We start from the raw sequence: 57,671 nt of genomic DNA, 5'->3' as shown, positions 1-57,671 counted from the left end.
CGGACCTAAGGTTTTTTTAGGTGATAAGTAGTAAATAGAATCTACAGCAACAGTGTCGTTGTTATCGCTATTTTTGTAGCTAAGGTTGCTAATTGAGTTATAGCTGTCAGCAGCAGCCGCAGTGCTAGATAATAAAATGCTCGAAATAATAACTGCTAATTTTTTCATTGTTAGACTTCCCTATGTACATTGCTTTTTATGCTCTAGCTGTATTGCTAAAGTCGATGCACATGCTAACGCTTAGAAACTGAATGAAAACTTAACTAACCATTTGTATTTATTAAGTTAATTGTAAGGAAGTGTTGTAAACTGTAAAATTAAAGTAGTTGCAACACTTAGTCAACAACTACTTAAAATATGTACCGCAGCTTAAAGCGCGTGTTGGCTAATAATACGATAAACGTCGTTAATATTATCGCCAGATTTAAACTCTTTACTAATTGGTGTTGGATCTGAGCCAACCCATATTTTTAGCTCGGCATCTAAGTCAAAATGGCCTGCACTTTCTTTACTAAACTTCGTTATTTTAGAGTAAGCAATGCTCACCATTTCCATTTTAGAGCCGGTCATACCTTGCTTATCAATTAAGATTAAGCGCTTATTAGTAAAAATAAACATATCACGTACTACTTTATATGCTTTTTCTACTTGCTCACCCTCAATTAATGTATTGGCGAGGATTTTCTCTAAATCAGAATCGTCAACTTCGCTGGCATTACCCATTAATCCACTTAGTAAACCCATTATACTTTCTCCTGTTTAAATATTTGATTCTCTAATGTATGTCCATTAACTAACTGCCTGTACTGCCAGTTGTGCTGATGACAAAAGCTCAGTAGTGCAATATCGAGCGGCTCACCTGTTGGCTGATACTCAACAACATACTCTTTATGCTGGCTCATATACACGCGGCTCACACCTGCAATTGCTTGCAGTTGTTGCTCAACATTTTGATAAGCTTCGCTTAGCATTAATGTATAAAAGTGCTTATCGGTATTATTTGTTTTTGTTTGATGCTCGCTTAGTACGCCTTTATCTAAATGAAGTACCTGTGAGCATAGTCGCTCAAGCTCAGTTAAATCGTGAGAGCTTAAAATAAACGTAGCCTGCTCACTTAATTCAGATACCAGCTCGCGTACTTCTCTGGCATGAATCGGATCTAGACCTGCGGTTGCTTCATCAAGCATTACAATTTGTGGTGAGCCGATAAGTGCTTGCGCTATTGTTACGCGCTTGCGCATACCGTGCGATAAATCACCTGCGCGCTGCTTTGCAATTTCTTTTAGGCCAACTAAATCAAGTACACGTAGCGCCTCAGTTTGGCTTTGCTTTGCGCCCATACCTTGTAGCTTTGCATAAAAGGCGAGTTGCTTATCTATATTAAAACGAGGATCAAGTTGCGCGTCTTGCGGTAATGCACTTACTTTATTAAATAAAGCTGCGCTGCCAGGCTTATACCCTAATATTTCAAGGCTGCCTTTACTTGGCGCTATATAGCCGCATAACAAACTAAATAAGGTTGTTTTACCCGCGCCATTTGGCCCAACAAGCGCCACTGGCGCGCCTTTATTAATTTCAAAGTTCACATTATTAAGCGCCAATTTTGCGCCATACGATTTACTCAAACCGCTAGCTGTAATTAATGGTCTCATAGTGAGCTCCTTGCAAAAATACGTTGCGCAATAGCCAATAAAATAGTTGTTTGAATAAGAGGAATAGCCACCGCGCTTAACAATGGTAAATTTTGCCCCGCTAATAACTCTATTTGCACACCCGGAAATAAATAATCAAGCAGGCCTAATGCAGGTATTTGCCACTGCAGTATACCCACAACAATACTGCCTGCTGCAAAATATAAAATAGCCAACACAATAGATAAACGCGATGAGCGAGCAAAGGTATTTATTAGCGTCATCAGTGCTACAAATGGGCACAGAGTAATCACTAATATTAAAAATATAGAAAGCGCACGGCCAAAACCACCAGCAAGTAAACTAGGATCTCTAAACCCTAGTACAGCAAGCGTAGCCACAAGGGTAATACCCACCAAGCAGGCTAATACCGCTAATTGCCCTAAAAAACGACCAAACAGTATTTCAAAGCGAGTGGAGCGCAGTGATAAAAACCGAAGTGTGCCACGCTCTCTATCGCCTACCGTTTGGTCGCTACAAATAAACAAACCAAAAACAGGAAAGCTATACAGGGCTATTAACCAGTACATTGCAAATTCGGCCTCAGGCCAATCAAGTAACTTACTTAAACCAATGGAGCCTGATATATCACGGGCTATTTGTTCAAAATCGGGCGCACTTACAATGCCTACCGCTTGCCCTATTGGGTAGCGCAGTATTATTAGCCACACCAGTGCAAAGGCAGCTAATGCAATAAGTCCTCGTTTAGTTAAAAACATACGTACAAGCTCAAATCCCGCTATTTGCGTTAATCGCCCTACGTTTATCGGTAATGGTGTTGCCATTGACTATCCTTAATGACTTTTTATTTTCAGTATATTTATCCACACTAAGTGTAAACACCTTGAATTACCAGCAAAAAAAAGCTCACCAATGGTGAGCTTTGTAACAATACATTTAAATGTAACAGCATAAATTGCGATATAAATTATAAATGCTGCTTATAAACCTCAAGTGCTTGGCTTAAATCGCTAATTAAATCTTCTACATCTTCAAGGCCAATGTGCAGGCGAATAACCGGCCCTAAATCCCAACCTGTATTTGAGCGAAGTCCTTTCATGGTTAAATTAGCCGTTACTAAACTTTCAAAACCGCCCCACGAAAAGCCCATTTTAATATGCTCAAGGCTATCTAAAAATGCATCAATCGCTGTTTGATTACCGGTTTTCATTACAAATGAAAACAAGCCATTACTGCCATCAAAGTCGCGTTTAAAAAACTCATGCCCTGGGCATGTTTCAAATGCAGGGTGGCGAATATGGTCAACAAGCTCATGTTGCTCAAGCCATTTAGCCACTTCTATTGCTGCTTTTTCATGTTGGTTTAAACGTACACCCATTGTACGAAGGCCTCTAAGCGCTAAATACGCATCATCAGCACTGGTACACTGCCCTAGCAAGTATGAGTTTTCGCGCAAGGTTGGCCAGTACTTTTTATTAGCAACAGCCACCCCCATCATCACGTCTGAATGGCCAACAATATATTTCGTTGCCGCTTGAATACTAATATCAACACCGTGCTCTAACGGACGATAGTGCAAGCCGTTACCGTAGGTATTATCAAGCATGGTCATTACGTTGTGCTCATTGGCTACTTTTACCATAGCGGGCACATCTTGCACTTCCATCGTAATAGAACCAGGAGATTCTAAAAACAACACTTTAGTATTTGGCTGAATGTAATCTTTAATACCTGCGCCAATGGTTGGCGGGTAGTACGTTGTAGTAATTCCAAGCCCTGCTAAAATTTTATCGCAAAAGTCGCGGGTTGGCTCGTACACGTTATCAACCATTAAAATATGATCACCGGTTTTTAAAAACGATAAAAACACTTGGCTGATCGCTGCTGCGCCACATGGATATAATGCACAGCCTTCACCGCCTTCAAGTTCTGTAATCGCTTCTTGTAGTGCAAAGTGAGTTGTTGTTCCACGGCGTCCATAAAATAACGTTTTATCGCCACGGGTTTTAGCCGCTTCTTTTAAATCGGCTACGGTATCAAATACAATAGTAGAGGCACGTTGTACAACGGGGTTTACTACGCCGTGTGTATACGCTTTTTTGCGCCCAGATGACACCAGTTGAGTGTTTTTATTAGTTTTACTCGACATTGTTAATCCTTAAGGGTTTGTACGCCAATGTTCAATTAAATAACGAGAGATAGAATCGGTTCTAGGCAGCTTTAAATGCTCGCCTTTTTCGTGCCAATTACCAAATTGCGCTAAGTCTTCACGACTAAACCATTTTGCATCGTCCAGCTCTTCTTTATCTACGTTAATTTGCTCCGATGTCGCCTCTGCAAAAAAACCTAGCATAATTGACGATGGGAACGGCCATGGCTGAGATGCAACATAACGTACGTTATCAACTTCTATGCCTGCCTCTTCTTTAACTTCACGCGCAACCGCTTGCTCAAGTGTTTCACCTGGGTCAACAAACCCAGCAAGCGACGAATACATACCGATAGGCCACGCAGCTTGGCGACCTAACAAGCATCGCTCTACTCCGTCGGCAAATACCTTAGTAACCACCATAATTACCGCAGGATCGGTGCGCGGAAATGTAGGATGCTTACAGTTTTCGTTTTCACACACTCTAGAGTGCCCGGCTTCCACTGAACGGTTTTTACTACCACAGCGCCCACAAAAACGGTGCGTTGCATGCCAATAACATAAGCCTCTTGCAAGTGCGGCTATTGAGGCATATTTAATGGTTACTTGAGGCCCATATTGGCGAATATCAAAAAATTGCGCGCCCTCTATTAAAGGCGTAAGTATGTTTTCATCCAGATCCGATACATCCAATGCAAATACACCATGTTTAGCATTGTTTAAGCCAACAAAAATAGCACTCGATAAATCTAAATGTGCCACTTGTTGATACGTTAAATAGCTTACTTTAGGGGTATCTTTAATAAATAAGGTTTGATTATTATTAACTAAAACCCATTTACTTTGCGCCGACATTTGCGCTTTAAACCACGATGGGTCTTTACGAAAATTTGAGCCTCTGTCTAGTGGCATGTTGCTGTAATGAAGCATGTAAGTCCTTGGTAACTCGTTATGCTTTAAAATTACCATAATCATTTAGCAAACCCAATTGATTACAGCAATAAAAAAGCCTATATAAGGCTTTATTAATCTATTACGGCTTTGTATTAAAATCTCTCATGTTGCAGGCACTTAGCTTACACTTCTTTAGCTATTTTTTGCTGTTAAAGGAGCAAGGTATTGTCAATTAAGTGAAATTGTTCTGCGCTTTGTTTTAATGCTTCAGCGGTTAATTTTTCTGCACCGTAAACATCGCACGGTACGTTATATTGATTTTTTAAATGCCCAAGTAATAAGGCAAAGTCACCATCACCAGAGAGCAAAATAACCTTATCGAGATTTTTACCCTGTTCTAACATGTCTATTGTTATGCCTACATCCCAATCACCTTTAGCGCTTCCGTCACGACGTTGAATAAAGGGCTTTAGCTTTACGTCAAAACCAATCGCACGCAAAATATTTTGAAACTGATTTTGCTTTTCATCCCCTCGATAAATAGCATACGCAAAAGCACATTCAATATCGTACTGCGCCTGCATTGCCCGCCAAAAAGCATTGTAGTCAAAGTTTTTTCCGTAACTCTCGCGACACGTGTAATAAATGTTTTGCACATCAACAAAAATACCGACCCGTGGTTTAGTGCTCTGCTGCTCGTTTTGTAAAGTCATTTAGTGTCCTAGTGAGGATTAATAGCAATTAAAGTAACGTTATAAAATAAGTGTACCTTGCAATTTATATTTAAGTAACCTAAATTAGTTACATACCGCTATGTAACCAATATTGGTTACATATTAAAAAGTAACCATTTTGAGATTTTTATGATTGGTGTGATCAGCGGCGATATTATTAAATCGCAAACAATCCCTAAGCAGCAATACGATGCCATGCTTTATCAACTAGAGCAAAGTTTGCGAAACATTTCGGGTGAGCAAACACTTTGGAACATATACCGAGGCGACGCCTTTCAATTACAGGTTAATAATCCTGAGCATATTTTTAAAAATGCCATATTGATATATTTACACCTTAAATCGTCAGGTTATGAGCTACGCCAAAGCTTGGCACTTGGGCAAATAGATAACCCACGCAGCGATATAAAAACAGCAACCGGTTCTGCTTTTACCCTTTCAGGGCAAGGCCTTGATAAAATAGGTAATCAACGCTTTGTTTTTAATATTAACGAGCAGCAACTCAATGAAAGCTTAAACCTTAATTTAGCCTTTGCTGACGTATTGCTCACTAAAATCACACAAAAACAAGCAAATGCCCTGTATGTCTATTTAACCTCGCCAGACAACAGCCATGCGGCACTGGCTAAAGAGCTTAAAACAAGCCGAGAAAATGTAACCAAACTACTAAATTTAGCGCACTACCAACTTATAGAACGCTTTATTGAGCACACACAACACGTTATAAAAAATATAATTAAAGGAGGTGAATAATGGAATTTTCACTTTTACTGGTCGCGCTTATTATTGGCCACTTACTTGCTGACTTTTACTGGCAACCTATGAGTTGGGTAAACGACAGAAACACCCGTCACTTTAAAGCCAGTAAGCTTTATTTTCATGTACTCGTGCATGGTGTAACAAGTGCAGTCATCATTACCGTGTGGGAATACACCTTTGGGTGGCACCAACTCAGCAGTGTTTTAATTGCCACAGCAGGCATTATGTTCAGCCATTATTTTATTGATATAGCTAAATCGTATTCTAATAAAGGCGTGGTGCCTTTTTTACTAGATCAAATAGCGCACATACTCGTTATTATTGCGCTCAGTATTTGGCTAAGTGATAACAGTAGCTTTATGGCAGCAATTAATAATATGCTCACTGATCCCAAAATACTGTGGGTGGTATGCGGTTATTTAATTATTTTAAGTCCCAGCGCCGTATTTATAAGAATGATGTTAGAGCGTTTAACAAGTAACTTTTCAAGTACTGGTAGCTTAGTGCTTGCAGGGCAAAGCATTGGCATGCTTGAGCGCGTACTTATGCTGAGCTTTATATTACTTGATCAATTTGCAGGGCTTGGTTTTTTACTTGCTGCAAAGTCGGTATTTAGGTTTGGCGATTTAAGTGCTAGTAAAGATAAAAAGCTCACCGAGTACGTTATGCTTGGCACACTACTTAGCGTAAGTGTGACTTTATTTGTAGGTTTAGGTGTTAACTATTTAATTAGGTAGGCAATACAGTAAGTACAAATTACAGATAATAAAAAACGCGCTACTTCGATTAAGAAGGTAGCGCGTTTTTTATGTTGGTGCTTAATTAAACGCCAACACAATCATTAATAATGAATTAATCGTTATTTGTGCGACGACGGCGTTGGCCATTACCACCAACAGATTCACGCTTTGCCCATGGGTTTTGCGCGTTATCATCTGTTTTAGCTGCTGGCTTTTTAGAACCACCACGGCGTGGACCGGTGCCATTACCACCATTGTTCGGCTTTTTGCTGTTAGGCTTGCTGCTATCAGATTTAGGCTTATTAAAAGGCTGCTTTTTCTTAGGCTTTTTAGACGGCAGTGGGCGAGCATCTAATGCGCGCTCTGCTACTGGGTTTATAGGCTCAAAACCATCTTCTTCAGCACGTGGGATAAGCTCACCAATAAAGCGTTCAATACCGTATAAATCAACAGCGTCTTCTGTTGTTACAAACGAAATAGCATGACCCGATGCGCCAGCACGGCCTGTACGGCCAATACGATGAACGTAATCTTCGTATACGTTTGGTAAGTCGTAGTTAACAACATGCGGTAATTCAACAATGTCTAAACCACGTGCAACAATATCTGTTGCTACTAGTACGCGTACTTCACCACTTTTAAAGCCATCAAGTGCTTTAACACGTGCGCCTTGTGACTTATTACCATGAATAGCCGCGCCTACAATGTCATCGCGCTCTAGTTGTTTAACTAAGCGGTTAGCACCGTGCTTCGTACGGCTAAACACTAATACTTGTTGCCAATCGTTAGTACGAATTAAATGGCTTAGCAATGCTGTTTTACGTGTTTTATCTACCGCGTAAACGCACTGAGTAACACTTTTAGCTGTGGTATTTTTTGCAGCAACTGAAATTTCAACAGGGTCGTTAATTAACCCTTTTGCTAGTGCACGAATTTCATCAGAAAATGTTGCCGAAAACATTAAGTTTTGACGTTTAGCAGGCATTTTAGCAATTAAGCGTTTAATGTCATGAATGAAGCCCATGTCTAACATGCGGTCAGCTTCATCAAGTACAAGCACTTCAACGCTATCAAATTTAACTGCATTTTGATTATGTAAGTCGATTAAACGACCCGGCGTTGCTACTAAAATATCAACACCTTTACGAAGACGCTGCATTTGTGGGTTAATTTTAACGCCACCGTAAACTACAAACGAGCTCACATCCGAATGCTTAGCGTACTCTTCAACGTTTTCGCTTACTTGCAAAGCAAGCTCACGCGTAGGCGTTAAAATAAGTGCACGTACGTGGTTACTTTTAGCTTTAGGGCCAGACGACAAACGCTCAATAAGTGGTAATGTAAAACCCGCAGTTTTACCAGTACCCGTTTGCGCTGCTGCCATAACATCACGGCGTTCAATAATTGCAGGAATTGCTTGAGCCTGAATCGGCGTTGGCGTTTCATAGCCCTTTTCTAAAACCGCATTAACCAAAGACTGTGATAAACCTAAACCTTCAAAACTCATATAAACTCTCTTTTAAATTAGGCTACATTAGCCAGTTGCGCGCATTATACCTGTAGTAGCTAAGAATGCATGCCATTATTTGCGTTGCAGGCAATTGAGCATAGCTTAATAAAATTAAACCGGTGATCAAGTTGCTTAAAAATGCAAAAAACGGCCATAAGCCGTTTTTTATTTATACTTAATTACTTTAAGTATAAGAGTTACTTAACACCTAACTCGCGTAAACGTTCTTGCAAGTAGCTATCTGCCGTGTAGCGCTCTGAAAGCACAACATCTGGATGCGGGTGTAAAAATAACGGTAGTGATATACGCGATTTAGTAGATGCTTTACCCGTTGGGTTAATCACGCGATGAATTGTCGATGGGAAATACCCGCCCGACGCTTCTTGTAGCATGTCGCCAATATTAATAATTAAGCTGCCAAAATCACATGGCACGTCTAACCAACCGCCATCTGTTTTTTGAACTTGTAAACCAGGCTCATTAGAAGCTGGTAATACCGTTAATAAATTAATATCACCGTGAGCAGCAGCGCGAATAGCACCTGGCTCTTCATCACCCGTCATTGGTGGGTAATGTAGGATACGTAACAATGTTTGCTCAGAACCAGCAATCATGTCTTTTAAATCAATCGAAAACTTAGCACGCACATCAGCTGGCGCTTCAGCCTGAACCCAGCTTAGTAAAGTACCAGCAAATTCACTCGCTAAACGGTAGTATTCACGTACATCAGCTTCGAGCTCTGCAGGAACACGGCCTTTAGGGTACACATGAAAGTACTCTTTAATGTCTTTTATTGTAAAGCCTTTCGCTACTTCAGATACTGAAGGCGGAAAATAACCGTCTTGAGTTTCTTTAGAGAATAAAAAGTCCTGCTTTTGCTCTGAGTTAAAAAAGTCTTGCCAATTTTTGTAAATAGACTCAACTAAAGACTGTGGAATTGGGTGGTTTTTTAAAACGCCAAATCCAGTATTTCTTAACGATTCAACAAAGTGTGCAGCCGCATCGGGAGCTTTATAATCAACAGTAGGTAATTGCATTGTACGTTCCAGTGAATAGGTTGTGTGAAGTGGACTGCTTTAATAGTAGCAAATTGCCAAGATAAAGTAGAAAAGCCTTCATTATAGCGCTGTGCGAGGATAGACAAATGGCCTCAAAAAAATAAGGACATATGTCCGCAAAGTAACGTATCCACCACTAGGCTTGATCAAGATCAACTTATAAAAAAACGTTGAATTTGCAAGGTTTAGTACTTATATCTGGTCTACTACTATAATGTATTTTATTTGTGTAAATAAGGCTCCCCATGCGACAAAAAGTATCTTTTAAAAGCGGCGATTTAGAACTTGCCGGCCAACTAGAACGCCCCGCCGGCGACATAAAGTTTTATGCGCTATTTGCACACTGCTTCACATGCGGAAAAGACATAGCAGCAGCCACACGTATAAGCCGTGCACTTACGCAACAAGGCATAGCCGTACTGCGTTTTGATTTTACGGGTTTAGGTAATAGCGATGGCGACTTTGCTAACAGTAACTTTTCATCAAACATTCAAGACTTAGTTTCAGCAGCTGATCATCTGCGTGAGCATTTTGCAGCGCCGCAATTACTTATTGGCCACAGTTTAGGCGGCGCTGCGGTACTTGCTGCTGCTGAGCACATTCCTGAAGTATCGGCTATTACAACCATTGGCGCGCCGTCAGATGCGCAGCACGTAGCCCATAACTTTGCAGCACACCTTGATGAAATTAACGCAGCCGGTGAAGCAAAGGTAAGCCTAGCAGGCCGCGAATTTACCATTAAAAAACAGTTTATAGACGATATAGCCAAGTACGATAAAAGCCACATTAGTAAACTTAAGCGCGCATTGTTAGTAATGCACTCCCCTATTGATGCAACGGTAAATATTAGCGAAGCCGAAAAAATTTACGCATCAGCTAAGCACCCTAAAAGCTTTATTAGCCTAGATAACGCCGATCACTTACTTACTAATAAAAACGATGCCGACTACGCTGCAGAAATTATTGCAACGTGGGCTAATCGCTACGTCAAGTATGACAAAACTAAATACGCCGCAAGCCTAACAGGTGGAAATGTACTTGTTGAAGAAAAAGACCATGTATTTACTCAGCACGTGAGCACTAAAGATCATACTTGGCTTGCAGATGAGCCAGTAAAGGTAGGCGGTAAAAACTTAGGCCCCGATCCGTATCATCACTTATTAGCGGGGCTTGGTGCTTGTACAGCAATGACACTACGTATGTACGCTTCACGTAAAAATTTAGCGCTAGAGCATGTTAAAGTAGAGCTTGATCACACTCGCGATTACAACAAGGATTGCGACGATTGTGAGCAAACCGGTAACCTTGAAGCCATTACCCGTAAAATCACTCTAGTCGGTGATTTAACACAAGAGCAGCGCCAGCGTTTACTCGAAATAGCCGACAAATGCCCAGTGCATAAAACACTACATAACAACCCTGTTATTGTAAGTGAACTGGTAGAGTAACTACCATAAAAGCAATATAGCGCAGCTAACACTGCGCTATGCTTAAACAAAACTAATTATTCGTTATCTAAAAATTCCCCTACCTCTTTACTCATTCTATCCACCAGCCATTTTGGTCCGCCATCGTACATATCGTTATGGCGAGATTTTTCTATTAGTGTTTGCTTAACAGGATAAACACCCTGCTCCTCAGCCGTTAATAATACATTCGCATCAGCTGGGTAATCACTACCGCGTAATGTAAGTACGCGAATGTTTTTATTACGAGGGATCAACATACGACGATGATCGAGCGTAATAATAGTGCTAACTTCGTTTGGATAAATAGAGCCGTATAACGCCGAAATATCACCGCCGTTTGAATGCCCAAATAAGGCGAGTTTTGTAAAGTCGTACGCTGGGTATTTATTCGATAGCTCATTAACTAAAAACTTAAGCGTTACTACGCCACGGTGCCAGTTTTCCATGCGAGTGGTTAAGTAAGGTTGCTCACGGTTTAGGTAAGGGTCGGTTTTTAGTTCATGTGCAACAGCTATTGTTAAATATCCGCGTTGATTAAACGCATTACTGGCAAACGTATACTTGTTATGACTAATACCATAGCCCGCATTGATAAACGCCACGGGGCACTTTGCTTGCTCTGTACACTTAGCATTGTTACTTGGTAATGTAATATTGATAGGAATAGTGCGATTGCGGCTTTTATCGGTTATAACGTCGTCGGTTGCATAGCTTGTAATGCTTATTATTGATGTAGTTAAGGTGAGTGCGCTTAACATAAAAAGCTTTTTAAGTGCTTTTTGCATATTTAAACTTATATAAATTATTGTTTTTAATTAAAAATAACTTTTACTTTATAGGTTTGCATTCTCTATTGTCAAACTATGCGATAATAGTCGCCATTGTTTTAATATATTTAGTAAAAGATCCAATAAATGAAATCATACAATAGCATTCAAGAACGTATAGAAATCCTAGAAGACAAGCTAACTGCAATACATGACGAAATAGAAACACTAAAAGCACCTGCTAAAAATAACAATGAACGTATTATTTTTAAGTTTATTGAAACAGGCAGCACTGGTAAAACGAAGGATTTTGTACGTGAGTTAGGTATTAAATCACCACGTGACGGTTTGTTTTCATCAGGTGACGTTACAAAACTAATTAAAGATGGCGCTGAAGATATTTCACCTGCGTTATTAGAAATCGCAAGACAGCTTGCCAGTGCACGTAATAAAAATGGCCCAAGCCGTTAATTACCCAGTCACGCAGTATCTAGAAGCCCAGCCAAGCTGTCGCTTCTAGATATGTAATTATATTAAACTAAATTAATCACATAGTTCTATATTAAGGCTGGTAAGCAAATTAAGTGCTTCGAAGCGATCAAACTTAGCATTCGCTAAGATATTATTATTCAAATCTATATTAAACGCTGTAGCACCTACAAAATCACATTTTGTTAAGTTAGTTTGAAAAAACTCACTATCGCGAAAATCTGTTCCTGTAAATTCACTACTGCTTAAATCAGCGTGTCTAAAATCAACATTTTTGGCAAAGCAGTGTGTTAGTTTGAGGGCTTTAAGAGATAATTCAAAAAAAAAGCTATTACTGAGCTCACAATAATTAAAACTCACCGGTGCGTTAATACTAAGCGCTGGCCAATCTACATCAGCCCATTGCAAACTATTTAATTTACAGTGGCTAAAACTTACATTTTCAAGCGAACTGTAGTTCCATTTAAGTGACGATAAATTACAGTTTTTAAAACTACATTCTATAAATCGGCAATTTTTAAACTGCCCCCCTGAAAAGTCGCAATCGATAAATATACATTCTTCAAACTCAGAGTTTTCAGTTAGCTGCTCTGCGTACTGCAAAGCATTAAATTGCTCATCAAAATACTGGTTATTGTTACTTAGCAACACAATTTACCTATTAGATTTAACCTGCGTAGCCATTATTTTTAGGTAAATCTTTTTTGAGTGCAAGTACTGCAATAAAAATCAAACCAAACAGTGGAAGTAGTGCCAAACAGCCACCCACAAACGCTAAAACACCCGGCATAGTACTTTTACGCTTACCTATTTTGTAGCTAATTACAGCAAAAATAGGAATACACAGCACAATAATAAAAACTAAAAACTCACCAAATAAGGTTGCATTGATCGACATAATAATTCCTTTTCATCTGTTCGGTTAAAATACACTCTACTTTAAATTTAACCACAAAAAAACCCTTAAGCATATAACTTAAGGGTTTTTAAATTTAGCTTAAAAGCTAAGCAAAAATTACTCTTCGCTTGATACTTCTTTTTCTACAACACTAATTGCAAGCTCAGCTAACGAATCAAGGTTAGGTTTGCTTGGCGCGTTGGTTAATAAACACGACGCTTGTGTTGTTTTAGGGAAAGCAATAACGTCACGAATGTTATCGGTACCACATAAAAGCATTGCTAAACGGTCAAGACCAAATGCTAAACCTGCATGTGGTGGTGTGCCGTATTTAAGTGCATCAAGTAAAAAGCCAAACTTGTCTTGTTGCTCTTGCTCGTTAATACCTAAAATTCTAAATGCAGTTTCTTGCATATCAGCATTATGAATACGTACCGAACCGCCACCCACTTCGTAGCCGTTTAATACCATGTCGTAGGCATCTGAAATTGCTGCTGCTGGGTTTGCTTCAAGCTCACTTGCAGTAATATCTTTTGGTGCAGTGAATGGATGATGCACAGCATGTAATGTGCCTTCGTCATCTTCTTCAAACATTGGAAAATCTACAACCCAAAGTGGTGCCCAGCTATTAAGGTTAGTGATTTCTAAATCAACACCAATCTTAACGCGCAGTGCGCCCATAGCTTCATTTACTGTGTTGCGCTTATCGGCACCGAATAAAATAATATCGCCAGACTGTGCATTAGTACGCTCAAGTAATTTAGTGATTACGTCTTCGCTTAAAAACTTAGCCACTGGTGATTGAACGCCTTCAGCGCCTGCAGTGTGGTCGTTTACTTTCATCCACGCCATGCCTTTAGCGCCGTAAATACCAATAAACTTAGTGTAATCGTCAAGTTGTTTACGAGAAAGCTTAGCGCCACCTGGTACTGTTAATACAGCAACACGGCCTTTTTCGTCGTTAGCCGGGCCTGAAAAAACATTAAACTCTACGTCTTTCACTAAATCAGCAATATCAACTAATTTCATTGGGTTACGTAAATCAGGCTTATCAGAACCGTAAAGGCTCATTGCCTCGCTGTAAGGCATGATTGGGAAATCGCCTAAATCAACGTTTAGCAGTGTTTGCCACATTTCGCGGATCATTTTTTCAGTCATACCACGTACTTGATCAGAGCTCATGAACGAGGTTTCTATATCTATTTGGGTAAATTCTGGTTGGCGATCGGCACGTAAATCTTCATCACGGAAACATTTAACAATTTGGTAGTAACGGTCAAAACCCGACATCATCAACAATTGCTTAAACAACTGCGGCGACTGTGGTAATGCGTAAAAGCTACCTTTATGAACACGGCTCGGTACTAAGTAATCGCGTGCGCCTTCTGGCGTTGCTTTAGTAAGTACAGGTGTTTCGATGTCTAAAAAGCCGTTTTCATCTAAAAAGCGACGAACAAAGCTGCTTGCTTTAGCACGTAATTTAATACGATCACTCATTTCTAAACGACGTAAATCTAAGTAACGGTACTTTAAACGACGCTCTTCTGAGTTTACTTGGTTAAAATCAAGTGGTAATGGCTCAGAGCGGTTAATAATATTAAGCTCTTTACCTAAAATTTCGATCTCTCCAGTTGCCATGTCTTTGTTTACTTGGCTGTCTGGGCGTGCGCGAACAACACCTTTTAACTGAACACAAAATTCTTGGCGAAGTGTATTAGCTGAACTCATTAATTCTTCAATGTCAGAATCGAATACAACTTGTACTAATCCTTCTCTATCGCGTAAATCGACAAAGATAAGTCCACCAAGGTCACGTCGTTTGTTGATCCAGCCACATAGTTCTACTTCTTGATCTACGTGAGTTTTATTTAGCTGTCCGCAATATATAGAGCGCATAGTTTTCCTGTCAGATAAAAGGCTTAAACGGTTAAAGTTATTTGTTTTAAGGCGTGTGATTTAAAAAACAGGTCACCACAATACAAATAAAGCCGTTAGCAATCTAAAAATAATCAAATTAAGCTCTGCATTATACTCAACTAACATTAAGATGCTAGGGCGTGTAAGGCTTTTACCCTTGAATTTACAGCAGCTCGTTTTGTTATTTGCTACACTATCGCCACTTTATAATAAGGCGCTAGTTTGTATGTTATATATTGGATGCCCGCAGTGGTCGAGCAACGCATGGAAAGGCAATTTATTTTCAAGCCAATGTAAAAACGCCGATATGCTTAGCCAATACGCGCAGCATTTTAATTCTGTTGAAGGCAATACCAGCTTTTACGCCGATCCATCGCCAAGCACCGTATTGCGCTGGGCAAATAGCGTACCCGACGATTTTAAATTTACTTTTAAGTTTAATCGTCGCTTTAGCCACGAACTACACCTTACTAATATACAAACTGAGCTTACTGATTGGCTTACCTTGTTCTCCCCTATTTTAGAAAAAACGGGGCAAATCATGCTGCAATTGCCAAAAGCCTTTGGCCCAAACGATTTACCCAAACTCGCACAGTTTATTAGCCTGTTACCAAAAGAGATTAATTACGGTGTAGAGGTACGTCATACTGCATTTTTCAAAAAAGGTGAAGCCGAAATAGCGCTTAATCAGCTATTAATAGCGAACAATATAAATCGCATATCTATGGATACGCGCGCACTATTTGCGGTAAAACCTACTACCGAAGCACTAATAGATGCACAGCAAAAAAAGCCACATTTACCAGTGCACGCTATTGCTACAGGCTCGCAGCCTATGGCGCGCTTTGTAATAGCCGATTTGCAAAACGACTATAAACCCTTTTATAAACCGTGGCTGAGCAAAGTAAAGCAATGGCTTGATGAAGGTAAAACACCCTATGTGTTTTTTCATACCGCCGATAACCGAGAAGCACCGTTATTAGCAAGGCAGTTTTGTAAAGACTTAGGTTATAATCACAAAGCATTAAACCCATTTACTGGCGAAAAAGAAGCCCACCAGCCGGCACTTTTTTAAATAATAAAATTAGAGAATATAAATGAGTGAATACGCACGTTACTTTACCGGCTACCCTGCAAACATTGTTGAGCAGATATTAAACCTAATCAACAACAACAAAGTATGCGACTACTTACTTAAAAAGTACCCGCAAGCCCACACCATTACCAGCGATAAGCTACTTTATAGCTACGCCACCGAGCTGAAAAAACAATATTTAAAAAATGCCCCACCGTTTGGTCGCGCTGCATTTAAAAAACAAGGCGACATGGTCACCAACGCACTTGGTACGCATACTTACCGTATGCAAGGTAAAACCCGTAAGCACGATTTAGCGATTAACAGTGATTTGCTGCGCGCTCCCGAGCCACTACTAAAAGCATTAGTAGTGCACGAACTCGCCCATTTTAAAGAAAAAGACCATAACAAAGGCTTTTACCAACTTTGCTGCCATATGGAACCGCAGTATCACCAATTGGAATTAGATTTAAGGATATTTTGTGTGGTAGTGGCGATGGGAGAGAATCCATATAGTTAAGTTGCAAGTAAAAGTGCACTATTCATCAAACAAAAAACGCGATATCAAATCGCGTTTTTATGGAGTCGTATCAACCTACTAAAAGCTGATAGCGAAGAGTTGATAGCTGAGCAAACGTTGGGTTTCGTTTCACTCAAACCAACCTACGTTAATAGGCTTAAAGCCCTAAGCCAGCCATAAAGTCGTCATCTGCATCGTCTTGCACAACGTCTTTAGCTTTTGCGCTTTCTTTTTCAGCTTTCTTTTTAGCTTCGTTTTCAATTATGTCATCTGGGTCTAGCGCTTCTGCAATATCAAAGTCGTGTAATTTAATAAACTCTGTTTTATCCATCGCTAATTCCAAGTAAAAGATATTTTGTTTACTTGTGGTGAATGTTACGCGACGGGCTTGCGGGCGATCCATCGTGGTATCTACCGATATTTGCACTTGCTTGTTAATGGCCATCATTTTTGGCTGGTTTTGCGTAATAGAAGTATGTAACTGCTCGCGCACTTTAGAAGTAAAGTCGCCGACAATTTGGTTCATCAACTCGCCTAGTACATTTGATACGTCGTCTGATAAATGGCTATGCGCTATTTCATTCTCAGGCATACCCATATTACGCATGTAATCGCCATAAATTTCCATCGCCGCTTGCGAGGTAAAGTTAGTAATTACAAGGCCGGTAAAACCGCCGTCAAATAAAACAAAGCAGCCGATATCTGGTCGCATACATGTACGCGTTATTTTTTGTACCATGGCAGAGTAACTAATACCGTTACCGCTGGCTGATGTAAGTACACCTGTAACCGAATGACAAAGGGTTGCTAATATATCGTCTGTGCTGATGACCTTACTTTTGCTCATTTAATCTTCTCTTTTATACTTATTATTCATAATTCTAGTCAAGCTACTGAATTTATCACTGACTATCCAGTATAAAATGTTAAAATAACTCTATTATTTACAAAGAGACTGCCTTCGTGACCATAAAAGACAGTATTTATGCCTCTGAGCAACAAGTAAAAGATTTTAGCTTTGACCAAAATGTAGTCGAAGTTTTTCCAGATATGATCCAGCGCTCTGTACCGGGCTATGCAACTATTGTTAGTACAATGGGTAAACTTGCCGGTGAATACGCACAAAGTAACTCAAATCTTTATGATTTAGGCTGCTCACTTGGCGCAGTAACGCTTAGCATGCGCCGTAATATTCGCACCGATAACTGCCATATAATAGCGGTAGATAACTCGCAAGCGATGGTTGAGCGTTGCAAAGTACATTTACAGGGTTTTAAATCAGAAGTCCCCGTTACTGTTACTTTAGGTGACATTAATGAGCTTGAGATTCAAAACGCCTCAGTTGTAGCAATGAACTTTACACTACAGTTTATTCCACATGCTCAGCGCCAAGCCGTGCTTGAAAAAATATACGCTAATTTAAAACCTGGCGGTGTATTACTGCTTAGCGAAAAAGTAAAAGCCGAAAACGAGCTATGCGATAATTTATTAATAGATTTGCACCACGACTTTAAACGTCACAATGGCTACTCTGAGCTTGAAATAAGCCAAAAGCGTACCGCCATCGAAAACGTTATGCGCCCAGATACACTCAGCGCTCATTTTACTCGCTTACAAGATATTGGTTTTAGCCAAACTCAAGTGTGGTATCAATGTTTTAATTTTTGCTCAATGGTAGCAATTAAATAAAGAGAGTGACTTATGTCTCAATGGTTTAACCAATTTTACGCATCTATTGCACAAAGCCCTCTTAGCCACTGGCTAGAAACCCTGCCGGCACAATTAAAACATTGGCAGTTAGAGGCAAGCCATGGCGATTTACCTAAATGGCAAAAAGTGCTTAAAAATTTGCCTGAAGTAAAAACTACGCATGTTGACGTATCTACCAAGGTAGAAATAGGCGCGCCAGGGGAGATGAGTGATGGCGAGCAAAAGCAAGCCATACATTTATTAAAACGTATGATGCCATGGCGCAAAGGCCCATTTAGTGTTCACGGTATTGAAATAGATACAGAATGGCGCAGCGATTGGAAGTGGGATCGCCTACTTCCTCATATTGAGCCATTAAAAGGCCGCACTGTTTTAGATATTGGTTGTGGCTCTGGTTATCATTTATGGCGTATGCGCGGTGAAGGCGCCGAGTTTGTAGTGGGTATTGATCCGTCTGATTTATTTTTATGTCAGTTTCAGGCTATTAAACACTACAACCCAGACGAAAACGTGCATTTACTGCCACTAGGCGTTGAGGCATTACCCGAGCTTAAAGCGTTTGATACGGTTTTTTCGATGGGCGTACTTTATCATCGTCGCTCACCTATCGACTTTTTAGCACAGTTAAAAGCACAGCTTCGCCCAGGCGGCGAACTTGTACTTGAAACACTGGTAATTGAAGGCGACGAAAACACGGTACTCGTTCCTACCGACCGCTACGCTAAAATGCGCAACGTGTGGTTTATTCCAAGTACTGCCGCTTTAAAACTGTGGATGGAACGTGTTGGCTTTAAAGATGTGCAAATAAAAGACTGCGCTATTACCACGCTTGAAGAGCAACGCAAAACCGATTGGATGGAAAACGAATCGTTAATCGACTTTTTAGATCCAAACGATACAAGTAAAACAATTGAAGGCTACCCTGCTCCACTTAGAGCAATATTAACCGCAAAAGCATAGCTGTTAATTTAACGCCTTTAATACTAAAAAAACGCCTACGGGCGTTTTTTTGTTTATTTAAACAACAGACAGCGGACAAGTGTCCTTGTTAATTATTTCAAAATTACATTTGCGCTAGCCGCGACCTTGCAATTGTTGTAAAATACGCGCGTTTCTAAGCAACCCAAAACAACTATTTTGAGGAAAACCTGTGAGCGAACAAAAACAGTCTCTAAGCTATAAAGACGCGGGCGTAGATATCGACGCTGGTAATGCACTTGTTGAGCGTATTAAAGGCGTAGTTAAAAAAACTCGTCGTCCTGAAGTAATGGGCGGAATTGGTGGTTTTGGCGCACTTTGCGAAATTCCTGAAGGCTACAAGCAACCGGTATTAGTTGCAGGCACAGACGGCGTTGGTACCAAACTACGTTTAGCAATCGACTTAAAAAAACACGATACGGTTGGTATTGATTTAGTTGCAATGTGTGTAAACGACTTAATTGTTCAAGGTGCTGAACCCCTGTTTTTTCTAGATTACTATGCAACTGGTAAGCTAGATATAGACACAGCAGCTGACGTAGTTACAGGTATTGGCAAAGGTTGTGAAATTTCAGGTTGTGCCCTAATTGGTGGCGAAACAGCTGAAATGCCAGGTATGTATGATGGTGAAGACTACGACATGGCAGGCTTTTGTACAGGCGTTGTAGAAAAATCAAAAATAATTGATGGCACAAAAGTAGCAGCAGGCGATCAGCTTATTGCACTTGCTTCAAGCGGTCCTCATTCAAATGGCTTCTCTTTAATTCGTAAAGTACTTGAAGTGTCAAACGCTGATACCAGCGCTGACTTTGAAGGTAAAACTTTGGGCGAAACTTTACTTGAGCCTACGCGTATTTACGTAAAACCTTTACTTGAGTTATTCAAAAACGTTGACGTACATGCGCTTTCGCATATTACTGGCGGCGGTTTTTGGGAAAACATTCCACGTGTATTACCCGCTTCAGCAAAAGCTGTAGTTAAAGGTGATAGCTGGCAGTGGCCACCAATTTTTAACTGGCTACAAGAAAACGGCAACATTACTACCCACGAAATGTACCGTACATTTAACTGTGGTGTAGGCATGGTTTTAGTTGTACCTGCAGACAAACTTGAGCAAAGCTTAACAATGCTAAAAGACTTGGGCGAAAACGCATGGCATCTTGGTGAAATTCAAGACGCAGTAGCTGGCGAAGAGCAAGTTGAAATTGTAGGTGGTGCTAAGTAATGGCACCGACTCGTCTAGTAGTTTTAATCTCAGGTAGTGGCTCTAATTTACAAGCCATCATAGATGCCTGCGAGCGTGGCGAGATAAACGGACATATAGCGGCTGTTATTAGTAATAAAGCAGACGCTTATGGCCTAGAGCGTGCAAAGCAAGCAGGTATTGCTACAAAAGTGCTCAGTCATAAAGATTTTGACTCGCGCGAAGCGTACGATGCGCAATTAATGAACGTTATCGACTCTTTTATGCCAAATCTAGTTGTATTAGCTGGGTTTATGCGTATTCTTACTCCTGGCTTAGTGCAAAAATATGTTGGAAAAATGTTGAACATTCATCCATCTTTGTTGCCTAAGTATCAGGGGCTGAATACCCACCAAAGAGCAATTGATGCAAAAGATGATGTTCATGGCGTAAGTGTTCACTTTGTTACTGAGGAATTAGACGGCGGTCCCGTTATTCTTCAGGCGCAAATACCTGTACTCAAGGATGATACAGCAGAGACATTAGCAAAACGCGTGCATGAGCAAGAGCATATAATTTATCCTTTGGTGGTCAAGTGGTTCAGTGAACACAGACTTACTATGGAAGCAGATTATGCAGTTCTTGACAAAAAACAACTCCCTGCACACGGCGCGCACTACCCACAATAAAAAAATAAGTGCCCTGTTGTTATGTGCGGGCGCTTTACTTCCAACTAGCCTAATTGCAGGCGAATTGACTCAGTATCAAGCTAACTACGATATTTTACGCAAAGGTAAAAATCATGGTGAGGCTGTTCGAGAGCTTAAAAAATTAAGCGAAGACAACTACGAACTTACTTATCACAGTAATATTGAGTGGATGATTTTCTCTGATTCTCGTGAAGAAACATCAAAGTTTACCTTTAAAGATGGCAAGGTTACCCCGCATCATTACAATATGATCCGCACCGGTACAGGCCCAGATAAAGATTATAAAATTGATTTTGATACAACAAACAAAGTAGTGACTAGCAGTGCTAGCGAATACCCACTTAAATGCGAATGGACTGATGACTTTCAGGATGCTATTTCGTACCAAGTGCAAGTGCGTGAAGGATTGAAAAAAGGCGAAACGAGCTTTTCATTCCCGCTTATTGATAAAAAAGGTAATCGCCGCGACTACAATTTTGAAGTATCTGGCACCGAGATGATTTCGTTGCCTATCGGTAATGTAGAAGCCATTAAAGTAAAGCGTTTATACGATAACGATAAACGCCAAGCAATTGCATGGTTTGCCCCTGAAATGGATTACATGCTGGTACGTATGTGGAAAGGCGAGAAAGGGATGGAACAGTTTGAAGTTCAAATGAACTCGTTTACTGTTACTCAACCAGTTTCGCCACCGGCGACCGTAGCTGATAAAAACGAAGCTACCGTCGAGGCGCTATAACACATAATTTAAACATAAAAAAAACGCGATTTTAATCGCGTTTTTTTATGTGAAATTTAAAGCTTTAGCGCTAAATTAGCTCACCCATTTTAAACAATGCAAACTCTCCTGGCTCCATTTTTTGCCAGCGCTCATCATTCGTCAAAGGCCTTGTGGCTATGACCGTTACTACATCGTTTGGTGTGGTCTCTTGTTGAAAATCAACCACCATGTCGGCATCAATCAATGTTGCTTTACCAAATGGCGCACGGCGCGTTATATAATGTAAGTTATTAGTGCAATACGCTAAAACAAACACCCCATCGGTCAATAACATATTAAACACGCCTTTTTCACGCAGCGTATGCGATAGCTTAGCCGCGTATCTAAAAACCGACGCCATATTAGATGGACGTTTTGGGTATTTTTCGCGAATTTTATCAAGTAACCAACAAAAAGCGAGTTCGCTATCGGTGTTACCTACTGGGCGATAGTACTCTGTTTTTAAATCATGATAATTAGATAATTGCCCGTTGTGTGCATAGGTGAGCTCGCGCCCCCACAGCTCTCGTGTAAACGGATGGGTGTTCTCAAGGCACACTCTCCCACGGTTACCTTGGCGAATATGGCTAATAACCGAGACACTTTTAATTGGGTATGCTTTAACGAGCTTTGCTATTTCAGATTGATAACTCGGCTCAGGATCTTTAAAGGTTCTACAGCCTTTACCTTCGTAAAACGTAATACCCCACCCATCTTTATGTGGGCCGGTATTTCCACCGCGCTCTAAAAGGCCTGAAAAACTAAAACAAATATCGGTAGGTACGTTGGCTGACATGCCAAGTAATTCACACATTAATAAAATAACCCTTAAAAACCATACATTAAAAATAAATAGCGTTATATTTTTACATTAGGCGTACACTAATTTACAGCCCACTATAATTACTATACTTACTTAAAAAGTGTCATTTTGCTATTAGATTTATTTATTTTTACGTTAACAATACTTGCAGCTAACGCTTTGACTATACAATAGTAATTAAGCGTTCCTCTGTCGGGTAATTAAATATCGTATTTAAGTTACTTTCTACTACAATTTAACATCGTTATGTACTTGAAAATTACTGTTACTAGCGCTACTCTAAGTGAGGTGGTCTGACCTCTATTAAGGAATAAAAATGACACTCATATTTACACTGGTTCTAATCGTGTTGCTTTGCACTGCGATTTACCACAGAGCAAGTTGGAACACAGCACTTGGTGTTTCGGCTATAACTTTATTAATTGGTACCTTTGCGGGTGCTTTTGGTTTAATTAGCTGGTTGATCTTTTTGATCATCGCGGTTCCTCTTTCTGTTACTGGCATTCGTCAGCAATATATTATCAAGCCAATTTTTGCTACGTTTAAAAAAGTAACGCCAAGCATGTCTGATACTGAAAAATCAGCTATTGACGCCGGCACAACGTGGTGGGAAGCTGATTTATTTTGTGGTAACCCAGATTGGAAAAAGCTTCACCAATACCCAGTTCCTAAACTTACTATTGAAGAGCAAGCCTTTGTTGATGGCCCTGTTGAAGTAGTTTGTAGCATGTTGGACGATTGGGAAGCTACGCACGAACTAACCGACCTTCCTCAAGATGTATGGCAATATCTAAAAGATAATAAATTCTTTGCCATGATCATCAAAAAAGAATATGGCGGTTTAGAGTTTTCTGCATTTGCACAGTCATGTGTACTTCAAAAACTAACAAGTAAATCAACATTACTTTCGTCAATTGTTGGTGTACCGAACTCTTTAGGCCCAGGTGAATTATTACAACACTATGGTACAAAAGAACAAAAAGATCATTACTTGCCGCGCCTAGCGAGCGGTCAAGAAATTCCATGTTTTGCATTAACGTCGCCAGAAGCGGGTTCTGATGCAAGCTCAATTCCAGACTACGGTGTGGTGTGTAAAGGGCAATGGAATGGTGAAGAAGTTGTGGGTGTTAGTTTAACGTGGAATAAGCGTTACATTACACTTGCCCCAGTTGCTACCGTACTTGGTCTTGCGTTTAAGTTACAAGATCCAGATGGCTTAATTGGCGACAATAAAGAGCCAGGCATTACCTGTGCACTTATTCCAACGGATACTCCTGGAGTTGAAATTGGTCGTCGACATTTCCCGCTTAACGTACCATTTCAAAATGGTCCTACTCGCGGTAAAGACATTTTTGTACCACTTGATTACATTATTGGTGGTCCAGATATGGCTGGTCAAGGCTGGCGTATGCTGGTTGAATGTTTATCGGTTGGTCGTGCAATTACATTGCCGTCAAACTCTGCCGGTGGCATTAAAATGATTGCTATTGCGACAGGTGCTTACAGCCGAATTCGTCGTCAGTTCCGTTTACCTATTGGTAAAATGGAAGGTGTTGAAGAGTCACTAGCTAAATTAGCAGGTTACGCTTACAGCTCTGATGCTGCGGTTAGTATGTCTACGGGTGCGGTTGATTTAGGCGAAAAGCCATCGGTTGTTTCTGCCATTATTAAATACCACCTTACAGAGCAAATGCGTGATGCAACTATTCATGCAATGGATGTACTTGGCGGTAAGGGCATCATGCTTGGGCCAAATAACTATTTAGGTCGTGGCTATCAAGGTGCACCTATTGCCATTACCGTTGAAGGTGCAAACATCTTGACCCGTAATATGATTATTTATGGTCAAGGTGCAATTCGCTGTCATCCATTTGTACTAACAGAGCTTGGTGCATGTGAAATAGAAGACCGCGAAGAAGCGCTTAATGTATTTGATAAAGCGCTAATGGGCCATATTGGTTTTACTATGTCGAACCTTGTGCGTACTAAGTGGCTTGCACTTACCGGTGCTCGTTTTACAAGTGTGCCGTACAACGACGAAACAGCTGAATTTTACCGTATAGCGTCACGTTTTAGTGCATCACTTGCTCTTATGTCTGACATTAGCATGGCAGTATTTGGTGGCTCACTAAAACGTAAAGAACGTATTTCTGCACGTTTAGGTGACTTACTTAGTTACTTATACTTAGTGTCTGCAACGCTTAAGCGTTACAACGACGAAGGCCGTAAAAAAGAAGATTTTGCGCTAGTAAAATGGAGTTGCCAAGATCACCTTTACCATTGCCAACGTGCACTTGCTGATTTAATTAATAACATGCCTTCGGCTCCACTACGCGCCGTGTTAAAAGTATTGTTATTCCCGTTTGGTCGCCCTGTTCGTAAACCAACTGACCAACTTGAGCATAAACTAGCACAACTACTACAAGTGCCTAGCGAAACGCGTAACCGTTTAGCAAGCTATGTATACTTAACAAATGAACCGCTTAACCTTGTAGGTCGTCAAGAGCAAACGCTTAAAGACGTCCTTGATGTTGAACCATTATTTGAAAGAGTATGTAAAGAAAAAGGCCTTAAACTGCCATTCTTCCAGCTTGATAAAGTAGCGCAAATGGGTCTTGAAGCCGGCATATTAAGCCAAGCAGAGGCTGATAAGCTAGCTGCTGTTGAGCAATCTCGCTTAGATGTTATTAACGTTGATGACTTTGACCCCGCAGATTTACTTGCAGGCAAAGCCGCGCGTAATAGCGTTAAAAAAGAAGCTGATGCCGCTTAATTAACTAAGTAAGCATTTGAATACTAAAAGCCAGCGCCTAATGCGCTGGCTTTTTTGTGTGTTTTTTACCAATTAGCTACTGCTTGAACTATAAATCCCACCACCACTTTAAAAAACTTACTTCCCAATCAGTAATAGAGCACATGCTTTGTAACACTTTATTATCTCATCTTTAAGCCCAAAACTTGCGTTTAAAAAACGTACGATCAACACTTGAAAACGCTAACTATATTCCAAGGACTGTATTAATGAATAAAACACTTAATTTTGGCGCACTGGCATGTGCAATCACACTTGCGTTGGCAGGCTGTAGCCAATCAAACAATACAACTGATATTGGTAATAAATCAACCATAAAAGCACAAACAGCTGAAACATACAGCGCTAAAACTTTCTTTGATACTACATCAATTATGGGCAATAGTTTTGCACCAAGCGGTGATAAAGTTTTAGTAAGTAGCGATGAAAGCGGCATATATAACCTGTATGAAATTGATATAAATACAGGCGATAAAACTCAACTCACCAATTTTAAAGACAGTACCTACCCTGTACGCTACTTCCCTAATGATGAACGCGCACTATTTACTAAAGATTCTGGCGGTAACGAGCGATACCACATTTATGTAAAACAACTTGATGGCTCAATAAAAGACTTAACACCGGGGGATGAAACACGAGCCAGCTTTGCTGGTTTTACAAAGGACGGCAGCCAATTTTTTATCACAAGTAATCAACGCGACGCCAAATTTATGGATTTATATAGCGTAGATAGTGACAACTATAAAGTGTCCTCGGTTTATCAAAATGAGCTCGGATTAGATGTCGGCGCCATTAGTCCTGATGGTCGCTTTATTGCTTTATCTAAAAATAATACGAATAAAGACAGTGATACTTACATTCTCGACACTTATAAAAAAACCCTCAAACCACAACTTATATCAAAGCACGACAATCCTGCACAATATACGCCTGAAACCTTCTCTGCTGATGGTAAATATTTATATTACTCTACAGACGCAAAAGGCGAGTTTTCGCAAGTGTGGCGCTATGAGTTAGCAACGGGCAGCCATAGTCCAGCTTTAGAAGATGACTGGGACGTGAATTTTATTTATTTTTCTAAATCTGGACGCTATCAAGTAAGTGGAGTAAATGCAGATGCCAGTACTAAAGTAACTATTTTAGATACTCGTACAGGTAAAAACGTAGCTATGCCCACCCTACCCAATGGTAATTTACGCAGTGTAAATTTCTCAAGTGACGAGAAAACCATGGCGTTTTATTTAAACTCTGACACATCCCCAAGCAATTTATTTGTATGGCAAGTGGGTGATATTAGCGCCAAGCAATTAACTAATTCACTTAGCAAAGAAATAAATCAAAATGACTTGGTAGAAAGTACAATTGTACGCTTTAAAAGTTTTGATGGGTTAGAGATACCAGGTGTTCTGTATAAGCCTAAACAAGCGAGTAGTACAAATAAAGTAGCAGCACTAATTTGGGTACATGGCGGCCCTGGTGGGCAAAGTCGCACTGGCTACAGTGCTGCGCAGCAACACTTAGTGAATCATGGCTATGCAATTTTTGCAGTTAATAATCGTGGTAGCTCAGGATATGGCAAAACCTTTTTTCACTTGGATGACAAAAAGCATGGCACTGATGACTTACAAGATATTGTGTACGGTAAAAAGCATCTTCAAAGCTTAGATTGGGTCGATAGTGACAAAATTGGCATTATGGGCGGTAGTTACGGCGGGTTTATGACTGCTGCTGCACTTGCTTTTGAGCCAGAAGAATTCAAAGTAGGTATTAATATTTTTGGGGTTACTAACTGGGTAAGAACGCTCAACTCTATTCCACCATGGTGGGAGAGTTTTAAAAAAGCCCTATACGATGAAATGGGCGACCCTGCAACAGACGGCGATCGCCATCGTGCTATATCACCTTTATTTCATGCTAAAAACATCACTAAACCTTTAATGGTAATACAAGGCGCTAACGATCCACGTGTACTACAGGTGGAAAGTGATGAGCTGGTTGCTGCTGTAAAAGCAAATGACGTACCAGTAGAGTATGTATTGTTTGATGATGAAGGCCACGGCTTTACTAAAAAAGAAAACCGTATCAGTGCTTCTAACGCTTATTTAAACTTTTTAGACACATACTTAAAGTAGCTATTTGGCTCACAAAGTAAAAATAAAAGGTCTGCGCTTGAATTAAAAAGTGCAGGCTTTTTTATACTGGCCTAAAACCCTATTCCTACTTCATCGGGGTCAGAGCTGATAGCTGATAGCTGATAGCTGATAGCCAAAGAGTGCTTTATTAAATTATTTAATCAAGGATTTTATAAACTTGTTATTGAGGAAATAACAAGTGGCGGAGTGGACGGGACTCGAACCCGCGACCCCCGGCGTGACAGGCCGGTATTCTAACCAACTGAACTACCACTCCGCAGTGGTATGTGCATGGGGTAATGCACTTACTAATTTTAATCATGATATCAAATGGCGGAGTGGACGGGACTCGAACCCGCGACCCCCGGCGTGACAGGCCGGTATTCTAACCAACTGAACTACCACTCCGCAGAGATATCATTATACTTGTTATTACTTAATTTGTTGGCGGAGTGGACGGGACTCGAACCCGCGACCCCCGGCGTGACAGGCCGGTATTCTAACCAACTGAACTACCACTCCAGCATACAAATTTTGTAATATAACATTGTTTAAATAGTTGGCGGAGTGGACGGGACTCGAACCCGCGACCCCCGGCGTGACAGGCCGGTATTCTAACCAACTGAACTACCACTCCAGCATACAAATTTTGTAATATAACATTGTTTAAATAGTTGGCGGAGTGGACGGGACTCGAACCCGCGACCCCCGGCGTGACAGGCCGGTATTCTAACCAACTGAACTACCACTCCAGCGCATATTTAAACTGTTATTTTTTCTTATTGGCGGAGTGGACGGGACTCGAACCCGCGACCCCCGGCGTGACAGGCCGGTATTCTAACCAACTGAACTACCACTCCAGCGCATATTTAAACTGTTATTTTTTCTTATTGGCGGAGTGGACGGGACTCGAACCCGCGACCCCCGGCGTGACAGGCCGGTATTCTAACCAACTGAACTACCACTCCATAATAAGAATATGTTTTACAACCATACGTTGTATAAGTGTTGGCGGAGTGGACGGGACTCGAACCCGCGACCCCCGGCGTGACAGGCCGGTATTCTAACCAACTGAACTACCACTCCAGCTTTTACTTACAAGTTTTACGAAAATGGCGGAGTGGACGGGACTCGAACCCGCGACCCCCGGCGTGACAGGCCGGTATTCTAACCAACTGAACTACCACTCCATATTTCCGTTGCTGTTTAGGTCTCCCTGACAGCGGCGTGAATAATACGAACCAACCCCTATTTCGTCAAGGGCTTTTTTGTTTTTTTATAGGTTTTTTAGTCATCTGTCATCGAAAGGTTTAAAATTTCACCTGATCTGTCATTTTTTGAGCCATTTTTACCGCCTTGATTTTTTTCTATGTCGGCAACATCACCCTCACTTGCTTTCTTTTTCTTTAAAAAAGGTAGCTTCACTTTAAATTTAATCGGTTTTTTCTGCACAAAAATACGAATTGCTAACCAACCTAGTAATAAAATGAGCGTATTGCAGCCTACAATTAAACTAATAATTGTAGATGTGGCCATTTTTTCTTCAACAGGCTTACTCTCAATCATTTTATCTGGGGTAATAATCGTTGCCGGATCAATTTCGGGCACCGCTTCTATGGGTCGTTCTATCTCAAATTTATACGTTGGTAGCGTTGCCATAAATTCGCGGCCATTAATATTCGTGCCAAAAACAGACAGCTCAACACTATATCTACCCCAATCATAATTTTTAACACTAAGTTGGCGTGAGTCTTTAGCTGCTGCATCTATGGTAAACATTTGCTCTTCGTTATTAGGGTAATAAATTTTTCCCTGGATGATGACTGTTTCTGGCTTAACAATACTTGGGTCTATATTTATAGTTAGTAAATGATCGTCAGTGTCTTGCTCTGCTAACGCGACCTCGGTTAAAAAAGGCGGTTCGTGCACTTCTATTGTATTTTGCACAATACGGCGCTGTAGCAGCGGAGTTGCAACGTAAAGCTCTGGTGTCCATTCACCCGCAGGAAAATCTAAAGTAAACTCGCCGGTAAATACACCATCTTTAGGGCGCTCATCAAATCCGCGTCCATCGTCTTTAAATTCAGCGACTTCTTGAATGCCTGCGCCAAAGTTAGCAAAGTTTTCATTGTTGGTGCTTACAAAGTCAACATTAAGACTAACAACATCTCTAAATAGGGTTGTATTAATTGGCTCACCGTCATTGAGTATTTTGCCAGTGATTTTTATTGTCTCCCCTCTAAACAACATTGAAGGAAGAGGCTCTGCCTCAAGAGATATTTCGCCTAATACAACTATTCGGCTGTCGGGCAAAATACTGCCTATAACTTGCCAAGGACCTGCCATTGGTTTTTTTATGGTGACTAAATCGTAGCTGAGTTCGTCAAACCAATCTAAATTAGGGTTTTTGACTGAGTCAGTAGCAAAGTACTTACTGCCATCGGGCCTGACTAAAATAACTGCAGGTGCGCCTGACTTTCTAAAAAAGAGCAGTGTTATTTCATCAATTTTGCTATCTATGCGAAAACGATTATCAAGTAAAGGGATCTCATTTTGATGCCCATCGCGCTTGAGCACTTCTACTTGTTTTACGCCATATGCATTGCCAGTAAATAAACTAGCTGCACATAACGCTGTTACAAAATACATCGTTTTCATTAAATCGCCTTATTCAGCGCGCCATATACATTGGCCGCCTTCTTTGTTTACAAGATCTAATCGTGCTTCGTGTGCGCTTTGCTCAGCGTCGCTTGCTCGCAGAACAACTAATGGGGCTCTATCACTATTTAAACGCTTTATACCGCCCTTCTGTTGCTCGCTGCCATCATCTTTATTTTGATTCAAATTTAGCTTTGTTTGACCGCCCGTCATGGCAAGGTAAACATCGGCTAAAATCTCAGAATCCAGTAGCGCGCCGTGAAGCGTTCGTTTACCGTTATCTACATCGTAGCGACGACATAATGCATCAAGATTGTTCTTTTGACCTGGATGCAAGTCACGCGCCATTTTAAGCGTGTCGAGAACTTGACAAAAAGTATCTGTTTTAGGGAAGCCCTGATTAAGTAGCGCAAATTCGTTATCCATGTGGCCAATATCGAACGGCGCGTTATGAATAACTAACTCTGCCCCTTCAATATAGTCGAAAAACTCTTGGGCAATTTGATGAAACAACGGTTTATCACGTAAAAACTCATTAGTGATACCGTGAACGTCGATTGCTTCTTCTTCGCTTGGGCGTTGTGGGTTTATATAAACGTGAAAGTTATTGCCTGTTAAACGGCGATTTACTAACTCCACACACCCAATTTCTATAATACGGTGCCCTTGTTTAGGGTCGATGCCGGTGGTTTCTGTATCTAAAACTATTTGTCTACGTGCCATATCGAATTTAGCCTGATTCTGGTATCTTTCTATAATCACTTTATTGTACATAAGATCAAGGTAAAACAGTGCAAAAAACCGTAGAGATTTACACCGATGGCTCATGTTTAGGTAATCCAGGCCCCGGCGGTTATGGTATTTTTATGATTTATAACGGCCACGAAAAAGAAATGAGCCAAGGTTATAAACTCACAACGAATAACCGAATGGAAATGCTCGCGGCCATTGTAGCCCTAGAATCACTCACTCGAGAATGCGAAGTAAACCTAACAACCGATAGCCAATATGTTAAGCAAGGCATTGAATCGTGGATCACTAACTGGAAAAAACGTGGCTGGTTAACATCAGCTAAAAAGCCGGTTAAAAACGTCGATTTATGGAAACGCCTAGATAAAGCCTGTAGCGAGCACAATGTGACCTGGAAATGGGTTAAAGGGCATAGCGGCCATAAGTACAACGAAATAGTTGACGATTTAGCACGCGATGCCGCTGGCAGTAAAGATTTACTAGAAGATGTAGGCTATCAGCCTTAACGATTATTTTCTTGGTCGCACGTTTTGTAATGCTGCTTAGAGGTTTGTCTAAGCCCTGCCCCTTTTACTGGTGCAAACTGCGGCCTTGCATGCCACTTAGGTTTTATTGGCGTAAGTGGCGCAACCCTTTTTCGTGCCACCAGCATATAAACACTGCCCATCGGTTTTAAATACTGCTTAGCAAAGGTACGCCAAAACTCAAATCTTGATAGCCTATTACCTCTTGCTAATGATGAATAAATAAAACGTTCATCACTTACAATTTCAAAACCAAGTAAGTTTAACCAGTCTTTAACTCGCGCGGGTGTAAAAAAGCGCCCTGTCCACGGTAATTTCTGACCACTAAAGGGCAACATTTGTGCAAGTCCGCACAAACTAAACGGATTAAAGCCAGTCACTACTATATAGCCACCCGGAATGAGCGTGCGATGCGCTTCGCGTAAAATATGGTGTGGGTCTGAATGATACTCTAAGCAGTGACTTAGTATGCAGGCATCAATACTGTGTTCGTAAAATGGCAATTCATCTATGTCAGCCACTACGCCTGTATAAGGCCCAGGCTCTGCAACACACACTTGATGTTTAATCGTACTTATACTTGTGTTTAATTCACCACTTAAATTACCCAATTTAAGCATATGATAGCCAAACATACGCGGCAGCCATTGCTCCATCTTTCGTTCGATGTCTGTGCGCAAATAATCCCCATGAGGAAACTGCTGCCACGACAGTGGTTTGGGTCCTTCTTGAAAACTAAGGGCTGGTTTCATTTTTTGAGCTCGTTATACTATGCGTTAACTGTCACTTTATAGAGCAATTTACCATGGTGCAAGTCAAAGCAATTAAAGCCTTTTCTGATAATTACATTTGGTGTTTAACTACCGATAATAGTAACCAAGCATGGGTAGTCGATCCTGGCCAAGCACAGAACGTATTAACGCATTTAGCTGAGCATAACCTAACGCTCGGAGGTATTTTAATTACGCATCATCACTACGATCATACCGATGGCGTAGCTGCATTAGTTGACGCTTATCCAAATATATTGGTTTATGGCCCTGCTAATAGCCCATTTAAAGGTATCACTCATTCACTTACTGATGGTCAGAGCATTAACGTACTTAATGTAAACTTTACTATTTTAGCAACTCCTGGGCACACGCTTGATCATATTTGTTATACAAATGATGAACTTGCTTTTACAGGCGATACATTGTTTAGCGGTGGCTGTGGGCGCTTATTTGAAGGCACGCCGGAGCAAATGTGGAAATCTTTTAATAAACTAAGAGAGCTGCCTGCAAGCTGTGTTGTGTATTGCACTCACGAATACACACAAGCTAACCTTGCTTTTGCAAAAGCAGTTGAACCACGTAATCCTGAGTTACTCGCGTACAGTAAAAAAGTAGATGAATTACGCAGTAATGATCAAATCTCATTACCTACCTCTATTGGACAAGAGCTAAAAATAAATCCATTTATGCGTAGCGACTTGCCAACCATTACAGAACTAGTCCCAGAAGAATTCATCTCGGTTACAAAAAACAATGAACCTTGGGGAAACTTTGCTAGTCTGAGACAGTTCAAAGACAATTTTTAAGACATAGGTTTAAAAATCAATTAGAATCATTAACTTAAATTAAAGTGATGATTCTATCCCTGCGTTTAAAAAAGTCATTAAGTGGCAATGTTAACTCATAACAGGTAGTATTCGCCGAGTTTTTTACCCGATGTATTGGTATTTATGAATAAATCTTCCCTATTAGTAGCCTTGGCGTTAGCGCTAAGTGGTTGTCAAACTATGACAACTCTAGACTCAGATTCTCAAGTCGCCACGCAAGCAAATCAACAACTCGAAGGCGCAAGTCCAAACGACATTAACAATGCATTGATGGTAAACGCACAATATCAACAAGTTGACCCTGAGGAGCAAGAAGCCCCTGTATTTGACGATGTATGGGAGCGAATTCGCTACCAACTTTCTATCGAAATACCACAAAACCGCCCTGTTGTTACCGAGCGTAATTATTACGCTCGCCACCAAAGTTACTTAGATCGTATTTCTAAACGTGCAGAACCTTACTTACACTTTATTGTTGAAGAAGTAGAAAAACGCGAAATGCCAATAGAAATTGCCCTACTCCCTATTGTAGAAAGCGCATTTGACCCATTTGGTTATTCTAATCGCAGCGCATCGGGAATTTGGCAATTTATGCCAGCAACCGGTGAGCGATTCGATTTAAAACAAAACTGGTGGTATGACGGTCGTCGCGACATAGTGCAGTCGACTCGTGCAGCACTTGATTACTTGTCGTATTTACATAAAACACTTGACGGCGATTGGCTAAATGCAATTGCGGCTTACAACTCAGGTGAAGGGCGTTTAATGCGCGCGATTAAAAATAATCGTAAAAAGCATTTACCTACAGATTTTTGGTCTCTTGATTTACCAAGCGAAACAACAGCCTACGTACCAAAGTTATTAGCGCTTGCCGATTTATTAAAGCGCTCAGATGACTTTAACGTTACATGGCAACCAGTAATTAATGCACAAGTGGTTGAAGTGGTTGATGTAGGCTCTCAAATAGATTTAGCGCTTGCCGCTGACATGGCTGATATGACGCTTACAGAGCTATACAGATTAAACCCTGGTTTTAACCGCTGGGCAACTGATCCTAACGGACCACACTCTTTATTATTGCCCGTTGACAAAGCAGAGCAATTTAGCCAAAAACTAGCCAACACCGATGTTAAAAACAGATTACGCTGGCAACGTTATATTGTGGCTCGAGGTGACAGCTTATCAGTAATTGCCAAAAAGTTTACAACTAGCTCAAGTGCAATCCGATCGCTTAATAAACTCAAATCAAATACGATTAATGTAGGCCAAGAATTATTAGTCCCCCTTACTGATGGCGCTATAAATAGTGAACATTTACCAAAGCAGATGCGTTTAGCTGCTAATAAAGCAACTCACACGAAGCTTTCGCACACAGTTAAAAGTGGCGATACGTTATGGGACATTAGCCGTGAATATGACGTAACTATGGATGAGTTAGCTAAATGGAATAAGCTAAAGAAAAACTCTGTATTGCGCCTAAATCAAAAACTAACGGTTTATAAATCAGCTAATAAACCGCAAGCGACGGCAAGTACCAACCGTACTATTACGTATAAAGTACGCCGAGGTGATTCACTAGCACGTATTGCGTCTAAGTTTAATCTAAGCGTTAACGAAATTATTAAGTGGAATAATTTAGCAGGTCAAAAATACTTACAACCTGGCCAAAAGCTAAAACTTAAAGTAGATGTTAGAAGTAGTTAATTTATAAAGCTATAAAAACAAAAAGGAGCGCATGCGCTCCTTTTTAGTGTGTACTGAATATGGGTTAGCTTAAAAAACTGTTAAAGCTTGTAGCTTAAGCCTAGGAATAAGCGTGGGCCGTAGTCATTAACTTCGCCTAGGTTACCTTCAACAAAGAAGTCTTGTGATTTAGGTGCACTGAACAAGTTAATTGCTTCTGCTTTAACTCTAAAGTGCTCATCAATTTTGTATGATGCGCGCATTTCCCATACACCTACAGCATCAACATAGCGTAAGCGTGTGCCGTTGCTTGTATAAGGTTGGAAATACTCGCTGCGATATTTGTAAATAACCGCCGTGTCAAATCCACCAATTTGGTAATACAACTGGCTGCTAAATACGTGCTTTGAGAAACCAGGTACTGAAGCCGACTCAATAATACCGTCAGTTAATTGTGTAGTATTACCATCTACGTCAGTCTCAAACGTATCGCCGTATAAGCTATCTTGGAACTCAAAATCAGTGTCTGCATAGTTGTAACCAAATTTCATACCGATGCCATTATCCCAGCGGTAAGAAAATGAAGCTTCAAGACCTAATATTTCACTGTCTTCATCTGATGTAACAGAGTTAGTAATTGGTAATGAAACAGTTTCACCGGCAACAGTAAAATCTTCAATTACTGTTTGTTGTTGAAAACCACCGTTGAACTGTTTGTAGTATAAGCTTAACGCTAAGATTGAATCTTCGTTAGGGTACCATTCAAACGCAGCATCGTAGTTCCACGACATAAGCGGTTGAGTGTCCGGGTTACCAGAGCCATTTACACCCACTAATAAATCGCTAATTGATGTTGCTGTACCTTCTGTATCTTCTTGGAATGTACGGCTGTAACCTAAATCAGATGGATCTGCGCGTGACATACCACGGTATATACCTGCACGGAATAAAATATCTTCACTGTAGTCAATAACTAGGTTAAAACTTGGTAAATACTTAGTGTAATCACCACCGCTTTTTATTTTATCCAATGAACCATTATCAGATTCAACCAGAGAAAGTACACCGGTGTCGCTTGTTACTACGTCAAAGCTATTTCTAAAACCAATCGAAGTTACTTCTGTGTCTACAATACGAAGACCAAAGTTACCGCGAATGAATTTACCAAACATTTCAGTATCGTAGTTAGCCATTAAGTACACTGATGTTGTTTTTTCTGTTACATCGATTGTACCTGCATTTTCATATTCAACTTCTGGGTAAGCAAACACACCATCAGCGTTAGAACCAGCTACAGCTTGTGAGAAACATACGTTGTCGTATGTAGCCCATGATGAACCTGTACCGCTATCTACAACGTTACCGTCACTATCAACACTTGTTACGATATCGCCATCAGATACACTTGATAAAAAGCCTGATTCAGGGAAATCGATTTGACAACCTTGTAATACGTCAAGCGCTTCAGTACCAGAGTCTAGTGTGTATTCATTTCGTGAACCGTTACCTTGGCTACCACCATACTGTAGGAAGGTCATTTCAGATGTTCTAATACCACCTTGAATACTGGTGAAAACATTGCCATCTAAGGTATAGTCAAAATCTAGTCGCGCTGAGATAACTTCGTTTTCACGAACATTTTCACGGTCAAGTCGTGTTCTTAGGCTATCTGTAAAGTTTGAAATATCTGTTACGTCAAAGTCTGTCAGTGTGAAATGAGGGATCTCATCGCCCATATCCCAAGAAAAGAAATTACGACCTGATGTTCTACCACGGTTAGATATTTGAAGTTCTTCGCGTTCTGTTTTTGAATACGCTAAATCTAAGTCAACAGTTAATCTATCGGTAACTGTATGTTCTATATTTATGCCGTAACCTTGGTAGTTTTCTTCACGAGAAAATTGCTCACCTGCAGATTCAATTCGCTCTTCGCCTTCCCAATGAAGGATACCGCCAACATCATTAGTAACAAGTGTTGGACCGGTTACGCCTGGTGTTGCACGTTTTTGTAAAAAGATTAAATCGTGGCGTGCTTCTTTTTGTGTTCTATCTGAAATTTGTGCATCAAAGTTAACATCCCAATCAGCTGAAGGTTGGTATTGCAGTGCAAAAAACATTGCATCACGTTCATCTGATGTCTCGTTTTGACGGTAGCTTCGGCTACTGCCAGTCCAAGCATAAGGAGTCCCATCACTTACTGCTTTACCTGTATCAGGATCAATTTTTGTATCGTAACCTTGATTTTTACTGCCGCTTACTTGATCTTCACAGTCACCTGCGCTACTGCGGTAAAAGCCTTCATTGGTATTATTAGGATCGTTTAAACACGCCCACAATGAAGAACCTGATGGGCTAGAGCTTCTGTATTCAGCTTCTGGTTGGCTGATATCTTGGCGCTGTACACCAAAAGACACACCAACGGCTTGGCCGTTATCAAATTCAAACTGGTCTACATAACTAAACGTGCCACGGTAACCCGCGTCACTTTGAAGTGAGTTATCTACATTACCTTCATCAGGGTTGTAGTTTAATTTAACTTCAGCTGATACACGTTGCTTGCCAAAATCAAGTGGAGTTATAGTTTCAAGTGCAATAACACCTGCAACACCACCTTCAATCATTGACGCATCTTGCGTTTTATAAATTGCTACTTTTTTTACAAGTTCAGACGGAAACTGCGAAAAGTTAACTGAGCGGTCACCACTACCATTAGTCGCTTCACGACCATTGATATGCGTTGCACTTAAAAATGGACCAAGACCACGAATAGTGATTTCTGTTGCACCACCGTTTTCACGGTGAGATGCAGCACCTGTAATTGATTCCAGTGCTTCACCGATAGACAGTGCTGGTAAATCACCAATATCTTCAGATGACAGGCCATCAACTACCGTTGTTGCTTCACGTTTAATTGCTATTTGGTCTTGAATCGTTCTACGTGTACCTGTAACACTAATTATTTCAACGTCTTCTTCAACTTCTGTCGCTTTTCCCTGATCTTCCTGTGCGCTTGCTGTAAATACGCAAGAACTTGCCATACCTGCGATGACCGCTGTTCTTACCCATTTTGCAACTGGGCGCATTGCAAACTGCCCTGTTGTAGAATTATTACTATCTAGTGACTTCAACGACATTTGAATTCTCCGCTGGTTGTTGTTGTGTGATTTTAGTGTGTTAGCTTGTTATGCTTATGTATATTTTATGTGACCTTTGACGTTAATATACTTAAACGCAGCACGATGATCAACCAATTTGACGTTTTAATATTACCATAAGGTATACCAATTTTAACTTAGTGGCATTACCAGTAGGTCAGGCAGGTTTTTTACTAGAATATAAACCGCTCTAAACTAGTTTATAAATGGGTAATGTAGGTTGAGAAAAGTGTGGTGATTATTAATGAATAATAAAAAAGCCCCAAATTTGGGGCTTTTAAAAGTTAACTGATTAATTGGTTATTTAATCGTTTTGTATTTTCCATGTAGATCCAACACCGACTTCAGATGATTGAATATAATGAAGACCTTTAGCACCCGCCTCTGCCTGAAGGCCTGCAGGGTCAGTTTCTAATAACGTACTTGTTGCTGTAACGTACTCAAGTACTTCTTTGCCATTAGTTGCTGGGTCTTGGTCAATTGCACCATCAGTATCGAATGCGCCATTACCATTTAGTTTTCTAATTTCAACCCAGTCACCGCTTGCATCGCCTGATACTCGACTATCCATGTAACCAAAGTTATTACTTAGCACCGAACTATCATGATTAATTAAGTCACAGTCATATTCAAAAGCATGGTCACTATCAAGTGTATTTGGGTAAAATAGGCCTTGAGTTGTAGCACTGCTGTTTATTGTATCTTCGTCTGTTTGATCGCCTAAACCGTTTGCAATTAAATTTCCATTAAAGTTGATAACAAACGCATTTTTGGTTAGGCCGTATAGCACCGGCGCATTCGCTGCGGTTAACTCATCACAATCACTTGTTGGTGCTTTAGAGCCTATTTCTGTACTAAATACAATAGGTTGCTGCGAGTTTAAAACCGTATTGTTTGTTACATTTAGTGTAAAGTCTCCGGCACTATCAAGCACTGCCTGATTACCTGAATTTGGTACACCACCATCATCTTGCGAAAATGGGTTAGCTGTAAATACAATACCGCCCGCTTCTTTATTACCAGAACGAATACCTGCAATGTAGTTGTTACTTACGGTGTGACCAAGTGGTGTAATTAATATACCTGCAGGTCTATCGCTTGAGCTTGCAATATCTGTAGTACGAATAATAATGTTGTCTGTAACACTATTAAATCCACCATCTTCTAATGAAATACCCCCATTAGGATTTACAATTGTATTGCCTTTGATGGTTGCACCAGAAGTTTGTACTCGAATTAAACGACGACCCGTTACAAAGTTTTCTACGCGGTTATACTGAATAGTAAAGTTTGCATCATCAGCTGCACCGCTACCCGTTGTACTACCTGCATTAATTAAATATAAACTTGATTGCCCAAAGTTTGGGTTATTACTGTCGCTAAATAAATTATATTGAATAACGTGATCAGAGCTTGATGACGATATTTTAATCACGGACCCTTTTTCAGCCACATTTCGATTAGAAAATGTATTTCGCTCAACTAATGCGCTTTGACCTTTTATCATCAGCCAATGGTATTCAGAGTTATTGAGTGTAGCTTCTTCTCCATCCATCGTGTTTTGCGAAAAAGTAAAGTTATCCCCTTCTGAGTAAATAACAGCACCTTCTTCGGTTTCACAAAATGCACCCGCTTTAGTATCTATATTCTTAAAGGTAAGCCCTGTTAATCCAGCGCCATCTACTCCAGCAGCTACATGCACACATACTTCACCGCTAAGTACAGGAGTTTGACCTTCTACAGCGCGAAGCGTTACTGCACTGGTTAATAAAACTGCGTCCATATCAGCATAAACACCGGTGTTTAAGCCAATAACATCACCATCAGCTAAACCACCACTTATAGCACCAAGGAGTGCTTCAGGGTTACTAACTAATTGTGTGTAAACTAATGTATCAAGTGAGTTTGTAACCTCACTCGCAAAACCATCGTTATCTGTATACGTAGCTTTTACCGACATTATTGAGCCAGCGTAAGCAGAAGGTGTAAATGTTTTACTATTACTGTCGGCTACTTCAACGCCATCAGCAGACCAAGTATAAGTAACGTTTGCCTCCTCAACACCGTTGTTATCAGTTATCTCAGCGGTTAACTCGCCACTTGTTAAATAAGGCGCTACGCCCATAATGGCGACGCTACCGGCTTCGTCAACCGCAACAGCAGAAACAGCAATTGTTTCCTCTGATGTATTATCCTCGATAAATCCATTATCATCTGTGTAAGCAACTTGAACACTTATCTTTTGACCTAAAAGTGATGCATCAACTGTAAAGGTGCTTTGTGTTGCGCCATCTATCTCTTGTGCGTCAGCAAGCCATTGGTAAGTAATATCTCCTGTTGCCCCGTCGGTATCAGCAACTTCTGCTGTTAATATATTACCAACGGTTGGCGTGCCACTAATTGTAACTTCGCCTTCTGAGTTTCTTCGTGCTACAACCTCTGTACCCGTTGAAGTCACAGACTCGTTAAACCCACGGCTATCTTCAAAAGATGCACTAACTGTTATAACTGTACCAAACTGTGCGTCTGTTAACGTGAGCGTTGAAAGTGCTTCATCTGCAATCTCTATGTCATCAGCAAACCATTTATAAGTTACTGTATCGCCATCAAAGCCATTTTCGTCAGCTACATTGGCTGTTAGTTGCGAACCAACTAGAGCGTCGCCCGTAATAGTTAAACTTGCAGGGAATGCGATTGCGGCAACATCTGAGGTTGGATCTGTAATATGCGATTCATTAATACCGCCATCATCGGTATAAAGCCCTTGAACTGTAATTGGTAACCCTATCTGATCGTCAGTCAGTGTAAACGAAGCGCTATTTGCACCTGTAATTGCCTCACCATCTGCATACCAATAGTAAGTCACGTCACCTGAGATACCATCAGGGTCACTAACTTCAGCTGTTAATGTTTGTCCGCTTGTAACCGTTCCACTAAGAGCAATAGAGCCCAAGTTGTTGTCATTGTTGTTTGAGTTTGTGTCACAACCAACTATTGCAGCTGCAATAGCGCATAGCGCAAAATGTTTTAATTTCATGGTGGCTCTATTCTCCAAATTTATGGTTTTAATATTTGGTTATCTATTGTGTGTGTTACCAAATAAATCATGTGTTTATTACCAAATTCATTTAAATTGCAAATAAATTGTTAACCAACTTGGTAATATAACCATAATAAATAACTTTTTCCACTACATCCACCCAATTAAACAACAACAAATAAACATAAAGTTAACCCTGCACTGTTATCGCAGGTCAAAAATTGAATTCAATCATGCACAATTACTGCGAAAATACATAACCTTAGAGTAAAAAATTGGTTTTACATGGTGTTGAGTAAATCAGATTTATTTAATATATATGAAGTATTCTTATTTGAAGACTATAAGAAAATTAAGAAATGAAGTGAGTTTGTATAAAAAGGATTATTTACAGAGAGAATGAAAAATAAGGGTAAAAAAGGGGCTATTTTCTTGCCCCTTTTTTATTAAGTACTGGTTTATAAAATAGCGTTATTATAAAACTCTACAGGCTCATTTGAGCCCAAAGCAACCGGCACACGTTGATGCAAACTAGTTGGTGCAATATCTAAAATTCGCGCTCCTCTAGAGGTTGCTTTACCACCTGCGTTTTCAACTAAAAGTGCTAACGGGTTTGCTTCGTAAAGTAGTCTGATTTTTCCGTTATCATTACCGGTACGTTTATCTTGTGGATACAAAAATAAGCCACCTCGGCATAAAATACGATGAACGTCCCCTACCATAGCTGCATTCCAACGCATTGAGCTTTTTTCAAAGCTTTCACAGGTGTAAAGCAATTTATCAAAATACACTTGTGTCGGTTCGTCCCAATAACGGTAGTTAGCCATATTAACGGCAAATTCACGACTCTGCTCTGGCACACTTAACTGCTTATTTGTCAGTAGATAACCGCCATGCGTTGAATCTAATGTATAACAACGCGTTGGACCGCCAGTGCTCATTACAAGTAATGATGAAGGGCCGTATAACACATAGCCTGCACATACTTGATTTACACCAGGCTGACTAAATTGCTCGTCGCTGTCGAAGGCAACATCATCACGGGCTAAGTAAATAGTAAATATAGTGCCTATTTGCCCATTAACATCAATATTAGAAGAGCCATCTAGTGGGTCAAAAGCAACAATAAACTTACCTTCAGGATGGCCACCTACTGCATGTTCTTCTTCCTCTGATGCAACTGTGCGTACGCTGCTGTCGTCAAGTAGTATGTCTTTAAGCAGTTGGTTTGCAATTACATCCAACTTTTTTTGCACTTCACCCTGAATATTTTCGTTAAGCGTTGAGCCTAAAACACCGGCTAATTCACCTTGGCTTACTCGAAAAGCAATTTCTTTACTGGTCGCTAAAATTGTGCGAATAAGTAAAATAAGATCGGTATCTACGCCATCTTCTTTTAATACTGTATTTAGTCTTTTCATGCGCTATACCTATTTACACAATTTAGATCGTCAAAGCATTGCTCTAGTCTTGCAACCATACTTTGCTCTGAATGACGCAGCCATACCCGAGGGTCATAGTATTTTTTGTTTGGCTTATCATCCCCATCAGGGTTACCAATTTGCTCTTGTAGGTATGCTTGGTTAACTTTGTAGTAGTCTAAAATACCTGTCCAACACGCCCACTGCGTATCGGTATCAATATTCATTTTAACTACACCATAGGTTAAAGACTCTGCAATTTTATCGTACTCAGAACCACTACCACCATGAAACACAAAGTTGATTGAGTTGCTTGGTAGATTAAATTTTTCTGAGACGTAAGCTTGTGAATCTTTTAGTATAGTTGGCGTAAGAACAACGTTTCCTGGCTTATATACACCGTGAACATTGCCAAAAGACGCTGCAATTATAAAGTTAGGGCTAATACGACTTAAGCGTTCGTAAGCAAATGCAACATCTTCAGGCTGAGTGTATAAAGAAGAGCTGTCTAGGTGTGAGTTATCAACACCGTCTTCTTCGCCGCCTGTACAGCCAAGCTCTATTTCTAGCGTCATCCCTATTTTTGCCATACGTGTTAAGTAACGTTCACAAATTTCAATATTTTCTTCTAGAGGCTCTTCTGAAAGATCAATCATATGTGAGCTAAACAATGGTTTGCCAGTCAGTTCAAAGTGTCTTTCACCTTCGTCAAGTAAACCATCAATCCAAGGTAGTAGCTTTTTAGCTGCATGATCAGTATGAAGCATCACTGCTACTTCATAATGTGCGGCAACCATATGCACGTATTTTGCAGCACTTACCGCCCCAAGCACCGCTGATTGTTGCTCTGGTAAAGATAGGCTTTTACCACAAAAAAACTGCGCTCCACCATTAGAAAGCTGAATAATAACGGGCGAGTTTTTCTTTTTAGCAGCTTCTAGCGTCGCATTTATAGATGTTGTACTAACAACATTTACCGCTGGCAACGCATATTGATTAGTACGCGCATGTTCATACACAGCACTTACTTCGTCGCCAACGATTACGCCTGGCAGTATTGTTGGGGCTAAATAATTCATTTCTAAGATCCTTTCTACTTTAAAGCTTGGATACAAGAATCGGTAATTGCTTGCCAATTTTCTTGCTCAACCCATTCTTTTTTCGCTATCCAAGTACCGCCAACGGCGAATACATTATTTAATGAAAGGTAGTCTATTTTATTACTTTCGCTAACGCCACCTGTAGGGCAAAAACTTACTGATCTAAATACTGTTGAAACAGCTGATACAAAAGGTGCTCCACCAGCAAGCGATGCTGGGAATAATTTTTGCTCTTTAAAGCCATATTCAAGCGCCATTAAAATATCACCTGTGTTTGATACACCAGGAAGTACTGGTACATTACATTTAGCAAGTGCAGTAAGTAGCGCAGGAGAAACCGCTGGCGTTACAATAAAGTCAGAACCCGCTTCAAGTGCTTGCTCTAAAATGTCAGTATTTATGACTGTACCCGCACCTACTTTTAGCTCAGGCACTTGTGCTTTAATAGCTTTTAATGCCTCTATTGATGCCTCTGTTCTAAGTACTACTTCTACTAAAGTAAGGCCAGCGTTAGCCATAGCTTTCGCTATTTGAACACCTTGCTCTGGCGTATCAGCTTGAATTATAGGTAGCAGTGTTTGTCCTGACATAAGTTCAGAAAAGCGAGTCATAACGTTGTTCCTTTATAAAAAGTAATGCAGCCGATGTATGGCGGCCTTTAATGTTTGATTATTGTGTTAAATCCCAGCTTCAATCATTGCTAGCTGAAATATATCTTTTGGAGCAATGGCGCCTGGCTGTTGTATAACAGCACCTGCCGCTTTTGCAGCAAGTTGTACAGCACTTGAAATTGATTTATCAGATAAACGAGCACCTAAATAAACACCGTTAAAGGCATCGCCTGCTGAGGTAGTATCTACAACATTTGTTACCGGTATTATAGTGTGGCTTTGAAGCGTATCGCCCTCTTTTGTCACTACCGATTCAGGGCCATTTTTAACAATAATTTCTTCAATTTGGTAAGGTTTTAAATATTCAACAACCGCTTCTACGCTATGTACGTCATAAAGTGTTGTTAAATCTTCAACGCCTGGAAGGGTAATATCTGCAAGCGTAAAGGCTAAATGATACTGCTCTTTAGTTTCCTCTACACTATTCCACAAACGCGCTCTGTAGTTAGGATCAAAAACTATTTTAACCCCAGCATCTTTAAGCTGCTTTACAACTTTCCAAAAATGCTCACGTGCGCTTTCTTCAATTATTGCTAATGAAATTCCTGAAAAGAAAAACATATCACCTTGGCTAAGCTGCTCGAGTGCATCAGCATCTAAAAAATCAACAACCTTTTTAGCTGCAGAATCATTACGCCAATAAATAAAGCTACGCTCACCATGCTCATCGGTTTCTATGTAATACATGCCGGGTACTTTGGTATCGTGAGCAAATACGAGTTGTGTACTTATTTGTTCACTTTCAAAGCGTTCTAGCATTTTTTTACTTAAATTATCTTGACCTAAAGCCGTAACAACCGAAGTAGTAACCTGCGGGAAGCAACGTTTTAAATACACTGCAGAATTATAAACATCGCCTGCAAATGATTGGTGTAGTGTGGCTGCGCTCATAGCTCTAAGCTCGACCATGCATTCACCGATAAAGTAAATATTTTTCATCTTGGAAGTTACCCTATGTAGTTAACTGCTATGCGCTTATACAGATTATGTTGGCATAGCAGTTATTATCTAGATTATTGAGGCTTTTTAAGAGGTTCTATTTTTGGAATTAAAATCCAAACAGCTGCCATTGCTATAATGGCTAAAGAAGCACCAATAACAAATGCTGGCGTATAGTTACCATCAGCAGTAAGAATTGGCACTAGCGATGTAAGGCCTACAGCGCCAAGTTTTGCCGCCATGCCAGAGAAGCCTGATAATGTACCTACAGCTTTTTTGCCTAACAAATCACTTGGTAGTGTTTGCACATTACCAATTGCAGTTTGAAAACCAAATAAGATAACAGCCATAATTAGTACCGCAGTTGTTGGTCCACCTGGATTTGCCATTGCAAGTAACGCAGGTAGCATAATTAAACAACCCAGCGTAATAGTTAGCTTACGTGTTTTGTCTGTATTCCAGCCTGCTTTAAGTCGGTTTTGAGCCAATAAGCCACCAAACCAAGCACCAAACATAGCGCCAACATAAGGTACCCAACCGTATATACCAATAGATTTAACATCCATGCCATATACTTCGTTTAAGTAAATTGGAATCCAAAAAACAAATAACCACCAAATAGGGTCAATTGCAGCAGAGGCAATAATTACGCCCCAGCTTTGTTTACGAGAAAGTAGCTCTTTAGTCGAAGGATTATATTCTTCTTCGTCTTCACCAGTTACATCGCCGTTATCATCAACACGTCTTTGACCTGTTAAAATGTACTCGCGTTCTTGTGCAGTAAGCCAAGGATGAGAGCTAGGCGGCGCTTTAACTAAAATTAACCAAGGCACTAACCAAAGAAAACCTAATACACCGACAAAAACAAACACCATTTTCCAGCTAAAGTAGATAGTTAAGTATGCAATTAAAGGGATAGCAATAATGCCACCAATTGCAGCACCAGAGTTAAAAATACCCTGTGCTAAAGCACGTTCTTTAGTTGGAAACCATTCAGCATTACCTTTAGCTGCGCCCGGCCAGTTACCGGCTTCTGCTACACCTAAGATTGCGCGAAAAATACTAAGGCTAAGTACACCTTGTGCAAATGCATGCGCAACGGTGGCAATAGACCAAACACCTATCGATAAAACAAAACCGAAGCGTGTGCCAACCCAGTCAAATATTTTTCCAAATATGGCCTGACCAAATGCGTAAGCAAATACAAATACAATTGAAATATTAGCGTATATTTGTTTGCGTTCTAGCGCTGATTCATCAGGAAATAAATCTTCAACAATGTCCGGCCAAAGCACACTAAGTGCTTGTCGGTCTATATAGTTAATAATGGTCGCTAGCGCAATTAGCGCTATAACCCACCAACGTAAGCCTTTAAGTTGCATAATTAATCCTCAAGAAAGTCTTCACGCGCTGGGCTAAAGGTATCAATCAGGATCCCGCCTGTTGGACAGGTAGCACCATGATCAGCAAATGGAGGGATTAAGCAGCTATCACCCGGTTTTAAGATTTTAGTGACGCCATCAATGTTAAAGTGAAACTCACCTTCAACAACATACGTTACTTGAGAATGTCTGTGAGCATGGTTATACCCAATAGCCCCTTTCTCAAACCAAATTTTAACGGCCATTAGCTCTTCGTTATAACCTAGCATTTGACGTTTTAGACCATTTCCTAAATCTTCAATTTCGGTCTCGCTGCCAAATGAAAAGTGTGCGCTTTGCTTTTGCATCCTGTTTACTCCTGATTATTGTTCATCATATAAACGCCTAATCGGCCATTTAAAGTGAACTCTTTATTTTGATAATTGAATGTGTGTTTGCCAGGCTTAGCTGATTCAGCAACTTTGTTAATAGCCACTAAATACGAATTGCCTTTAATATCAAGTTCAACAAGTGTTAAATCGCCCTGCTGACTATATTCGAGCCCTGTAACTCTACTTACTGCTTCTAATGTATATTCTTTACTTGGGTTGTATTCACCGTGAGGCTCTAGTACTGATATAAATTTATGATTTTTTTGACCCTCAACACGACGAATAAAACCATTTTCGTTGCGTAAATTAAAATCTGGGTCGTTTGCGCCTATTTGAGTAAATAAGAAAGACTCATCACCTTCAACCAAACTCGTTTGCGTATAAAAGCGGCCGTTTTCGTTCAGCCACGTTACTTTAGCTAAACCACTTTGAGGTTGCGCTTGAGCTTTAAGCCATAGATGCTGGTAACCATTTTTAGTACCTAATGCAGCGAGTTGTGTTGTATTTGCTTTTAACTCAAAGCTGGTATCGATAAGTTGACCTTTATAATGCAAAGGCAAATCAAGTTGGTGTGCTTTATTTGCAGCAACATCAAATATATCAAGTGCAACTGTGCTTTGTAGTTCAGGTAAGTTAATAAGTGCAAGCGTACGCTCAAGATCAACGCCCTTATAAGCTGTGCTTATTTCGCCGCTTGAAACCGTGCCGTATTTATTTGTTTCGAAAAAGTTAAGTGAAGGGTAATTACTATTTCCTACTTCAACATTTGCATTAAAATGCGTTGTTTCGTCAACCACTACCGTATTGTGCGCAACAGTGTGTTTAGCGTAAGTTTCGTTTTCAGGTAAATAACGACCGCCGTATTTAGCTTCTACATTTAAAAAACGTGCTGCGCCATAATCAGATACAATTTCATTTCCGTGGTCGTAAAACTGCCATGTTAATTTATCAAAATGACCGTGACCTAAGCCTTGTGCAGCAGGTTTAAATAGTAGAGCTTGATCGCCACCTACCTGCGTTCTCATTACAACTAGAGCACCTTGCTTTCCGTCATTACCATCACCGAAGGCAACAGATTTAAACGAATAAGGTTTTGCCATGTTGTTATCAAGTGCTTGAGCTACTTTTAGCCCATCACCAGAGAGAATTATTTGGTCTTGTTGCTTAGCAATATCTAAATAACCCGCATCGTTGGTTAGGCCATATGCTGCCGTTACCCCATTTACTAACTCAATGGTATCGATACCTTTACTTTTTATTGCATCGTTAATTGGGAAAAACAAACCGTTGTAGCTAAGTTGAATCGTCGTATCAATCGCTTTTAATAATATGCCATCGCGATATTCAAATATTTTTCTTTGTGGTTCGTTGTTTTCAATCGCTTTAGCAAACGTTACAAATGGTAATAGTGCAAAGCGTTGATAGTAAGGACCTTCGTTATAGTAACCTTGTGGTGAAAACAGCATCTCTAGCTGCTTAATAAACCCACCCTTACCCGACTTTTCTAAATCGTATAATGATTTTTCTACCCACTCAGGTTCGCCTAATACATACCCTGCCATGCCAACACCCGCTGTTGCCCATGTTCCATGATTATGTACTTTATTAAATGTAGACGGTTGTCCTACAGATGTGAACAACGAAACAGGACGTAGTAAGTCATTTTCGATTGTTTTAATGTTATTGGCATTTAACGAGTCATGAATTAGATCATAAGCTTGTATTGTGTACACAAGCCACATTGCTTCATTTAGGCTTTGCCAAAAAAACTTACCTGGATTTTGCGAGTCCATTTTACGTTTTGGATGCAGACCAAGCGTTGGGTATAATTTTGCGTACTCAAGCAACATATCACGTACATAGTTTGCATATTTATCATCTTGGCTTAATTGATAAATAATGCCCGCGTTGTACATAAGTTGGTAATTTTTCTTATGACGCTCATGTGTATAACCACCACCGCCATCTTTTGGAACTGGTACAGTTATAGGTTGAGCAATTTGCTCATCAACTTGTGTTTTTAGCGATTCAAACGCAGTTGCAAACTTTGTGCTACCGTTGCTACTAATAGCTTGGCGCATTTGTTTAACATCATCAGTAGTAATCACTAAGTTTGGGTGCGCTGCATGCGCACCCAATGATGTAAGTAATGTAATTGCAACTACAGCAGCTATTTTAAAACGTGTTTGGCATTTTAATAAGTACATAGTATTTACCCTGCCTTATTTAAAATGTTGTTGTTTTTTAATACTGCCGTGTGTGGGCCTTTTACTCTTAGCTCTTTAACGTTTGGTGCTTTGGTTGCATCAAATGTATTGTTAGAGATTTCAGTTTTAGGCTCGCCTACAGTGTGTTCTACAACAATAGGAGCAGATTTAACAAATTTATTTTCTTTAATATTAGTAACCTGAACACCGTGAACATAAATGCTCGCTTGCTCTTTATTACGCTTACCAAGGCCGACGTTATTAAGCGTGTTATTCGTCATTTCAAAATGAGGGCCAAATGTACTTTCATCACTGCCGCCACGGTAAAGCTTAACTATGCCGCCTTCCACATCATTAAATGTATTATTATTTACAATAACGTATTCAGCGTTATAAACACCTAAGTCTTCAATCTCGGTGTTTAGGCGTAAAATGTCACCGGTTACAGTATTAAAGGTATTACCTGTAAGAATAATTTCATCAGCCATTGCACCTTTACCCGTGATAAAGAAATGGAATGAATGATTAATATCTAAAGCATTTAACTCTGAGTTGGTCATTACAAAGCGGTAATTATCAACCATACCCCATTTTTGCGTACGAACAATGCTGTTACCAATTGCATCTGGTGCGTTTTCACCTGAAATTGATAAACCATCTAGTTTTAAGCTGCCGCCATCATGTATTTCAAACAAGGTAGAGCGTTGAAAAGTAAGTTTAGACTTTGTGCTCTGCTTCGCTTTAATTGTCAGTGTTTTATCAATTTTAACCAGTTTAGAAACATCATACTGGCCAGGCGCTAGTTCTAGAATATCGCCCGACTCTGCATTATCAATAGCGTCTAGTAATGCACTTACATCAGCTTTAACAGAATGTGTCTTACCAGAATCAAAATCAACTAAAGCAGGTACTTTTGCATACCAGCTAACACCGGTATCTTCTTTTTTAAGTACTTTTAAATCGCGCTTTGCACCTACATTTAAACTTTTAGATGTTGGGTAAAGTAGACCATTACTTGCTTTTTTAAGCGTGATTTTTTCTTTTTTTACACCGTACGTTAGCTCAGAAAGTACTTTTGTATCAGCAATGTTGTTACTTAGTACCAGCCCGCTTACATCATCAAATGTTGTAAATGGCTGTTCACCATCTTGATTTATGATTAAGTTGTTTTTCATTACGCTATCTTTAGGTGCAGCGCTACGCTCAGCATCGCTACCTGCGGCAAGTTGAATATGACGCACATTTATAAATGTGTTGTTTTCAATTGTCGCATTTTCAACTTGGTGATAACGATTTATAGATGAATTTGGTACGCCGTTCATCACAGTAAAACCACTGCCAAAACGGTACCCTGTTAGACCTTGTAGGTAGTTATTTCTTACAATTTGGTCTTTATTGATAACGCGGATACCACCGGTATGGTCAACACCATTACCAATGAAAATATTTTCTTCAATAAGGTTACCGTTACCATGGCGCAGCGTTAATGTACCGCGCGCTTCATAAAATACGTTATTACGAAGGATGTTTTTACCTGACTTAACCGAAACAATTTCTACTTCACCATTGGTGCGTTCAAAATAGTTATTTTCTACCAATGTATGCGAATCAGTTAATGAGTAATGGCTGGTGCCAATACGTAGGGTTTCACCACCGTTCGAACCAAAAGTAGGACGGTAGCCAAAATAGTTATTGTCTATGCGGTGATAGTTTTCTTGGCTTGCTTGAGTGTTTAAACGAACAGCAACTGTCACGCCTTTATTCCGTTTGCCAACTAAATGACTATGATCAAAGCGGTTATGTTGTCCATATAATGCAACCCAATAATCAGACTCTCGTTTGTCTGGATTACTGTAATTATCGATTACTGTTTGAGTAACTCGTGAATTGTAGGCTAACTCATTTTTATTTTTACGAAACTCTATTACAGCTGAGCTCGGTGTGTAGCCGTCTTTAAATACTAAACCAGAGGCTTCAAGGTATTTACCTGCAAGTCTTAGGTTCGATTGACCCGATAAAATCACTTTACCGTTAGTTTCAGCGGTCAATAAAATAGGAGAGTTTTTTGTACCTTGGCCTTCAAGTAGGATTTCGAAGTCAGACCAAGTACCATCTTTAAGTACTACTTTGTCGCCAGCAACTAGATTAGCTGCGATATCATTAAAAGCTTGTTTACTTTCTACAAAATAATCTTTGGCCGCTATTTGTGTGGATATGCAACCGATGAGAACTAGACTAAGCTTTATTGTGTTAATCAAACGCATAGTTAACTCTTTTTCGTTGTGACTGAAAGTAGTGCTTCATCAGAATTTAAAAAAGCTGACATTGCACAAAGACTTTAGTCAATTGGTGTCATGTGTGTTAAAGCGCCTTAAGCTAAAAGCCTAAAGCGCTCAATAAGGTCGAGAAGTATTACTTTTCTAGCTTTTTGAAGTAATCAAAAATTTCAGGAACGTTACCTTGACCCATACCAGCGTCAAACGCTGCTTGTAGGTTAGCTGATGAACCTTCAGCGATTTTTGATTCAGTACCTAGGTCTTCTACCATTTGTAGGAAGTAGCCTAAATCTTTGTTTGCATTAGCAATCGAGAAACCAAGGTCGCTAACATTATCAACTGCATAGTTTTTACAAAATTGCATAAACGGTGAGTTAGATGGACCAGTCGACATGATGTCAAAAAGTTGTTGACGGTCAACACCAGCAAGCTCTGCAACTGCAAATGCTTGTGACATAGCACATACTGTAGTCATGCCCATGAAGTTGTTGATAAGTTTAGTTGTGTGACCTGCACCTAGCTCGCCAAGATGGAAAACGTTTTCACCTTGATCCTCTAGTACTGGTTTAACTTTATTGAATGTATCAATATCGCCTGCAGCCATGATGTTTAAAAGGCCGTCTTTAGCATGTGCTGGTGTACGACCAAGAGGAGCATCAATCATGCCTGCGCCTTTAGCTGCTAAATCAGCACCAATTTTTTTAGTAGATGATGGGATAGAAGTACCAAAATCAACTAGTACTGCACCTTCTTTAATACCCGCTAGGATACCGTCTTCTGCATAAATGATTTTTTCTACAACGGCAGAAGTAGTAAGACAAAACATAACAATATCTGAACCTTCAGCTAGCTCTTTAGCAGTGCTTGCTGTTTTTGCGCCTCTAGCGACACATGCTGCAACCGCATCTTTGCTAAGGTCCATAACAATTAGCTCATAGCCTTTGTTTTGTAAATTTTCGGCCATGTTGCCGCCCATTAAGCCTAAGCCGATGAAACCGATGACTGGTTTTGACATGAATAACTCCTAAATATGTGGCGCATACTTTTATAAGAACAAGTAAAATCTACTCTAAAATACGCTGTGTCTTTGTTTCAATTTGTAGAGTAACTTTAAGCTTGAGTTATTTATAAATTAACCTGTGCAAAACGTAACTCTGATTAATTACCAATACATTGTATTCACTCAAACCAAGCAACTTACCAATTGGTATGCAAAAACTGTATTACCATACGCCTTTTTTGTCAACCAATAAGTTAACCAAGTAAATCCCATATTTTTACAAATTACATGAAAATAAATTTAATATCAATCAAAAACAAATAGTTAGATATGAAAAACCCAATCAGACATAGGTTAGATTTTGTTGAACAATCAGTAACTTTTTTTATACTAATAGGTTGACCAATAATTGAGTGTTCTTTATTTAAATATGCAAAATTCAATAAAATGGTTCATTAATTGGTAATTTACAATTGATGTTATTGGTAAAATTATAAAGACCATACGTGAACAGCTTCCAACTCTAAATGGTATTGAGGTTGTGATTTATACGTAACGCCTACATATATGGCTAATACATATAAAAACCACAAAATGTGCTTAATAATAGCGCTTAGTTAAAAATATACTGAACTTTGAAAAATCACTAAAGGAACTGAATAATGCGTTTATTACATACTATGCTGCGTGTAGCGGATTTAGAAAAATCAATTGCTTTTTATACTGAAGTATTAGGTATGAAAGAGTTACGACGCGCAGACAATGACGAGTATCGATATACATTGGCTTTTATTGGGTATGGAGATGAGAAGGACACGACAGTCCTAGAATTGACATATAACTGGGATGAGGATAGCTACGACCTTGGTAATGCTTATGGCCATATAGCCATCGAATTTGATAATATTTACAAAGCCTGTGCTGATATTAAGGCAGCCGGTGGTAATGTTAGTCGTGAACCAGGGCCTGTAAAAGGCGGTACTACTGAAATTGCTTTTGTAAAAGACCCTGACGGTTATTCAATAGAACTTATTCAGAAAAAAGAAGATATGAGTAACTTTTAAGTTATGTAAGTTGTGGGTGCTAGTTTAAATTAAAAAAGGTGCTTTTTAGCACCTTTTAACGCAACTGACTGTCTTTGCTGCCACGTCTATTAAACGATTTAGCGCTAGCATCATTACCTTCTATTGCAGCTTGGCATGCAACACAATAGCGCACTCCTGGTAACGCGAGCCTTCGTGCTTGTGGGATTTCCTCATCACACTCATCACATAGCTCTGCACTTGCACCTGATATTAAATTGCTTCTCGCATACTGTACGGCGTCGTTAACACTCGCATCAATTTGATCTTGAATTGCACCGTCTCGTGCCCATCCACTTGCCATAAATCCTCCTAATAAAGTTGGATGTTTAAACTTATGCTACCAAATCGAATCTTTATAAGTACTGAATAAAAAAGCTAGGAATGTGATGTTCTTTGAAGGCTTAAGCTACGAAACTATATTTTATATCTTAAGGAAAGATGCTGTAGTTACTCCTTGTAATCTACTTCACAAAAAGTTCAACACTCTACAATTAGGCAAAAAAAAGCAGCTAAAAAAGCTGCTTTATAATTCCAATGATTTATTTAAATATTAAAGACTGTAGTCAACAACCTTCATACCTAATTTTTCGAGCTCTGGACGAAGTGTTTTAGCATCACCCACTACTAAATAAATCATGTCTTTAGTATTTAAGTGTTTTTTAGCTAAGGTGTTAACTTCTTCCTTGCTGATATTACTAACAATTTCATTTCTTTCTTTTACAAAGCTAGGTTTTAAATCAAACTCTAGTATTTGTGCTAAAAAGCCAAGTTTTGCATTAGGCGTTTCGTATTTAAGCGCATCTTTTTGATTAATAGCTTTGCGCATAAACATAAGCTCTTCGTCTGTTACACCATTTTGAGCATAATTATTAAGCTCGTTGGTAAACTCTGTAATAGACGCTGCAGTAGAGTCGGCTCTCACCGCTGCAGAAGCGGTAAAGCCACCTGATGTTTTATCACCCCAGAAACGAGAGCGAGCACCGTAAGTGTAGCCTTTATCTTCTCGTAAATTTAGATTGATACGGCTGTTAAACGTGCCACCCAGTGCAAAGTTCATCAAGTTAGCTTTAAAGAACTCACCTGTAATATCTTCAACCATATCGCGTTTACCTATTCGAATTTCTGATTGAGGAGCGTCTGGTTTATCAACCAAATAAATTACATTAGTTTCTACTTTAGGTTCACTGAAATCAACCGCTACTGAGCTCGATTTACCTTTCCAATTTGTAAGTGTAGCTTTAACTTTTGGTTCAATTGTTGACTCTTTTAAATCAGAAACAATAATTACTTGAGCGCCCTGCGGTTTAAAGTTTGCATTATAAAAAGCTTTAACATCACCTAGTGTAATGGCTTCTATACTTTCAACAGTACCACCACTTGGTAGTGAAGCTATGTTATTCCCGTATAGTAATTTGCTATATGTATTAGATGCTAAATAACCTGCATCTTTCATTGAATGCTGGATGTTTTGAATGCTTTGCTTTTTATTACGCTCAAAGTCATCTGCATTAAATGCCGGTTTAAATAACTTTTCTTCTACAAGCTTTAATGTTGCATCTAGATTTTTAGTTAAGCTAGAAACATATACATTTGTATGTGTTTTATCTGAATATATGCTTACTTGGCTACCCAACTTTTCAAGCGCGTTACTCATTTGCTCTGTCGAGTAGTTTTGCGTAGCCTCACTCATTAGCGATGCGGTCATTGACGATAAACCCACTTTACTCGCTTGCTCATTATATAAGCCACCCGGGACTTTAATAAAAATAGCCGTCGTTGGGGTTTCGGTGCTCTGAGTGCCTAATATTTTAATACCGTTTGCGGTATTAGTTTGCCAAAGTGCAGGCACATCAACGGCAGGGTTTGCACCTGCTACTGGATGTACACTTCGATCAAACGTATCAACAGCTCTTCTCGCTACTAAATCATCAGCAGAAGTTGTAGACGGGCCACCAAAGTCATGCGTTTTAGGGGTAAAGTTATCTGCAGCCGCAATAAGCTGAGTTTGCCCTTCTGGCACAACACTCATAATAACGGCAGGTTTATCTTTGATATACTGGTTAAAAACACGCATAACATCGGCTTTTGTAACCTTGTTATAACGTGTAATTTCATCTTTTGCTGAGTTTGGATTACCAGTAAATGTTTCAGACGCAGCAAGCTGAGAAACTTTGCCTGATACGCTTTGCAGACCAAAAATAGCACCTGATTCTATTTTAGCTTTTACTTTATCTAAATCGTCTTGTGTAACACCACGCTTTTCAAATTCTACAAATGAATCACGAACAATTTTTTCCATATCAGCTAACGTTTTTCCTGCTGTTGGATTAGGTAAAGCATAAATACTAATTGAACACGCTAACTCTTGGCATGGATGGTTTGCACTTGCTTGAACCGCAAGCTGGTTTTTAACTAGATTTTTGTATAGTAATGAATTGTTACCACCACCTAATATTTCCGCAAGTATATCAAGAGGTGCTTCATCTTCAGAGCGAGCGTAAGTAGTTGGGAAACTCATACTTAATAAAGGTAAATGTACCTTATCTTCCATTGAAATATATCTATCAGCATTGAGTGTTACAGCTGTTTTTTCTACTGTAGGGATTTCAGGGCCTTTTGGAATTGGTGCAAAGTATTTAGTAACTAATGGCAGTATTTCATTAGCGTTGATATCGCCACCAATAGTAAGCGTTGCATTATTAGGACCATACCACTTTAAAAAGAATGCTTTTAAATCATTTACATTTACGCGATTAAGATCGTCCATAAAACCAATTACTGGCCATGAATATGGATGACCATCTGGATACATCGCTTGAGCAACACGTTCACCTAAACGACCATAAGGGCGATTATCAACACGTTGGCCGCGCTCATTTTTTACTGTTTCGCGTTGTACTTCAAATTTTTCTTGGGTTACAGCATCGAGTAAAAAGCCCATTCGATCAGCTTCTAGCCACAACATTTTTTCTAATTGATTTACAGGTACTGTTTCAAAATAATTTGTTCTATCTGAGTTAGTTGTACCATTTAAAGTACCGCCTGCTTCAGATATTATTTTAAAATGTTCCTCATCAGCAACATTCTCTGAACCTTGAAACATCATATGCTCAAAAAAGTGAGCAAAGCCTGACTTACCCAGCTCTTCGCGAGCAGAACCAACGTGGTATGTTACATCAACGTGTACTAAGGGATCTGAATGATCCTCATGCACAATTACAGTTAAACCGTTATCTAGTTTATATTTTTTATACGGTATGTTGATTTCACCTGCATTAGATTTCACTGATTCAATAAGTGTAACGCCAGGAATTGATGTTTCTGTAACAATATTTTTATCAACAGCTTGAGTTGAGCTATTACATGCAGCCAACCCTGATGCAAGTAAAACAGCAAGTGCAATTTTTGTTAGTTTCATTTTTTAGTCCATATTTAAATTAACTCAATGAGTTTAAAGACTAATTAAAAGTACAACAAGGAATATGGAGCGATTATGGGTTTGGTTTTGTAACAAAGTGTAAATAGATTGATATGATAATGAAGTGTAAAATGAGGGTATTAATTTGTGGTTTTATTCTAATAACACTGCACTTCCCTATCTAAGTAGTAAATGTTATAGCTAAGAGATTGATACTCTTAATAACATCGTGCATATAGAGTGTTATGTAACACTGCTTATACAATACTTAAAATAGTAAGTGGCGTCCCCAAGGGGATTCGAACCCCTGTTACCGCCGTGAAAGGGCGGTGTCCTAGGCCTCTAGACGATGGGGACACATAAATGTGTCACTAGGACAACTGAATTTTTAGACTCGTTTCAGGCGAGCTTTCTTAATAACACTGCACTTTCCTATTAAAAATAAGTAAGTGGCGTCCCCAAGAGATTAGTACTCTTGATAACGTCGTCCATAGAGAGTGCGGTGTCACACTGCTTTACACAATACTTAAATAAGTAAGTGGCGTCCCCAAGGGGATTCGAACCCCTGTTACCGCCGTGAAAGGGCGGTGTCCTAGGCCTCTAGACGATGGGGACACATAAATGTGTCACTAGGACAACTGAATTTTTA

At 39.9% G+C, this 57,671-nt stretch carries 48 protein-coding genes and 11 tRNA genes (1 of these 59 running past the window's edge); 17 read left to right on the top strand and 42 right to left on the bottom strand.

Annotated features, from left to right (window positions below):
* The 7 genes from I6F49_RS12615 to I6F49_RS12585 form a co-directional block, all read right to left on the bottom strand.
* A protein-coding gene (locus I6F49_RS12615; protein WP_197180817.1) for a putative porin crosses the window boundary here: on the bottom strand, positions 1-168 show its start. The gene continues 627 nt to the left of window position 1, outside the view; 168 of the gene's 795 nt are visible here — the first part of the coding sequence; the start codon lies at positions 166-168; its stop codon lies beyond the left edge, outside the window.
* 201 nt (positions 169-369) lie between these two features.
* Positions 370-744, bottom strand: a complete 375-nt coding sequence (locus I6F49_RS12610) for a PH domain-containing protein (protein WP_008172599.1) — start codon at positions 742-744, stop codon at positions 370-372.
* Positions 744-1,652: an ABC transporter ATP-binding protein gene (locus I6F49_RS12605; RefSeq protein ID WP_197180816.1), complete on the bottom strand. Its 909-nt coding sequence runs from the start codon at positions 1,650-1,652 to the stop codon at positions 744-746. The genes I6F49_RS12610 and I6F49_RS12605 overlap by 1 nt, the downstream gene beginning before the upstream one ends.
* Positions 1,649-2,476 carry an ABC transporter permease gene (locus I6F49_RS12600; protein WP_197142584.1) on the bottom strand — a complete coding sequence of 276 codons (828 nt, stop codon included), beginning with the start codon at positions 2,474-2,476 and terminating at the stop codon, positions 1,649-1,651. The genes I6F49_RS12605 and I6F49_RS12600 overlap by 4 nt, the downstream gene beginning before the upstream one ends.
* A 143-nt stretch (positions 2,477-2,619) precedes the next feature.
* Complete coding sequence (locus tag I6F49_RS12595) at positions 2,620-3,801, bottom strand: cystathionine beta-lyase (RefSeq protein WP_197180815.1); 1,182 nt, start codon at positions 3,799-3,801, stop codon at positions 2,620-2,622.
* A gap of 9 nt (positions 3,802-3,810) precedes the next feature.
* A complete protein-coding gene (gene nudC, locus I6F49_RS12590) occupies positions 3,811-4,731 on the bottom strand; it encodes an NAD(+) diphosphatase (RefSeq protein WP_197180828.1) in 921 nt (306 codons plus the stop codon).
* A 173-nt stretch (positions 4,732-4,904) separates the two neighbouring features.
* Positions 4,905-5,408 carry a LabA-like NYN domain-containing protein gene (locus I6F49_RS12585; protein ID WP_197180813.1) on the bottom strand — a complete coding sequence of 168 codons (504 nt, stop codon included), beginning with the start codon at positions 5,406-5,408 and terminating at the stop codon, positions 4,905-4,907.
* A 150-nt stretch (positions 5,409-5,558) separates the two neighbouring features.
* On the opposite strand from I6F49_RS12585, the gene I6F49_RS12580 reads away from it, so the two are divergent.
* Both I6F49_RS12580 and I6F49_RS12575 read left to right on the top strand, forming a co-directional pair.
* Positions 5,559-6,182 carry a hypothetical protein gene (locus tag I6F49_RS12580; RefSeq protein WP_197180812.1) on the top strand — a complete coding sequence of 208 codons (624 nt, stop codon included), beginning with the start codon at positions 5,559-5,561 and terminating at the stop codon, positions 6,180-6,182.
* On the top strand, positions 6,182-6,925 hold the full coding sequence (locus I6F49_RS12575) for a DUF3307 domain-containing protein (protein WP_197180810.1): 744 nt from the start codon (positions 6,182-6,184) through the stop codon (positions 6,923-6,925). The genes I6F49_RS12580 and I6F49_RS12575 overlap by 1 nt, the downstream gene beginning before the upstream one ends.
* Positions 6,926-7,040: 115 nt before the next feature.
* On the opposite strand, the gene I6F49_RS12570 is transcribed toward I6F49_RS12575, so the two are convergent.
* Both I6F49_RS12570 and I6F49_RS12565 read right to left on the bottom strand, forming a co-directional pair.
* Positions 7,041-8,435: a DEAD/DEAH box helicase gene (locus I6F49_RS12570; RefSeq protein ID WP_121954342.1), complete on the bottom strand. Its 1,395-nt coding sequence runs from the start codon at positions 8,433-8,435 to the stop codon at positions 7,041-7,043.
* Positions 8,436-8,635: 200 nt separating this feature from the next.
* On the bottom strand, positions 8,636-9,475 hold the full coding sequence (locus tag I6F49_RS12565; RefSeq protein ID WP_024594124.1) for an isopenicillin N synthase family dioxygenase: 840 nt from the start codon (positions 9,473-9,475) through the stop codon (positions 8,636-8,638).
* Positions 9,476-9,741: 266 nt separating this feature from the next.
* On the opposite strand from I6F49_RS12565, the gene I6F49_RS12560 reads away from it, so the two are divergent.
* Positions 9,742-10,944 carry a bifunctional alpha/beta hydrolase/OsmC family protein gene (locus I6F49_RS12560; RefSeq protein WP_197180808.1) on the top strand — a complete coding sequence of 401 codons (1,203 nt, stop codon included), beginning with the start codon at positions 9,742-9,744 and terminating at the stop codon, positions 10,942-10,944.
* Between the two features lie 56 nt (positions 10,945-11,000).
* On the opposite strand, the gene I6F49_RS12555 is transcribed toward I6F49_RS12560, so the two are convergent.
* The gene (locus I6F49_RS12555) at positions 11,001-11,750 is read right to left on the bottom strand and encodes an alpha/beta hydrolase (RefSeq protein ID WP_197180806.1); all 750 of its coding nucleotides are present in this window, start codon (positions 11,748-11,750) and stop codon (positions 11,001-11,003) included.
* 129 nt (positions 11,751-11,879) lie between these two features.
* Between I6F49_RS12555 and I6F49_RS12550 the strand changes: the two genes are divergently transcribed.
* Entirely contained in the window at positions 11,880-12,203 is a 324-nt protein-coding gene (locus I6F49_RS12550) for a hypothetical protein (protein ID WP_010555318.1), read from the top strand.
* 72 nt (positions 12,204-12,275) lie between these two features.
* Here I6F49_RS12550 and I6F49_RS12545 read toward each other — a convergent pair whose 3' ends face one another.
* The 3 genes from I6F49_RS12545 to aspS all read right to left on the bottom strand — a co-directional run bounded on the left by I6F49_RS12545 (position 12,276) and on the right by aspS (position 15,015).
* Positions 12,276-12,872 carry a pentapeptide repeat-containing protein gene (locus I6F49_RS12545; protein WP_197180804.1) on the bottom strand — a complete coding sequence of 199 codons (597 nt, stop codon included), beginning with the start codon at positions 12,870-12,872 and terminating at the stop codon, positions 12,276-12,278.
* 16 nt (positions 12,873-12,888) lie between these two features.
* Positions 12,889-13,119, bottom strand: a complete 231-nt coding sequence (locus I6F49_RS12540; RefSeq protein ID WP_197180802.1) for a hypothetical protein — start codon at positions 13,117-13,119, stop codon at positions 12,889-12,891.
* 117 nt (positions 13,120-13,236) lie between these two features.
* Positions 13,237-15,015 (bottom strand): aspartate--tRNA ligase, encoded by a 1,779-nt coding sequence (gene aspS, locus I6F49_RS12535; protein WP_024609898.1) that lies wholly within the window; start codon positions 15,013-15,015, stop codon positions 13,237-13,239.
* Positions 15,016-15,262: 247 nt separating this feature from the next.
* Between aspS and I6F49_RS12530 the strand changes: the two genes are divergently transcribed.
* Both I6F49_RS12530 and I6F49_RS12525 read left to right on the top strand, forming a co-directional pair.
* A complete protein-coding gene (locus tag I6F49_RS12530; protein ID WP_197180800.1) occupies positions 15,263-16,111 on the top strand; it encodes a DUF72 domain-containing protein in 849 nt (282 codons plus the stop codon).
* 22 nt (positions 16,112-16,133) lie between these two features.
* Complete coding sequence (locus tag I6F49_RS12525) at positions 16,134-16,631, top strand: M48 metallopeptidase family protein (protein ID WP_197180798.1); 498 nt, start codon at positions 16,134-16,136, stop codon at positions 16,629-16,631.
* 157 nt (positions 16,632-16,788) lie between these two features.
* On the opposite strand, the gene I6F49_RS12520 is transcribed toward I6F49_RS12525, so the two are convergent.
* Entirely contained in the window at positions 16,789-17,478 is a 690-nt protein-coding gene (locus I6F49_RS12520) for a DUF3334 family protein (RefSeq protein WP_165729298.1), read from the bottom strand.
* 116 nt (positions 17,479-17,594) lie between these two features.
* Here I6F49_RS12520 and cmoA point away from each other — a divergent pair, with 116 nt between their 5' ends.
* From cmoA to I6F49_RS12495, 5 genes are all read left to right on the top strand, one after another.
* On the top strand, positions 17,595-18,320 hold the full coding sequence (gene cmoA / locus I6F49_RS12515; protein ID WP_165741406.1) for a carboxy-S-adenosyl-L-methionine synthase CmoA: 726 nt from the start codon (positions 17,595-17,597) through the stop codon (positions 18,318-18,320).
* A gap of 12 nt (positions 18,321-18,332) precedes the next feature.
* On the top strand, positions 18,333-19,301 hold the full coding sequence (gene cmoB / locus I6F49_RS12510) for a tRNA 5-methoxyuridine(34)/uridine 5-oxyacetic acid(34) synthase CmoB (RefSeq protein ID WP_197180796.1): 969 nt from the start codon (positions 18,333-18,335) through the stop codon (positions 19,299-19,301).
* A gap of 190 nt (positions 19,302-19,491) precedes the next feature.
* The gene (gene purM / locus I6F49_RS12505) at positions 19,492-20,544 is read left to right on the top strand and encodes a phosphoribosylformylglycinamidine cyclo-ligase (protein WP_197180793.1); all 1,053 of its coding nucleotides are present in this window, start codon (positions 19,492-19,494) and stop codon (positions 20,542-20,544) included.
* Complete coding sequence (purN, locus tag I6F49_RS12500) at positions 20,544-21,191, top strand: phosphoribosylglycinamide formyltransferase (protein ID WP_002959994.1); 648 nt, start codon at positions 20,544-20,546, stop codon at positions 21,189-21,191. Before purM ends, purN begins: the two co-directional genes overlap by 1 nt.
* 16 nt (positions 21,192-21,207) lie before the next feature.
* Positions 21,208-21,951, top strand: a complete 744-nt coding sequence (locus tag I6F49_RS12495; RefSeq protein WP_197180825.1) for a DUF3108 domain-containing protein — start codon at positions 21,208-21,210, stop codon at positions 21,949-21,951.
* A 70-nt stretch (positions 21,952-22,021) separates the two neighbouring features.
* On the opposite strand, the gene I6F49_RS12490 is transcribed toward I6F49_RS12495, so the two are convergent.
* Entirely contained in the window at positions 22,022-22,786 is a 765-nt protein-coding gene (locus I6F49_RS12490) for a class II glutamine amidotransferase (RefSeq protein ID WP_165740353.1), read from the bottom strand.
* Between the two features lie 325 nt (positions 22,787-23,111).
* Between I6F49_RS12490 and fadE the strand changes: the two genes are divergently transcribed.
* Both fadE and I6F49_RS12480 read left to right on the top strand, forming a co-directional pair.
* Complete coding sequence (fadE, locus tag I6F49_RS12485) at positions 23,112-25,568, top strand: acyl-CoA dehydrogenase FadE (RefSeq protein ID WP_197180791.1); 2,457 nt, start codon at positions 23,112-23,114, stop codon at positions 25,566-25,568.
* Between the two features lie 248 nt (positions 25,569-25,816).
* The gene (locus I6F49_RS12480; RefSeq protein WP_197180788.1) at positions 25,817-27,742 is read left to right on the top strand and encodes a S9 family peptidase; all 1,926 of its coding nucleotides are present in this window, start codon (positions 25,817-25,819) and stop codon (positions 27,740-27,742) included.
* 200 nt (positions 27,743-27,942) lie between these two features.
* Here I6F49_RS12480 and I6F49_RS12475 read toward each other — a convergent pair.
* From I6F49_RS12475 to dnaQ, 11 genes are all read right to left on the bottom strand, one after another.
* Positions 27,943-28,019 (bottom strand) — tRNA-Asp (locus I6F49_RS12475).
* Positions 28,020-28,073: 54 nt separating this feature from the next.
* A tRNA-Asp gene (locus tag I6F49_RS12470) sits at positions 28,074-28,150 on the bottom strand.
* 37 nt (positions 28,151-28,187) lie between these two features.
* Positions 28,188-28,264, bottom strand: a tRNA-Asp gene (locus I6F49_RS12465).
* A gap of 38 nt (positions 28,265-28,302) precedes the next feature.
* Positions 28,303-28,379: transfer RNA gene (locus I6F49_RS12460), tRNA-Asp, on the bottom strand.
* 38 nt (positions 28,380-28,417) lie between these two features.
* Positions 28,418-28,494, bottom strand: a tRNA-Asp gene (locus tag I6F49_RS12455).
* Positions 28,495-28,525: 31 nt separating this feature from the next.
* Positions 28,526-28,602 (bottom strand) — tRNA-Asp (locus tag I6F49_RS12450).
* Positions 28,603-28,633: 31 nt separating this feature from the next.
* Positions 28,634-28,710 (bottom strand) — tRNA-Asp (locus tag I6F49_RS12445).
* 41 nt (positions 28,711-28,751) lie between these two features.
* Positions 28,752-28,828: transfer RNA gene (locus I6F49_RS12440), tRNA-Asp, on the bottom strand.
* Between the two features lie 27 nt (positions 28,829-28,855).
* Positions 28,856-28,932 (bottom strand) — tRNA-Asp (locus I6F49_RS12435).
* A 97-nt stretch (positions 28,933-29,029) separates the two neighbouring features.
* On the bottom strand, positions 29,030-30,400 hold the full coding sequence (locus tag I6F49_RS12430) for a TIGR03503 family protein (RefSeq protein ID WP_197180786.1): 1,371 nt from the start codon (positions 30,398-30,400) through the stop codon (positions 29,030-29,032).
* Between the two features lie 9 nt (positions 30,401-30,409).
* Positions 30,410-31,123, bottom strand: a complete 714-nt coding sequence (gene dnaQ, locus I6F49_RS12425; RefSeq protein WP_165728593.1) for a DNA polymerase III subunit epsilon — start codon at positions 31,121-31,123, stop codon at positions 30,410-30,412.
* 68 nt (positions 31,124-31,191) lie between these two features.
* On the opposite strand from dnaQ, the gene rnhA reads away from it, so the two are divergent.
* The gene (rnhA, locus tag I6F49_RS12420) at positions 31,192-31,656 is read left to right on the top strand and encodes a ribonuclease HI (RefSeq protein ID WP_007378210.1); all 465 of its coding nucleotides are present in this window, start codon (positions 31,192-31,194) and stop codon (positions 31,654-31,656) included.
* Here the strand turns inward: rnhA and I6F49_RS12415 are convergent.
* A complete protein-coding gene (locus tag I6F49_RS12415; protein ID WP_024593678.1) occupies positions 31,653-32,426 on the bottom strand; it encodes a class I SAM-dependent methyltransferase in 774 nt (257 codons plus the stop codon). The two genes, rnhA and I6F49_RS12415, sit on opposite strands and share 4 nt — an antisense overlap.
* Before the next feature lie 53 nt (positions 32,427-32,479).
* On the opposite strand from I6F49_RS12415, the gene gloB reads away from it, so the two are divergent.
* Positions 32,480-33,253, top strand: coding sequence for a hydroxyacylglutathione hydrolase (gloB, locus tag I6F49_RS12410; protein ID WP_197180784.1), 774 nt, complete (start codon positions 32,480-32,482; stop codon positions 33,251-33,253).
* Positions 33,254-33,397: 144 nt separating this feature from the next.
* A complete protein-coding gene (locus tag I6F49_RS12405; protein WP_197180782.1) occupies positions 33,398-34,978 on the top strand; it encodes a LysM peptidoglycan-binding domain-containing protein in 1,581 nt (526 codons plus the stop codon).
* Positions 34,979-35,058: 80 nt separating this feature from the next.
* Here I6F49_RS12405 and I6F49_RS12400 read toward each other — a convergent pair whose 3' ends face one another.
* From I6F49_RS12400 to I6F49_RS12350, 11 genes are all read right to left on the bottom strand, one after another.
* The gene (locus I6F49_RS12400) at positions 35,059-38,091 is read right to left on the bottom strand and encodes a TonB-dependent receptor (protein ID WP_197180780.1); all 3,033 of its coding nucleotides are present in this window, start codon (positions 38,089-38,091) and stop codon (positions 35,059-35,061) included.
* A gap of 325 nt (positions 38,092-38,416) precedes the next feature.
* Positions 38,417-41,149 (bottom strand): poly(beta-D-mannuronate) lyase, encoded by a 2,733-nt coding sequence (locus I6F49_RS12395; RefSeq protein ID WP_197180778.1) that lies wholly within the window; start codon positions 41,147-41,149, stop codon positions 38,417-38,419.
* A gap of 461 nt (positions 41,150-41,610) precedes the next feature.
* Positions 41,611-42,573 (bottom strand): class 1 fructose-bisphosphatase, encoded by a 963-nt coding sequence (locus I6F49_RS12390; RefSeq protein WP_197180776.1) that lies wholly within the window; start codon positions 42,571-42,573, stop codon positions 41,611-41,613.
* Entirely contained in the window at positions 42,570-43,652 is a 1,083-nt protein-coding gene (gene fbaA, locus I6F49_RS12385; RefSeq protein ID WP_166379469.1) for a class II fructose-bisphosphate aldolase, read from the bottom strand. The genes I6F49_RS12390 and fbaA overlap by 4 nt, the downstream gene beginning before the upstream one ends.
* A gap of 14 nt (positions 43,653-43,666) precedes the next feature.
* The gene (eda, locus tag I6F49_RS12380; RefSeq protein ID WP_166379471.1) at positions 43,667-44,284 is read right to left on the bottom strand and encodes a bifunctional 4-hydroxy-2-oxoglutarate aldolase/2-dehydro-3-deoxy-phosphogluconate aldolase; all 618 of its coding nucleotides are present in this window, start codon (positions 44,282-44,284) and stop codon (positions 43,667-43,669) included.
* A 66-nt stretch (positions 44,285-44,350) separates the two neighbouring features.
* Positions 44,351-45,283: a sugar kinase gene (locus tag I6F49_RS12375; protein WP_166421080.1), complete on the bottom strand. Its 933-nt coding sequence runs from the start codon at positions 45,281-45,283 to the stop codon at positions 44,351-44,353.
* A 74-nt stretch (positions 45,284-45,357) separates the two neighbouring features.
* Positions 45,358-46,665: an MFS transporter gene (locus I6F49_RS12370; protein ID WP_166421081.1), complete on the bottom strand. Its 1,308-nt coding sequence runs from the start codon at positions 46,663-46,665 to the stop codon at positions 45,358-45,360.
* Positions 46,666-46,667: 2 nt separating this feature from the next.
* Positions 46,668-47,012: a cupin domain-containing protein gene (locus I6F49_RS12365; protein ID WP_166421082.1), complete on the bottom strand. Its 345-nt coding sequence runs from the start codon at positions 47,010-47,012 to the stop codon at positions 46,668-46,670.
* 5 nt (positions 47,013-47,017) lie between these two features.
* Positions 47,018-49,243 (bottom strand): heparinase II/III domain-containing protein, encoded by a 2,226-nt coding sequence (locus I6F49_RS12360; RefSeq protein WP_166421083.1) that lies wholly within the window; start codon positions 49,241-49,243, stop codon positions 47,018-47,020.
* A gap of 5 nt (positions 49,244-49,248) precedes the next feature.
* Positions 49,249-51,507, bottom strand: a complete 2,259-nt coding sequence (locus I6F49_RS12355) for a polysaccharide lyase 6 family protein (RefSeq protein ID WP_166421084.1) — start codon at positions 51,505-51,507, stop codon at positions 49,249-49,251.
* Between the two features lie 148 nt (positions 51,508-51,655).
* Positions 51,656-52,534, bottom strand: coding sequence for an NAD(P)-dependent oxidoreductase (locus I6F49_RS12350; RefSeq protein ID WP_007585320.1), 879 nt, complete (start codon positions 52,532-52,534; stop codon positions 51,656-51,658).
* A 647-nt stretch (positions 52,535-53,181) separates the two neighbouring features.
* Here I6F49_RS12350 and gloA point away from each other — a divergent pair.
* Complete coding sequence (gene gloA, locus I6F49_RS12345; RefSeq protein ID WP_166421085.1) at positions 53,182-53,583, top strand: lactoylglutathione lyase; 402 nt, start codon at positions 53,182-53,184, stop codon at positions 53,581-53,583.
* Positions 53,584-53,638: 55 nt separating this feature from the next.
* On the opposite strand, the gene I6F49_RS12340 is transcribed toward gloA, so the two are convergent.
* The 4 genes from I6F49_RS12340 to I6F49_RS12325 form a co-directional block, all read right to left on the bottom strand.
* On the bottom strand, positions 53,639-53,905 hold the full coding sequence (locus I6F49_RS12340) for a DksA/TraR family C4-type zinc finger protein (RefSeq protein ID WP_166421086.1): 267 nt from the start codon (positions 53,903-53,905) through the stop codon (positions 53,639-53,641).
* Between the two features lie 249 nt (positions 53,906-54,154).
* Positions 54,155-57,022, bottom strand: coding sequence for a M16 family metallopeptidase (locus I6F49_RS12335; protein ID WP_197180775.1), 2,868 nt, complete (start codon positions 57,020-57,022; stop codon positions 54,155-54,157).
* 281 nt (positions 57,023-57,303) lie between these two features.
* Positions 57,304-57,379 (bottom strand) — tRNA-Glu (locus tag I6F49_RS12330).
* Between the two features lie 182 nt (positions 57,380-57,561).
* Positions 57,562-57,637, bottom strand: a tRNA-Glu gene (locus I6F49_RS12325).
* Positions 57,638-57,671 lie beyond the last annotated feature (34 nt).

Source organism: Pseudoalteromonas sp. SWN166 (assembly GCF_015864485.1).
Taxonomy (GTDB): domain Bacteria; phylum Pseudomonadota; class Gammaproteobacteria; order Enterobacterales; family Alteromonadaceae; genus Pseudoalteromonas.
This window is presented reverse-complemented; position numbering and strand designations above follow the sequence as displayed.

What these genes read in the sequence shown, in the direction of transcription:
- I6F49_RS12610 (WP_008172599.1), bottom strand. Translation starts at nt 744, where the DNA reads ATGGGTTTACTAAGTGGATTAATGGGTAATGCCAGCGAAGTTGACGAT.
- I6F49_RS12605 (WP_197180816.1), bottom strand. Translation starts at nt 1,652, where the DNA reads ATGAGACCATTAATTACAGCTAGCGGTTTGAGTAAATCGTATGGCGCA.
- I6F49_RS12600 (WP_197142584.1), bottom strand. Translation starts at nt 2,476, where the DNA reads ATGGCAACACCATTACCGATAAACGTAGGGCGATTAACGCAAATAGCG.
- I6F49_RS12595 (WP_197180815.1), bottom strand. Translation starts at nt 3,801, where the DNA reads ATGTCGAGTAAAACTAATAAAAACACTCAACTGGTGTCATCTGGGCGC.
- nudC (WP_197180828.1), bottom strand. Translation starts at nt 4,731, where the DNA reads ATGCTTCATTACAGCAACATGCCACTAGACAGAGGCTCAAATTTTCGT.
- I6F49_RS12585 (WP_197180813.1), bottom strand. Translation starts at nt 5,408, where the DNA reads ATGACTTTACAAAACGAGCAGCAGAGCACTAAACCACGGGTCGGTATT.
- I6F49_RS12580 (WP_197180812.1), top strand. Translation starts at nt 5,559, where the DNA reads ATGATTGGTGTGATCAGCGGCGATATTATTAAATCGCAAACAATCCCT.
- I6F49_RS12575 (WP_197180810.1), top strand. Translation starts at nt 6,182, where the DNA reads ATGGAATTTTCACTTTTACTGGTCGCGCTTATTATTGGCCACTTACTT.
- I6F49_RS12570 (WP_121954342.1), bottom strand. Translation starts at nt 8,435, where the DNA reads ATGAGTTTTGAAGGTTTAGGTTTATCACAGTCTTTGGTTAATGCGGTT.
- I6F49_RS12565 (WP_024594124.1), bottom strand. Translation starts at nt 9,475, where the DNA reads ATGCAATTACCTACTGTTGATTATAAAGCTCCCGATGCGGCTGCACAC.
- I6F49_RS12560 (WP_197180808.1), top strand. Translation starts at nt 9,742, where the DNA reads ATGCGACAAAAAGTATCTTTTAAAAGCGGCGATTTAGAACTTGCCGGC.
- I6F49_RS12555 (WP_197180806.1), bottom strand. Translation starts at nt 11,750, where the DNA reads ATGCAAAAAGCACTTAAAAAGCTTTTTATGTTAAGCGCACTCACCTTA.
- I6F49_RS12550 (WP_010555318.1), top strand. Translation starts at nt 11,880, where the DNA reads ATGAAATCATACAATAGCATTCAAGAACGTATAGAAATCCTAGAAGAC.
- I6F49_RS12540 (WP_197180802.1), bottom strand. Translation starts at nt 13,119, where the DNA reads ATGTCGATCAATGCAACCTTATTTGGTGAGTTTTTAGTTTTTATTATT.
- aspS (WP_024609898.1), bottom strand. Translation starts at nt 15,015, where the DNA reads ATGCGCTCTATATATTGCGGACAGCTAAATAAAACTCACGTAGATCAA.
- I6F49_RS12530 (WP_197180800.1), top strand. Translation starts at nt 15,263, where the DNA reads ATGTTATATATTGGATGCCCGCAGTGGTCGAGCAACGCATGGAAAGGC.
- I6F49_RS12525 (WP_197180798.1), top strand. Translation starts at nt 16,134, where the DNA reads ATGAGTGAATACGCACGTTACTTTACCGGCTACCCTGCAAACATTGTT.
- I6F49_RS12520 (WP_165729298.1), bottom strand. Translation starts at nt 17,478, where the DNA reads ATGAGCAAAAGTAAGGTCATCAGCACAGACGATATATTAGCAACCCTT.
- cmoB (WP_197180796.1), top strand. Translation starts at nt 18,333, where the DNA reads ATGTCTCAATGGTTTAACCAATTTTACGCATCTATTGCACAAAGCCCT.
- purN (WP_002959994.1), top strand. Translation starts at nt 20,544, where the DNA reads ATGGCACCGACTCGTCTAGTAGTTTTAATCTCAGGTAGTGGCTCTAAT.
- I6F49_RS12490 (WP_165740353.1), bottom strand. Translation starts at nt 22,786, where the DNA reads ATGTGTGAATTACTTGGCATGTCAGCCAACGTACCTACCGATATTTGT.
- fadE (WP_197180791.1), top strand. Translation starts at nt 23,112, where the DNA reads ATGACACTCATATTTACACTGGTTCTAATCGTGTTGCTTTGCACTGCG.
- I6F49_RS12480 (WP_197180788.1), top strand. Translation starts at nt 25,817, where the DNA reads ATGAATAAAACACTTAATTTTGGCGCACTGGCATGTGCAATCACACTT.
- I6F49_RS12430 (WP_197180786.1), bottom strand. Translation starts at nt 30,400, where the DNA reads ATGAAAACGATGTATTTTGTAACAGCGTTATGTGCAGCTAGTTTATTT.
- dnaQ (WP_165728593.1), bottom strand. Translation starts at nt 31,123, where the DNA reads ATGGCACGTAGACAAATAGTTTTAGATACAGAAACCACCGGCATCGAC.
- I6F49_RS12415 (WP_024593678.1), bottom strand. Translation starts at nt 32,426, where the DNA reads ATGAAACCAGCCCTTAGTTTTCAAGAAGGACCCAAACCACTGTCGTGG.
- gloB (WP_197180784.1), top strand. Translation starts at nt 32,480, where the DNA reads ATGGTGCAAGTCAAAGCAATTAAAGCCTTTTCTGATAATTACATTTGG.
- I6F49_RS12405 (WP_197180782.1), top strand. Translation starts at nt 33,398, where the DNA reads ATGAATAAATCTTCCCTATTAGTAGCCTTGGCGTTAGCGCTAAGTGGT.
- I6F49_RS12400 (WP_197180780.1), bottom strand. Translation starts at nt 38,091, where the DNA reads ATGTCGTTGAAGTCACTAGATAGTAATAATTCTACAACAGGGCAGTTT.
- I6F49_RS12395 (WP_197180778.1), bottom strand. Translation starts at nt 41,149, where the DNA reads ATGAAATTAAAACATTTTGCGCTATGCGCTATTGCAGCTGCAATAGTT.
- I6F49_RS12390 (WP_197180776.1), bottom strand. Translation starts at nt 42,573, where the DNA reads ATGAAAAGACTAAATACAGTATTAAAAGAAGATGGCGTAGATACCGAT.
- fbaA (WP_166379469.1), bottom strand. Translation starts at nt 43,652, where the DNA reads ATGAATTATTTAGCCCCAACAATACTGCCAGGCGTAATCGTTGGCGAC.
- eda (WP_166379471.1), bottom strand. Translation starts at nt 44,284, where the DNA reads ATGACTCGCTTTTCTGAACTTATGTCAGGACAAACACTGCTACCTATA.
- I6F49_RS12375 (WP_166421080.1), bottom strand. Translation starts at nt 45,283, where the DNA reads ATGAAAAATATTTACTTTATCGGTGAATGCATGGTCGAGCTTAGAGCT.
- I6F49_RS12370 (WP_166421081.1), bottom strand. Translation starts at nt 46,665, where the DNA reads ATGCAACTTAAAGGCTTACGTTGGTGGGTTATAGCGCTAATTGCGCTA.
- I6F49_RS12365 (WP_166421082.1), bottom strand. Translation starts at nt 47,012, where the DNA reads ATGCAAAAGCAAAGCGCACACTTTTCATTTGGCAGCGAGACCGAAATT.
- I6F49_RS12360 (WP_166421083.1), bottom strand. Translation starts at nt 49,243, where the DNA reads ATGTACTTATTAAAATGCCAAACACGTTTTAAAATAGCTGCTGTAGTT.
- I6F49_RS12355 (WP_166421084.1), bottom strand. Translation starts at nt 51,507, where the DNA reads ATGCGTTTGATTAACACAATAAAGCTTAGTCTAGTTCTCATCGGTTGC.
- I6F49_RS12350 (WP_007585320.1), bottom strand. Translation starts at nt 52,534, where the DNA reads ATGTCAAAACCAGTCATCGGTTTCATCGGCTTAGGCTTAATGGGCGGC.
- gloA (WP_166421085.1), top strand. Translation starts at nt 53,182, where the DNA reads ATGCGTTTATTACATACTATGCTGCGTGTAGCGGATTTAGAAAAATCA.
- I6F49_RS12340 (WP_166421086.1), bottom strand. Translation starts at nt 53,905, where the DNA reads ATGGCAAGTGGATGGGCACGAGACGGTGCAATTCAAGATCAAATTGAT.
- I6F49_RS12335 (WP_197180775.1), bottom strand. Translation starts at nt 57,022, where the DNA reads ATGAAACTAACAAAAATTGCACTTGCTGTTTTACTTGCATCAGGGTTG.